Here is a 57,671-nt window from a genome sequence, read left to right as displayed (position 1 = left end):
AAACAAACAGCGACAACAATAGCCGCAACTAACCCTATATCACACCAATGCTTTCTAAAGAAACTAACCATCTCTATCACCCACTGTCTCAATTTTTATAGAAATAGCGTTCAAATAAGAAATCAATCTGTTTTTCTACAGGCAGTACTCTTATATCTGCCCCTGATTCAAGAATTATAAAAATTTAAACTGTCATCATCATTAAAATTTCCTGATCCGTTTCGTTTGTTATTTCGATCAGAATATTCTTCACTTTACTAAAACCTAGCTTCTTCAAAAAATCTCCATATTCGTATTGAGATGTAAATACCGTAGTTCCCATTGCAATAATTTTCCTAACTAACTCAGGGTATTGCTGAATTACTAGTACATAATTAAGTAAAAATATTTTTAATCTTTCTTTCGCTGGCACTTTAATATCATCTAAAATAGAAAAAGTACCTTGAAAGCTAATTAATAAGACTTTAACCGTCTCACTAATCAACTTTTCTTTTGAGCCAAAATGATAATTTATAAGCGCGATATTTGTATCTGACAATTGTACTAAATGTTTTATTTTTATATGGTTTTGCATCATAAACAAAATAAAGGATAGCTAAAACAATAAGTTTTTTTATGTGCTTGGTTTTATGGTTCGTTTCTTTTCTTTTCCTACAATCAGAATTTGTGGTATGAAAATCCCAATTAAAATACAAACAATTCCAAGCCATTGCAGAGGTGATACGATTTCATGCACAAGTGTAACAGAAGCGATGATTGCTGTAGGCAGTTCAGCGGCTCCTAAAATTGTTCCAAGTCCTATGCCTACCTTTGGTACCCCAATAGAGAAACAAATAACGGGTATAACTACACCGAAGAGCCCAAGTAAGAAAGCATATTTCCATAAACCAGCCTGCAATGTACCATCGGTCAAGAAAGTGGGTGGAAATATTAAGCAAACGAAGAGTGTAGCACTCGTTGTCATGAGAAAGCTTTTTGAATAGGTTGGTACAGTTGTAGCTACCCTTCCACTTGTAAATATATATATGGAAAAAGCTATTGCTGCTAGCAACCCAAAGATAATACCTTTTGTAGATAATTGTTCTCCTATGCCTTCAAAAATACCCCCAGCAAGCAAAGTTCCTACAAATAAGATCAGGATGGATAATATCTTTCCCCTATTTGGGAAAGTTTTGTTAGCAACTGCTTCAATTAGCACACCAATCCATGTGAATTGAAATAATAGAACAACAGCAATAGATGCAGGTAATTCCTTCACAGAAAGACCATAAAAAATACTCGTTAAACTCATTGATGTCCCGACAGCTAACAACGCGAATATATTACTTTTGGATACTTTATTACGAGAGAATAAAAGAACGAGTAATAATAGTCCAATCCAACCAAATACATATTGTCCCCCTAAAAGTTCAGAGAAAGAAAATCCATTTAAAAAGCCAATTTTAATAATGGAAGAAAGTGCACCGTAGCTACAGGCACCCAATAATACTAATAAAGAAAATTTTGATTTGTTCAAAAAACCCCTCCCAAAAAATAAAAACGCTCGCTGTCTATACATAGACAACGAGCGAATGAAACAGAGCCAAAAACTCTACAAAATTCCGCCTCTCACAAAAGTGTGAATTTGCGTATTAAATTATATTGGGAATTATATAGGTTAATCAAAAAGGAGTCAACAATTTTTGAAAAATTGTAAAGGCATGAATAAACCTTTGCTGTTGACGGTTTTTCTGCATGGATTACTATTTTGCTCATTGTTACGTCTTCCTTGAATTCAGATTTTTACTATTTCAAAAGAAAAAAGGACCGTGCAAAGTGCGTGTTAATCACTTCACACCTACTTGTTTTGACTTCTAGCATCATCCCTTATACGCTTGTGAACAAGAAGAAGACGAACGGAAGGAAGAAGATTTGAATGTATGATAATGGGAAGAAACGTACATTTTCATTGGCTTTTGGAACTAAAGGCGGCAGGTTAGTGCATGTAGAATTCACATTTTTGGAAAACATTGTTATAATGAAGTGGGTAATTTCGTTAGGAAAGTTGCTGTTCAAGGTGGTTACAGATATGAAATCTAAAAAAACAGTAGTGATCATTGTTTTTGGTATAATATGTATAGCTATCGTTATGAATCTATTAAAGAAGGAATTATGGGATGTAAACGAAGAGCTGTTAAAAGAAGAAGTGTTATCAATTGGAAATTCCGTTGAAACAATAAATTTATTAGATGTAACACCGTTCGACTGGGATGTAGTATATTCCTTTCGGCCATATACCCCGAAAGATGATATATATGAAACGGTAGGTTATAAATGGGATACCATTAGCGAAACTGTAAATGAAGGAATGAATCAGATAGTATTTTTGAACGATGGAAAAGTGGTCTGCTATTTATATGGGTATCCTGAGAATAATGGATATGGTATATCGTTTGAATCTAAGAATGTGAAAGATGCAGGTTATATGCTTAATAGTAAGGATGATTTAAATTTTCAAGTGGAAAGAAGCGACAGTGTCGTTTTTTTGAAAAACTAAGTAAGAATGAGGCCTTCAATTAAAGGGGCTAGTGTTATAGAATTGTGCACTTATAAATAAGGTACACTAACACCAATACTTATAAAGGCAGGAATTAAATGAATATTGGCGATATGTTATATCAACTAGTTTTCCTTATTTTTATATTTGGAATTTTTTCTGGTGTGTTTTTTCTTGTTCGTTCTTTAGTTACAAAACAACCAAACAAGTCAGAAAATATCGAACAAAAGCTTGATAGAATAATTGATTTACTTGAAAAGGATAAGAAAGATTAAACTTTTCTGTAACCGGTGCGGTAACTGAAGAACGGAGCTGTCTTTCAGGCAGCTTTTTTATGCGACTTATTGGGGCAGGTTAGTTGAAGATGAATGTTACAATAAAAGACAAATGAAGCAAGGTGATAATATGATTGGAACGTTTTTTAGTTATTTTGTTATCTTTTTTATTATTGCGAGACTTGTTAGCCTAATGGGTAAGATTAGCTGGATGCCACTGATAAGAACAACTACAAGACAAGATGCAATATTAGCAATAATATTTTCATTCATTGTTGCTGTTTCAACCATTAATGGATAAAAAACTATTTAGACCTTGTGAAATATCACCTGCGTTAGTTGAGAACCGGGGCGGCCATTTGGTGGCCTTTTTACTTAATGAACTAAAGGGGCAGGATAGTTTTAATAAGAAATCATACGTAATTAGGTTATTGGAACAAATAAAAAGCCCTTAAATAAAAGGGTTCAGTTTGTAGACAAAAGGGGTTCGGAATTAAAAAATTCCGAACCCCTTTTGAAATTCCTTTGAAATTTTGACCAAAGGTTACGAGATTTGGGCTCTTCGAGCCACTATGTTAAGCCGTTTTAGGACCTTGCCATGTCCAAGTGGCCATCTTCTTTACATTCATGGCAGCGAAAGTAAGCATCGCCTGCATCGACAATTTTTTAAGTCCCCTTAAAGTAGTCCAACGCATACCATGCTTTTCTTTTGCATCTGCGAATACACGCTCAATCGTTTCTTTGCGTTTCGCATATATAGGTTTTACCTCTTGATGATGACGCAGATGATCTGCTTCTTCCACATATGCTTGCCAGATATGCCGTGTCACTACTTTTTGATGGTCTTTGCTTTCCGTACACCGTGATAAAAATGAGCATGTTGCACAAATTTGTTTGGGCGATTTGTATTCGCGATAGCCCTCTTTATTTGTTGTTGAGTACTTTAAAGTTTCTCCCGAAGGGCAAAGGTAACAATCAAAGTGTTCATCGTAAACATAGTCATGTTTGCGAAAGAATCCTTCTTTTGTACGAGGACGTGTATAGGGTAAAGCAGGTGTGATTTCTTTGTTAAATAGGTAGCTTGTAATCGCTGGTGTTTTATAAGCTGCATCTGCGGCAACTGCTTCTGGTTTTCCAACTTTCTCAATCACTTGCTCAACAAGTGGCTCCAAAATATGACTGTCATGTGTATTACCAGGTGTTACAATCGTTCCCAATACAAAACCGTTGCCGTCTGCGGCCGCATGGAATGAATAGGCAAACTGTTTTGTTCGTTCATCTTTCACATAGTAGCCACTCTCAGGATCCGTAGTACTTTCTTTAATTGCTTTGGTTTCTTCCTTATCAAATTTATCTGGTGGAAAAGGCTTCTTTCCATGGTTTTCACGATCTTGATTGATTTCTTCTTGAAGACGTCCTTGATACGCTCGTGTTTCTTTACGAACGATTTTCTTTTCAAATTTCCGTTTATTCGCACTGGCTTTCACATGTGTGGAATCCACGAAAACGTGTTCTACACTTATTACCTTTTTATTAGCAGCTGTCATTAAAATGCGACAGAAAATCTGTTCAAACAGGTCTGTATCTTTAAAGCGTCGCTCATAATTTTTTCCGAACGTAGAGAAATGAGGCACTTTATCATGGAAACCATAGCCTAAGAACCAACGATAAGCCATATTGGTTTCAACTTCTTCAATCGTTTTACGCATGGAACGAATACCGAAGGTATATTGAATGAGAGTCAGTTTAACTAAAATAACTGGATCAATACTTGGGCGTCCTACCTCTGAGTACATATCTTTCACCAAGTCATAAATGAAAGTGAAGTCAATGGCAGCCTCCATTTTACGAACCAAATGGTTCGGTGGCACCAGTTGATCTAAAGTAATCATTTCAAGTTGATCTCGCTGAATAGAATCATGTTTAGAAAGCATCCTCATCACCTCAAGTTTTAATACTTCAATTTTAAAACAAAAATGACTCCAGTCAAAAGTGTTCTATCTAAAAGGTAAGACAAAGTTGATTGGAGCGGGTGTTCGAGACTCCTGCGGGAAAAGCGCGTCTAGGGGAGACCCCGCAGGCAAAGCCGAGGAGGCTCCCCGACCGCCCGCGGAAAGCGAGTGCCTGGAGTGGAAATCAACGTCTAAATTGTACAGGCCATAAAAATAGACAAACTCGATTTTCATCGAGTTTGTCTACAGTCTGAGGCACCATATTAAATATGGTGCCTTTTTTATTTTAATGGGATTTCGAAATCTCCAATAATCAGAGTCTTCCCATCTTTTATTTTGTAATTTTTACGATATAATTCCTTCATATCGCCAGCTTGATTTGTGCTGTCTTTATATTCGGATTGAGGTTTATAAGTAAAAGGGAAGACTTTTTTATATACTCGAACTGAATTTCCTCTGTATTCTTCTCCAATGATTTTGTAAGTATGATAGCTTACTGCATAGTCATCCTTTAAATTTCGATCTTCTATTATATGATACTCTTTGGCAATGTAAAGTCTAGGTAAAATAGAAATGACAAGGACAGTAAATAGGACAAGACTTATAATTAGTGGAATTTTTGTATTTCTGAAATATAAGAATGAAGCTATCCAATAAATAGTTAAAAAGAAGAAATCAGGGATCAGTGTTCCCATAATAAACTCTTTTCCATCAGGAGAGATAAGAGCAAATTCTAAAGAAAGTAGAATCAACATTACAAAACGCAGAGTTAAATAAACTACAGATAAAGAAATAAAAAACAAGTAAACGTTATTTTTAATTCCTTTTGTTTTTAATTTCAAAATAGGTCACCTCTACTCAACAATAACACAATATCCAAAGTTTACTATTGATCAATTTACTGAAAAAAGGGATATTACTTTCGTTGAAGCTAATAATCGGATGTTATCTGAAGCTCTTCAGTTTTTGATTGATTATCTTATAAATAAAAAGTTTATTCTTTAAGATTTAAAAAGAAAATATAGTTATTAAGCTAACGGGTGCGTTAGCTGAAGATCGGAGCTGTCTTTAAGGCAGCTTTTTCCTATGCAACTAACGGGGCAGGATAGTTTAGTATAATAAGCAACAAACAACAAGTTAATGAACTATTAAAAGGGTGATAAAATGGATGACTATGAACAAATCCTGAATGAATTGCAACAATCAGCGATGGAACAAATGAAAAATTCAAATATTCAAATCGACAAAGATAAATTAAACTCGTTCAAAGATATTATCTCAGGGTTAATAAGCATTAGAAATGAGTTTGCGAGTAAACTTTCCGAATTACAGAATTCAAATGAAAAGGAAATTGTCACTTTTGAGTATTCAAAAGGTGGAGAAACAATTCACAGAGGATATTATTGTCCAAGTCTGGTATTTGATTTAATCGTAGGAAATATTAAAAGAGGTAAATTACTTAAAAGAAAAACCGATTTTGGGAAATATTCTTATGAATACGGTTTCGATGCAGACAATAGATTGATAAGGGTAAAAGGTGTAAATGAGTTTACCACTCCAGTTAGCCGTTTTGATGAAGAATTTTTGATTTACTCCGATGATATTGTTCTTGGAGTAGAGTTTGATAATATGGGTCACATTGATGTGGTGTCCAGATGTACTTATGATAATGGGAAAATTGTTAAGTATGAACGTAGCGTATGTGGCACACAGGAGTATGCAGACCTTTACTACGAGGAATACTTCTATGAAAACAATATGCTTTCAGAGGTTAGCATATTTGATGCAACTCCACGTGTTGAAATATACGAAGAGCAAAAATATAAGGTAGAATTTGATGAAGACAGTAAAATAGTTAAATTAATAGGTGGATTTATTACAAATGGAGTCGCAGAAAAAGGTGTATTGGATTTTAAGAAGTAATTTATAAATAGGACTTTTTTTTATAGAACTAACGGGGCAGGTTAGTTGAAGATTATATGGTAAAATAAATATATTCAACATATTTATTTGGTGGGTGTTAAACATAGATAAAAACCATATTTATCAAGAGCTCGAGGCAATAAAACAAAGTTTATATAATCCCTTTCCTTACCGTGATACTGATAAGATACAAAATGATTTTATAAATGAATTTTCCAAGGACGATAGCTTAACTGCTGATTTGAATACCTATTGGATGAACATCGCAGGAAGTCTCAGTTATGTTCTAAAAGGAAGGGCAAACAGAATGCCTCAAGAACAAAAAGAGTGGCTTCATTTATCATTCTTTGAGGTCTATCAACAATATAGCTTTTTTGAAAAAAGCATAAGTGATTATCCCGAGTTTTATAGAGAGTATATCAATTATGAAAAAACACGAAAGCTGTTATTAACTTATCAGTTGTGATAATAAACTCCAAGACGTATATAACACAAGTGCTGCCATTTGAGGCAGCATTTTTCTTATGGAACTATCGGGGCAGGTTAGTTCATTAAGATGTATCACGCAGTTGACACAAACTGTAAGGTAATCAGTAAATTAACAAAAAAAATACTCCTAAGCAGGAGTATGAATATGAGTATCTTTAGAAATAAGGTTTGTAATTACTTCTGCAGCTTGAGCTATATCGCTATAAGTATCTACTATATCCCTATCTGGATAAGTTAATTGAAAAATTTGTTGTGAATTAATGGTTAAGCATCTTAATTTTAAAATTCGAATTCCATTAGAGGTAAAAGTATGGGTAATATCTACTTCACGAAAATAACACAATGTTGAAAGTAAATTTGTTACATGTTCTATTGTCATTTCAGTCTCCTTTCCATAAATGGGAAGTGACTAATCACAGTCGGGTAGGACCCAAATATCCTTTACTTTCTTTAACTATAACATTAGAAAGTTTGGATGCATATTCTTATCATGTTACAAATTGTTACAAGAAATAGTGCTGCACAGTACGAATAAACTTCGTTGAAACAAAAGCTTACTCATTTTCATTGGCTTGTAGAACTAAAGGGGCAGGTTAGTTCGAGAGTGCATACGGAGTTATTCAACAATTGGGACAGATTGTTGAATAGATCACTAAAGAATTTGTATTTCTTAATATATAACCAAACATAAAAGAAGTGGAATAGAGCATTAAATTTAAAACTTTTACATTATTTATATATAATAATTATTGTTAAGGTTTTATAGATATGGGGGAAAAAGGTTATGGTTAATTATATTTGTGAGACATGTGGAGTCCAATATGACAGTTCTAAAGAAGTACCTAATCAATGTTTGATTTGCGGGGAAGAAAGACAATATGTTAGTCCTAACGGGCAAACATGGACAACATTAGAAATGATGAAAAAAGATGGAATATATAAAAATTCTATTAATCTTGACGAAGAGGGGTTATATAGCATAAATACTATTCCGAATTTTGGAATCGGACAAACTGCTTATCTAATAAAAGATAAGAATTTTAATTTATTATGGGACTGTATTACATATATTGATCGAGAAACGATTACGCAAATTGAAGATTTAGGTGGAATCGATGCTATTGCGTTATCTCACCCTCACTATTTCTCTAGTCAAGTGGAATGGGCTGAAGCTTTTGACGCTCCAATTTATATTCATGAAGATGAAAAAGACTGGGTAACGAGGCCAAGCGAAAAAATCATTTTCTGGTCTGGAGAATCGCTTGAATTACAGCCAGGTGTCATACTTCAGAGGATTGGTGGACATTTTAAAGGCGGCACCGTTTTAGAATGGAAAAACGGATTCAGCCAGAACGGAATATTACTGACTGGGGATATCATTCGGATTGTAGCTGATCGCCAATGGGTAAGTTTTATGTATAGTTATCCAAACTTCATTCCAATGCCCAGTGTAACAGTAGAAAGAATCGCAAATCGGGTTAATGAATTTAAGTTCGGACGGTTATATGACGCTTTTCACCGAGTAATTAAAGAAGAAGCCCATAACCAAGTTCAAAAATCTGCAACTAGGTACGCTAAAGCAGTAAATGGAACGTTGTTTACTACATAAAGCTTTATCATTTATATAAAAGTATTATCAAAGGTCCTGTGTTGATGTGCAGGATTTTTTTGTTCAGCAATCGGACGCGAGTCTTGAATAAGGTTCGCTTTTATTATGGACCTAAAGGGGCAGTATAGTTCAACAGTAACTTGGAAGGGTTTTCTCTAAAAAAGTTGAATTCACAATAATATACATTATTATTTTTAGGGGGTTCGTTATGTGGAAGAGAATGTTTATAAGTACATCTCGTGGAAAGTTTGAGATCTTTACCCAAGGAAAAGGAGAACCAGTGTGTATTACCCATTTATATAGTGAGTTTAATGACTTAGGTTATTATTTCGCCGACGCCTTTGTAGATCAATTCAAAGTTTATCTAATAAACTTAAAAGAAGCAGGAAACTCTTGCAAAGTTGGTATAGAAGATGAATTAAGTATGAAAGAAACCTCTAAGGATTTAGAGGCTATTAGAGAAGCTTTAAATTATAATAAGTGGTGCTTTGCAGGGCATTCAACTGGAGGAATGCTTGGTCTAGTTTATGCAACAATGTTTCCAAAATCTCTGACAAAACTATTAGTTGGAGGAGCAACTGCTACTAAAAAATATATGGAACACGAGGGCAGTATTTATAGTTCTCGTAGTCCACTAAATAAAAAACTGAAAAAAATCTTTGCTATATTAAAATCTCCGGACTCTACCACTGAAGAGCGAAGGGATGCTAACAGAGAATGGACTAATATGTCTTTATATAACAAAGAAAGATGGGATGAATACTTTAAAAAACCGAGTAGTGGGAAAGTTGTACAAAAAAGGTTAGATTATTATTCCTTTAATGACCTGCCCAATTACGACATACAAACTGAACTGTATCAGGTTACTATCCCGACCATTGTTTATTGTGGAAGACACGATGCACAATGTCCTCTTGTTTTTTCTGAAGAAATAAATGCAGGTTTAAAAAATTCCAAACTTTATATTTTTGAAAAAAGTAATCACGTTCCGTATTTAGAAGAGAAAGAAAAATTCCTTCAGATGGTTTCTGATTACAGAGGACTGACAACGAAAACCCATTCTTAATGAACTAACGGGTGCGTTAGCTGAAGATTGGAGCTGTCTTTAAGGCAGCTTTTTCTTAAGGCACTAACGGGGCAGGTTAGTTGCAGAAGGAATGATTGTAACTGAACAGGATAAACTAACCCTAAATATAATTAAAGGTGATGAAATTGGATAAAAGTAAACCTCTTCTATTGATTTTATTTAGTATACTAATTTGTGGGTTGTATTATGGAACAGTAAATGCAAAAGCGAACGATACTCCTCCTTCCTTTGAGGAAAAAATTACTGAAGGCAAACAACTCACTCCTTTAGAAAGCCAGTTAATGTCTTTTATGACTGGTTTGATGGTAACCGAACCAAAACAAGCTGTTGAATTGTGGATATTAGGCGTAAATGGTCGAAGTGGCGCTGTTCAATATGCGATGTTGTCCCCTTCGCTTCGAAAACAATCGAGGAGTAAATTTGAGGAAACTCACTGGATAACAGGTCAGTCAAGCCCTTCGGTTAGTAACTTTCGTTTTACCAAAGTAGAAAAGCTTAGCGAATCCAAAATGCGGTATACCGTTAAATACGATTTATGGGCATCATATGGAGATTTTGGTGGTGGGCAGAAGATTATAATCGTCGAAAAGAATTTAGAACCATTTAAAGAGTATTGGTTTATTTCATCAATAACAACGAAATATAATCAATGGGAAGCATTTACCCCAGCCGAGACAGTTTTAAAATAGAGCATTGCAGTTAACAATCAAATAAGGGCAAAGTTTGTGAATAAATGTACTTAAACTCCCATGAAAATTAAAAAAGCTCAAAATCCAGAAAAAATCACAACAAAATAGACCCAGTAAAAACGCTTTTTAAAAAAGGCTGAGCCTTATGAGTGATCTGATTGAGTTTGGTAAATCGTTAAACAAAAACCTCCAATCATAGCAAATTAAGTAGAGGCTAGCGCGACGACCAAAAAAGGATTAATCTCCCATAAGTGCTACCCATAAAGGGCGCGACAGTCGGTGGTACACCGTGGTCGTCGGAGTCAGACTAACGGATGGGCTCAAAGGCACCATAGTTCAACGACCTTCTTCGCCAGCCATTAAAACATTATCGACATAGAGACCCATTTTCATTCTCTGTGGTGAAGCGCTGATTTTTGCGCTACATGGATGACTAACGGGTGCGTTAGATGAAGATTGGAGCTGTCTTAAAGGCAGCTCTTTCTTATGGGACTAGAGGGGCAGGATAGTTCCATAAAGATAGTGGATTTTTGTGGTAAAATTACCAAAGTAATGATTGCTTAATGAGGTGTTCAAATGAGTGGAGATAAAATTAGGGGAGGAATATTAGATGTCAAACCATAAAAACGAAGAAATGCTAACAGGAGGGAATGTCTCTAACGTTTATCGGGCGGGAGATACTGTGAGACGAGAATTAAAGCCAGATAGTCCCAAGATTCATAAGCTATTACTGCATTTGGAGAACAAAAGTTTCAGTTATGCACCAAAGTTTTTAGGTATAGATGAAAAAGGAAGAGAGATATTATCATTTATTGAAGGAGAAGCTGGAAATTATCCTTTACAAGAATACATGTGGTCTGATGATGTCTTAATAGAAATAGGGAAAATGCTCCGTCTTTATCATGATTCTGTGAGTGATTTTTCACTTGATGATAGCTGGGAATCAATAGATAACACCCCCCAACCATTTGAGGTACTATGCCATAATGATTTTGCAATATACAACATTATTTTTAAGAATGAAAGACCGATAGGCATTATTGATTATGATGTTGCTGGACCTGGTCCAAGACTTTGGGACATAGCTTATACTCTTTATACTTGCGTCCCCTTAAGTAGATTTTATCTTTCTGAAACAGGTGAGAAAGTTAATTATAATTCATTACAGCATGCTAACCATATAAAACAAAGAGTTAGATTGTTTTTTGAATCTTACGGTAAGGGATTAGAAGAAGATTATTTGGAGATGGTATTGCTACGAATAGAAGGTATATGTAAAACAATTACAAGAAAAGCCAGTGAAGGTGACATAGCTTTTAAAAATATGGTAGATGAAGGGCATCTTGAACATTATCAAAACGATATTAAATTCATTCGTGAACATGGAAATGAGTGGATTTAAGAGTAGATTTTTGTTGAACTAACGGGTGCGTTAGCTGAAGATCGGAGCTGTCTATAAGGCACCTCTTTTTTCTTATGGAACTAAAGGGGCAGGATAGTTCAACAAGGATAATTAACAATTTGTATAGAATATGTAGAAAACAAAAAAAATCAAATAAAGGGTGTGCATCACAGATGGAAATTACCATCAAAAGAACAAGTTTAACTGAAGTAGATATGTTGTTGACTATTCAGAAACAGGCTTTTGCAGAAGACTATAAGTTATACCAAGACCACGATACAACTCCTGTAAATGAGACACCTGAGAAATTAATCGAAAATATAGAACACTCTATTCATTACACAATATGGTCAAATAACAACATTATCGGTGGAATAGATCTCCGCAAAAAAGAAAATATACTGTTATTAGACAAACTATTCATAGCAAACGAATATCAAAATAAAGGTCTCGGAACAAAGATAATGAAATTAATTGAGGCTGAATTTCCATTGATAAAAATATGGCGTTTATATACTCCATATTTAAACAAAAGAAATCAATATTTTTATGAGAAATTTGGCTATGAAAAAATAGGAGAAGTTCAGCTAACTGAAAAGCTTTTGTTATTTAAGTATGAAAAATGTATTTAATTTAAGGCGAAATTAAAGTACATAAAAGGAAAACAAGATAAGTTTCTTGTAGAACTAACGGGTGCGTTAGCTGAAGATCGGAGCTGTCTTTAAGGCAGCTTTTTCTTTATGGAACTAAAGGGGCAGGTTTGTTGCATAAGGCTGTTCAGCAATTCAAATAACGGTATAGTATAGTTTAATTAAAGTTTGAACAAACTACCACCATAAAAAAAGGTGGGTTCCTATGATTAGATGGTTGTGTTTATCCATTTGTTTCATTTTTGGCTTTAATACTTTTGGGAATGTAGTTGCTGCAAATACAGGCAGAATTCCACTTGAAGAAGCTCTATTCGATATAGGTTACAGGCCTGTTGAGGAAGCTTTGAAGACCTGCGAATCATACTTTAATAAAAAGATAAAAATTCCATATAAATTGCCACCTATAGCTTTCACACATCAATTAGGCAGATGCAATCATACAATTGGAATAAACAATGAGCTTGAAGTTGAGCTAATTAATGAAAATATACCGAAAAACCATTATGTAATCAGAGTTCGACCGAGCGAACACAGGATTAATTTTACACAAGAACGGATTGACAAAAAGTATAAAATAAGCAATGACACTTATGCACTATATGTGACAAACCGAGCCCAAGTATGTAATTATTTGATTTTTGAAAAAGATGGTTGGCAGTATATGTTAGGAATTGATAAGAGGATATCTGATAAAGTTCCACCAAAGGTTTTAATAGAAATAGCAGATTCATTCCTATAATGATGAGTCATTAGGGGCTAGGGGTTATTCTTATTGAGCTAACGGGTGCTTTAGCTGAAGATCAGAGCTGTCTTTAAGGCAGCTCTTTTCTTATGGAACTAAAGGGGCAGGATGGTTGAAGAATGCTTACTCTATAGTTTATAAAATGTTATAATTGTATTTATTGGAAATTTTTATTAAAATCAGGAGGGAAAAATGGTTGATAATAGTTATGAGAAACAACATTTGAAAAAAGTCAGGACTTTTATTTATATTACGATAGCATTAATTTTTTTAATGATATTTATATTTATTAGCAGTTTTCTTTTGTTTTTTTCCATGTCAGGCATTTTAGACATTGCGTATTTCCCACCAAAACTAGCAATTTTTTCATTCTTAATTTCTATTGTATTTTCTGTTTTAGCAATAAAAAATCTCTTTGGTAAGATATTGTTAGTATTAAACATATTTCTAATGCTATTTATGATTTTTTTTGGACCGTAAATATATACAAGAAGACTAACTTAGGGTGTAATAGTCAGGCTGTTGTTTAGACAGCCTTTTTTAACGGGACAGGTTAGCAAGATTGTGAAGGTTTGTACTTAAACTAACGGGTGCGTTAGCTGAAGATCGGAGCTGTCTTTAAGGCAGCTTTTTCTTATGGAACTAAAGGGGCAGGTTAGTTCACTAAGGACTCGTGCAAAGTTTATCCGAAATAAGACATAAGTGTCTTATGAAACTTTTTCCATTCCCATTCTTAATATATAATGAATGAGGTGAACTATATAGTTAATAGTAAATAATCGTAACAGGAGGTAAAAAATGAGAATAGTTGTATTAGCTGGCGGGTTAAGTGATGAAAGGGATGTTTCTCTTGCTTCTGGTGCTCAAATTTCTAATGCTTTAGTTTCAAAAAATCATGATGTATTATTACTAGATATTTATAAAGGTTTACAAGATGTTTCTGATTTTGAATCAGCTTATAAAAAATATAGAAAAGAAACATATACTTATAATGTGCCTAAAGAAAAACCTAATTTGGAAGTATTACGAAAACAGCAAAATAATCAAAAGTCTTTAATTGGTCCTAATGTGTTAGAAATTTGTCAAGATGCCGATATTTGCTTCCTTGCTCTTCATGGTGGAATTGGTGAAAATGGACAATTACAGGCCTTATTCAATATATACGGTATTCAATATACTGGTAGTTCCTATGAGGGCAGTCTATTAGCGATGAATAAAATAATTTCAAAAGAATTAATGGCTTTTAATGGAATAAAAACGCCGAAATGGGATATTTATAATTTCGATAAAGAATTACCAGAAATTAATTATCCAGTAGTTTTCAAGCCAAATGACAACGGTTCTAGTATAGGAGTGATAATTCTTAATAATTCTGATGAACTTCATAAAGCATTAGAAGAAATAAAGGGTATTTCAAATACTATTCTAATTGAAGAAAAAATAGATGGTAGAGAGTTTTCTGTTGGCATAATTGGAAATGCTGCTTTACCTGTTATAGAAATTATTCCTAAGAAAGGTTTCTTCGATTACCAAAGTAAGTATCAAGAAGGTGCAAGTGAAGAAATATCTCCTGCAAATATTCCAAATAGTCTAGCTGAAGAATTACAAAACACGGCGTTAAAAGTACATAATTTATTAGGATTAAAAGTCTATTCTAGAATTGACTTTATTGTTGATCAGGATAATGAAATTTATTGTATTGAAGCGAATTCTCTACCTGGTATGACGCAAACTAGTTTATTACCTAAAGAAGCCCATGCTAATCAAATAAGTTATGAAGATTTATGCGAATTACTAATAATAGAATCTTTCAAGAAATACTCATAAGAACAACGTAAACAAAAGCAGTGTGTAGTCAGTGCTTTTGTTTTTAGAGTCTTACAGTTTAATATCGTATTTTTAGTAGGTACGAATCTGAAGAATTAAGTGGTTTTATAAGTGAGGTCAGATTTTAGTTATTCAATTAAAGGTCGCGATTCTTGAAGAAGTTTCGCTTTTCTTATAGAACTAACGGGTGCGTTCGTATTATAAGGTCGACCAGTAAAAATTACTGGTTGACCTTTTTTTAATAGAATCTATTATATCAGTAGCCAGGGTAGGACGTACGGGTGCGTGGGACTTGATCCCGTGAACTAAACTGTCCGCCCCCTACTTGTAGAAACATGTTTGAGGCTGGTTGGGACGCAGATCTCGTATAACAAGCGAAGCTATGACACTACATGGAGAGGACTAGGGGTACTGGTTAGTAAGTAGAGGAGGAAAAAACAATGAATCCAGTTGTTGGTCTGGATGTGGCAAAAGGAGAGAGCCAAGTTCAGGCATTTTTAGATCAATCTAAACCGTATGGGAAGAGCTTTTCAATGAAGCATATCAAAGAGGAGTTAGATCATTTTTTAGAATTTCTAAAAGAAATTGAAGAGGTGACAGGGCAGATGCCTATGGTCATTTTAGAATCTACAGGGCATTACCATTCTCCTGTTATTCAATACCTGGAGGAACAAGGGATTCCATATATCTTACTAAATCCGATTATTTCTTATCAGGCAAAGAAGTCCAGCTTACGGAAGGTAAAAACGGACGCTATCGATGCGTACCAGTTGTGTGTGCTGTATTACAAAGAGGATTTAGAACCTCATAAAGTTAGAGGAATTCAGCTATTAGACCTTCGGAATTTGTCCAGACAACAGGAAATCGTAACGAATATGTATGTGGAAGCTAAACTTCAGTTTCACACCATTTTAGATCAAGTGTTTCCTGAATACCGGAAGGTTTTTGGGGATCTATATTCAAGGGTTTCCTTATTGATATTAAAGGAATATCCCACTTCAGAGGCGGTATTAGCAGCCGGAGAAAGTAAACTAGCAGAGAGTGTTATAGAGTTCTGTCCTAGCCGATCGGGTCAATGGGCATGGGAAAAAGCAAAAAAAATAATGGACTCCGCGTCTCGAAATCCATTTCAAATAAACGTGTATCAAAGTCACGTAATCAATCTTCGTATGTATATTGAGTTGCTTTTTCATTACCAGGGACACCTCTCTGAGTTGGAAGATCGTATAGTGGCCCTGGCAAATGAACTGGAAGAATATAAGATCATCCAATCGATTCCCGGTATCGGAGAAAAAATCGCAGCCACGATTATCTCTGAGATTGGTGAAATCGATCGGTTTAATCACCCGAAAAAACTAGTTGCCTTCGCTGGAGTAGATCCAAGTGTTCACTCATCGGGTAAGTTTACGGCAACCATTAATCGTATTACTAAAAGAGGTTCGAGCAGACTACGTCATTCTCTGTATCTTGCCGTACTATGTGGCATAAGAAGTTCAAGGAACAAAAAGCTTAAAGCCTTCTATGATAAGAAAAAATCAGAAGGAAAACCAGCCAAAGTGTCAATCGTTGCCTGTATGAATAAGTTGCTTCATTGGATTTACGCTTTATTAAAGAGAAAAGAAGCATTCCTAGATTTAGCCTGATTAACGATTTTGTGAAACAGAGAAAAATCCTTCCAAAAGGGTTTTGGAGGGTTATTTGTCATGAACAAAAATAGTATATCATAAGGGAAATGAAAATTTTAGAGAAAAATATTGACTTCCTATTAGCTGGTTTAGTTCATTAACAGGGGTTGCTGCGGCAGCCTTTTTCTTATGGCACTAACGGGGCAAGATAGTTGAAGAGTACTGTTTGATCTTTATTCAACAATTGGCCATATTCTGGAGTAAGAAAGGAAATCAGATGCTTCATCTGGAATTTGTAAGTTATGCCTGAAAAGAGCATTATTTTAGTAAAAGGAGGATAGGGATGGATAAGTTATTACAAGAAATCATAAATTGGGTCAGAATGACTGATGAACAGATTGTTATTGGCATTTCAGGACATGGTGCTGCTGGAAAAACGACTTTTGCCAATAGGCTCGCAATCGTACTAAATCAAAATGAAGTGAATTATATTAATACAGATCCATATATTGTTAGTTCAAACATACGAAAGCATGCAGTTATCGACTATACATATCAAAACGAAAATCATCGTTATAAAATGACGGCTTGCCATCCAGCAGCCCATCATTTGGATTCATTAGAAAGTGATGTTCGGATGGTTAGAGATGGTTTAGATTTATATACAATAGCTACGCATTATATGAAAAGTGAGTTAATTTCTTCGAAAAACAAAGTAACGATTGTAGAAGGAATGAGTGTCGCATTTATTAATCCAGATTTATTTGATTTAAAAATCTACTTCTATACAGATGGTGAAACGGAATTAATGAGAAGGTCGAGCCGTGATATTGTTGAGAGAGGAACCAATATCAATTATTTAAGGCAGTCTCATGAAGAACGTCGGATTCAGTACGAAGTATTTATGCATCCATACAGTCAGCGTTTTGATATTATTATCAAAACTTTTGATGAAGCAATATGTCTAGAAAAAAATACATTTGAATTTAAATCCTAATAATCAACTATTTGTTGTGTTTAGAACGGGTGCGTTAGCTGAAGATCGGAGCTGTCTTTAAGGCAGCTTTTTTTTATGGAACTATCGGGGCAGGATAGTTCTATAAAAAAATGAGGACTAATGTGTAAATTGTTTAAAAATTACATGATGGAAGTTAATACCACCTATTTTATTTCTTGTATAATAAAAAGAAGTAATATTTCGATATTTTATTCAAAAAAGGCATTATGTTAGTTTAAAAGGAGGTATAAGACAGTGGTGAAATTACGTTTATACTCTTCAAAATAAAATTTTGAGGAGGAAAATATAATGTCCATTATTATTATAGAACAAAAACATATAGAGCAAGATGATTTAAAAAGCCTTTATGATGATGTTTAATGGTATGCATATACAAAAGATTTAAATCAATTACAACAAGCTTTAATTCAATCTTTATATGTTGTATCAGCATGGGAACACAGGAAATTAATCGGTTTAACTCGGGTAGTTGGAGATGGACTGACAATTGTCTATGTTCAAGATATTTTAGTTTTAAATGCATATCAAAATCAAGGCATTGCAACAATCATGATGCAGCATGTTCTTGAAAAATATAAGGATGTACGTCAAAAAGTCCTTTTAACAGAAGAAGCACCTGATGTACGTCACTTCTACGAAAAGAACGGTTTTCAATCTTGTGATAAAGGTGCCCTAGTGGCTTTCGCTAAACTTGATTAGGGGGCGATTAATAGCTATTGCCACCCAAATTAAACAACCTTATTAGGTGCGTTAGCCGAAGATCAGAGCTGTCTTTCAGGCAGCTTTTTCTTATGGAACTATCGGGGCAGGTTAGTTGAACAAGAAAAGTGACAACCTAACACGTATATGAAGAAAATTATTTTATATCCGAGGGGCGTTTATGAAAATTTTATCTATTATTATCTCTTCAATTACCGTGTGCTTTAGCGTTAGTATTCAAATTTAAAAAACCGGTAGATTAATGGAAAAAATTCTTTATTATATTCAAAATGAACAAAGGAGAAACAAATTGCCCATTTATTCATACACTGTTCCTGAATTTGTCTCGTATCAAATGAATATGCCTATTCATAACGAGCAAAGAGAATTAGTCTACTTACTAAAAAAGACCCGACACCGTTTTCTGACTCAAATAGCCCATATGTTACTCCGGTATGGTATGCCCTATTGTTACCAAGTTCAAACACAAGATAAAATCCCCATTTATAAAATAGAGTGCTTGTTCACTGGTTTTCGTTATACTTTACTCAATTGCAGTTCTTACGGAACAAACGGGGCAGCTTAATTCAATAGAGGTTATATTAATTATTATGTTGCATTTTAATACTTTAGCCGCCATTATGTTTGGCGGTTTTCTGTTGCCAAAAAAATTTAAATATTCTCTGTAACGAAATTGACTGGAAACGGATATATAGACGAGAGGAGGAAAAGGCTTGGGGGAACTAGATGAAATTTATAGCAGTTATGCTGAAGAAGTTTTTAAATATCTAATGTGTCTTTGTCACAACGCAGATTTATCAGAAGAACTAACACAAGAAACCTTCTATCAAGCTGTAAAATCCATTGATAGATATAATGGTGAATGTAAAATGTCAGTTTGGCTTTGTCAAATAGCGAAGCACTCCTATTATAAGCATCTTGAACGTAATAAGAAGCAACAAAGACATATACTTCAAGAGGACACAATTCATACTTCTCCTGAAGCTGAACTTATTTATTCCGAAGACAAAATTGCCCTATACCGAATAATACACTTACTTGATGAACCATATAAAGAGGTTTTACTATTGAGAATCTTAGGTGGTCTTAGTTTCAAAGAAATAGGGGAAATTCAGTTAAAAAATGAAAACTGGGCGAGAGTTACTTTTTATAGGGCTAAGATGAAATTAAGGGAAAGGGGTAAGGATAAAAATGGACATTAAATGCAATATAGTGAGAGATTTACTTCCATCTTATATCGATCATTTGTGCAGCCAGGATAGTATTCATTATATTGAGGAACATATGGAATCGTGTGAAAAATGTAGAGAAGTATTAGAAAGTATGAAAAATGATGTGGATTTTACCGTTGAGATAGATGAAGTTTATAAAGTGGAAGTAAAAAAACCATTCCAAAAATTAGCCAGATTCTTCAACGGTCAAAAGAAACTGACGAATTATTTACTTCTAACAACATTATTCTCCTTGCTGTTTGGATTCATATTTCTAATCCATTCAATTATTAAGTTTAATGAACATAGAGAAGAAGTAACTAAGTTGGAAGTAGTAGAACAAGAAAAAGAAACCATTATGGATGAAGTAATTCATATTCTCGGAGCCTCAACAGAAGTGACGGAAAAAGAAGAAAAACAACTTCTTACCGTATTTAATAAGTATAATAAAAAACTTAATTTGTTAGCTGTTTTTCCAGCAGCAGATTTAAAAGATTGGTTACAGGAAAATGCTTCTGTAAAACAGAAACCTACAACGATCTATCCTATTGAGTACAAGGAAGCTGCCATTGTCATTGGAAATCAGGGAATACTTAGGGAGAATGATTCCATTACCCCTAGTGGTTACGATTTAGGAACTGTTGTGCTGGCGAAAAATCGGTGGGTCATTCAATATGAATATAAAAGTTCGTATGAGAAGACTATTGAGAGACATCACCAAGTAACCCATTACGGACCAAGTACGTGGAGTATTTTTCAGGCACCGATATTATTATTTATTGTATTTAGTGTTCTATTGATGTTTTGGATATTCTTAATGAGACAAAATAAACGTCTTAAAGATGTAATGGGATAATATGTACAGTTCGTATTCTACTAAGAGCTAGTTCTCCAACTAACGCATGCTTTACTTCTTTATAGGGCTGGAACCGCTCCATTTTCGGGCAGTTTAGTTGAAGATGATATCATTAAGGAGTCAAGCGTAATTGGAGTGAAAAGAATACAAAATGGATAAAATAAAACGCTATATAAAATATCGAAAAAAATCATATCTTTTAAATACTGCACTTTTTATTGCAGTTTTCATTGTTGCTATCTTAATATTTGGACCTCCGAGATATTATGCTGTACCGATTTTATCAATGATAATAGGTTTCGGTCTTGTGGAGTTCGTCGGATATAAGGGTTGGAAAAAAGATGAATTTTGAATTAATTATTTTGAGTTAACGGGTGCGTTAGATGAAGATCGGAGCTGTCTCAAAGGCAGTTCTTAATAAAAAAACAAGTAAATAGAACATAAATACAGAACGAAGATTGGAATTGTAAAGAGATACACTTAAAAAAACGGAGATGTTTTTTATGCATAATGTTACAGAAATCTTATTAGGATTAAAAAATAGGTTAGATAGCAGTAAGAGACTTTTGATTCAAGCAACACACGGAAATGTTCATTGGACTCGTTTCACATTTAATCCTCCCATCCCAGTTAAAGAATTAGACAGATTGGTCAATAAAGAGAATTTAATCTTACCGGAAGGATATAAAGAATTTCTGCTACTGCATAACGGAGTTTATTTATTCGAAGATGAATATTCAGCTGGAATTGCCCTTTATAAAGCACAAGATATACCTAATCGACTGAAACAATTTCAGTATAATTTTGGTCCGTATTTAACAGAAGATAACAGAGGCTCATATCCAATTGGGAGTTATCCAAACATAGGGGAAATCATGATTAATTATAATTATTTCAAAGAAGGAAGAAAGGATTATATGTGGATAGCAGACGACCAAATGAGCAAAATGGGACAGAATACTTTCGAGTCATGGCTTGATAAACTTATCGTTTCACAAGGATCATTTTTTTGGGAGTGGAATTAATATATATATGAGATCATAGCGGGTACGTTAACTGAAGATCGAAGCTGTCTTTTAGGTTAAAAAGATTCATTGAGGCTTCGTTGCTCGATCTTTTGGAAAGTGAGTAAAGAAACCATCCCCTAGCAGGTATTTCTTCCACGTAAAAAAAGGTAATTCGGCTGAATTACCTTTTTTGGTGTTCTGCAAGCTCAATCGGTTGTCGTCAAGGACGCCTGGACATTAGGACTAATTTGTGTCTGAGGATAGTTGATTCGTTCGTCGAATTCGACCCAGTCGAGATTTGCCATCAGCAGCAGGAATCGTTTATCGGTGGACGGGTCGCTGATGATGATGTGGTCACGACCAGCCGTTTCTACGCGCCCGCGGTAAATCATTGAATTCCATTTGCTGCTGCCTTGGTAAGTGAAGTAGAAGGTACCGATCTTACCTTTGTTGAAGCGCAGGATGTTTTCCATAAAAGATTCTTCGATCGTGCCAGCCGGAAGTTGCTGCCCCGTCCCCATCGGGACGACTGGGGCGGCATACGAAGGTCCAGAAGGCATGGTTTCCCGGAAGCCGCCGTATGGTGGTTGCCCGGCAATGCCATTCATCGTGGAAGCTGGATAAAAACCAGGATGATCATTCATTGGATAATAATTAGAGTCTCCGCAAGTCATGAGAAGATTGCTCCTTTTTAATTCAACTATAAAACACTGGACAATAGCCCGGTACGCCGATATAAAAGCAATGATTCTTGTGTGAAAAATCGAACTGCGTCATGGGCGACCTTGGCATGGTGGCGGTACAGGGTGCTCGGTATTTTTTCCCCGGACTGGGATTGAAAAACCACAAACTATTTCGGGCCCGCGGGTCCCGATACCCATGCAATACATTCCTGGCCCTCTGAAGGTCAGCTTCATTGGGGCGTTGTGTATACAAGGTTCCATTCAAGACGGGCTCGAAGTGAGGAGTTTCAGTTCCGGGTATCGTTTGATAAATCGCATGTCTGATATTGCGCAATCCTCTGAAGTCAGGGGCACAGTCAGCCTCGACCCGATTGGCCACAACCGTTCCCACCATGTTCATGCCCTGGACTCCCTCACCGCTCGCTTCCGCCTTCATGAGTCTCGCCAACTCCTCCACGTCTCGTGAATTATGTTTTATTCGTCGACCCATTTTCTCGCCCCCCTTCAGCCTATACAGGTAGCTTATTGCCCAAAGCTGGTTTTGGTAACTTGGCTATCAGCCCATTGTTACATGATCCTTGGGCAATTTTTATCGTTTGTAAGCTACTAGATAACTTTAATTAATGAAGGGGTTTTTCATTTGAATGAAAAGATAGCTGGGTGTACGGCAATGTTAGATTCCAACTTCTTATGTACAGTTATTGGCTTTTGGTAAAATGAGAATTTTAAAATGGATTCCCTTGAAAATTCACGTTATTTCCCCACGAAGATATACGGTGAACGTCATGGAAAGCGCCCATCCGAAAAAACGACTGAACGTTGATTTAGATTCTACTTCTCCTGCTCCTTTATCACTTGCTCAATCCCTGCCAGAATCAGCTTCAAACCGAATTCAAACGAACGATCGGACCCCATCAGGTTGAAAAGCCCATCTGTGAACATTCTCCGGAACAGTCCTGCGTCCGACTCGCTCATGGAGTTCAGAAGGCGGGTCACCTCCTCGCCAGGATCCGTTTCCTGGTCCTTCATGATGGCAGAAACATTCCGTTCATGCTGATAATCGTCTAGAACGAAGTAATAGATATAATTCACAAGCGTGGTGACCACTTGCATTTTCTGCTCTTGCTCAAGCGTCGTCGATTCCACGCAAAGCAGCATGCGGTTGGTGAATCGGATGATGTCCGGTTCGTGGGGCAGCGTCATCATCATGAGCTGTGTTGAGCAAGGGTATTGGCTGAGCACACTCCGTACCGTAACCGCAAGGACCGTCAGCTGCTCCTTCCAGTCACCGTCGGAGTGAAACTCCTTCAGGATCATTTTGGATACATGGTTGGCCAGCCGCTGGTAGAGGTCCTGCTTGCTCTTGAAGTACCAGTACAGAGAGGGAGCCTGAATTCCAAGCCGGGTGGCCAAGCGTCTCATGCTGAATTTCTCGATGCCCTCCTCCCCCAGAAGCTCCCATGAAGCTTCTATGATCTTATCCTCCGAAATCTGGGGCTGTTGCTTTTTCATTGATAAGCCTCCTTATAACTAACAGTGTAAGTTTATGATTTACATGGTCATAGGTTTATGATATCATCTAATACTGTAAGGGGCAATCTAACACCGTTAGATTTAAACCTATAATAATGATGAAAGTGGTGACTCCATATGGATTCAGAAAACCTCTATTATTTTGAAAAAGCACCGATAGCAAAAGCCGTAGCCCACTTCGCTGTACCAATGATGCTAGGTACGTCGATGAGTGTCATATATTCGATCTTGAATGCCTATTTCCTTGGTACGCTTCACGATACGGCGATGTTAACGGCACTCGCACTAACCTTGCCGTTATTCGCAATCATCATGGCGCTGGGAAACTTGATTGGCGTAGGCAGCGGTACATTCATCTCGCGTTTGCTTGGAGAGAAAAAATATGATGATGTAAAGCATGTGTCTTCATTCGCCTTTTACAGTAGCTTAGTTCTCGGTCTTATCATGATGGCCGTCGGGCTCCCGCTGATCGATCCAATCGTCCATGGCCTGGGGGCTACGCTTGAATCCTTTAATTTCACGAAGGACTATGTCACGATCATGCTTATCGGTTCGCCATTCGTCGTATTATTCTTTACGCTGGAGAACATCGTGCGCTCGGAGGGGGCAGCAATCACGTCGATGATCGGGATGATTCTCAGTGTTGTCGTAAATATCATTCTCGATGCGTTCGTCATCTTCGTATTTCATTGGGACGTGATCGGCGTTGCGTCTGCTACGGTCATTTCCAACTTGGTTGGGAGTGCATTCTACGCCTTCCATATGGGATATAAAAGCCAATTCTTAACGGTCTCGGTAAAATGGTTCAAGGCTACCAAGGAAATTCTGGGCAATGTATTGAAAATCGGAATTCCTGTCTTTATTATGAGTGTGTTTATGGGAGCCATGTCGCTCATTTTCAACCATTTTCTTGTCGAATACGGGGATCAGGCCGTAGCCGCCTTCGGAATTTCATCCCGTTTATTGCAATTTCCTGAGTTCATTCTGATGGGCTTATGCGAGGGAGTCGTGCCGTTGATTGCCTTCTCTTTCACAGCGAATAAATTACGCATGAAGAATACGATTGGATTTACGATCAAAGCGATCGTGGCGTTGGCAGTCGTGTTCGGCATCATCGTCTACTTGATTTCCGACCACTTAATCGGCTTATTTACCAATGACCCGCAATTAATTGAAATGGGCAGCTACATTCTGCATGTGACGTTTTTATCCTTGTTCATTACCGGAATGACCGCATTGTTTACCGGGATTTTCCAAGCAACTGCGCAAGGAACTGCCGCTTTCATTATGTCAATCATTCAAGGAATCACCCTGATTCCCGTATTGTTTATCGCCAATCAAATGAACGGCTTCCACGGGGTGGTCTGGTCGCTTGTCATAGCGGATGCCGTGGCATTTCTCGTCGGTGCCAGCATGCTGTATGTTCTGCGAACCAAATTGCAGCCCGATTTGTCTGAATTAGTCCAATAAAACATCCATTAAGGAAGGATAAGGGATTCCCCGATATTCTTCCTTTTTTATATATAAGATTGCCGCTCCGTTAACGGAAAGGATGATTAGGGAAGTCCCCCAAGCAGAAGCAAACCCAATGAACATATGCTAAAAACGAACAGCGCTTCCCAATAAGGGGAGCGTTTTGTCTTTAATAGGAATCTTGCTTGCTAGGGTAACCAGAATAAACGGGTATCCATTTTAGGATTTTCGATGATTGCTGTAAGAAAGGAATGAATTAGGTGTATTCATATTCAAGTTCATGAGGAACTGGCGGAAAATGAAAAAGCATGAATGGAACAAAATATAAAGATCTTGTTGAACCAACGGGTGTGATAGCGAAGGAGCGGAGCAGTCATATGCCGTTTTTTTACTTTCCATCAATATCCATTATTTGTTAACATAGAGGTAGCTAATGATTTACACTTGAACTAACAATGAGGAGGAGTACCATGAACCGAATGCCATTCGAACAACCAACCGAACATTATGATGAAAGGATTTCTTCGATAGATGAACAGCTTTGCGCATTAGTAAGACAACGGAAGGACATTTCTGCCGACAATCCGGGCGTTCCGCCTGAGGATGCTATTTCCAAATGGGCTTTGAAATATGATCTGTATGAGGATTTATTAAGGTCGTTGTTCTGGTCAATGAGAATGGACGACGTATATAAACCTCGTGTAGAACCGACTGGATTCAGAAAGCACCTATCGGTTTTGAAAATGGTTGAACAAGACGATCAGGTATATTCGGTAACGGTTATTCGACAGTATGAGAATGCTAGTGTTATTCAGCTTCACGTCGATTGGGAGGAAGCGAAGGATGTACCGATGGACGAGCATCATCACAAAAGTTTTGAATTATTTTTAGGGGAACCATATGATTGTTGGCAGGATAGGGCAGGAGGCTCAACAGGACATTATACATACAACTTCATCGTTTCCCCTCCGTTGCCTGACGATATATCAAGCATGGACTTGGTTTTTAAAGAATATCACGAACCCTTTAAGGAAAATCCGACGGGTTCTGAAATTGTTATCCAGATAGAATGATAAACAACGGGTGCGTTACTTCAATAAGGGAGTTGCTTTGGCCGTTCATTTTTTGATGGATTAGGTAGTTTAGCTTGAAGTGAAAAAGGGGGAGCGGAAAATGGGAAGTGAATCTGCGTTATATGAACATTTACTGCAACTGGAAAAAAAGTTGTTAAAACCAGAAATTCGTACATCTCAAAACGAGCTTAACCATATACTTGCAGACCAGTTTTTTGAATTTGGTAGTTCTGGTGAAGTCTTGTACAAAGATGAGGGGATTGCTGAAGAAGGAATAGGTGAGGTAAAGATGACTTTGAGTGATTTTGACATACATCCATTGTCTGAAGAAATTGTGTTAGCCACCTATCGAATATTTAACGAAGTAAAAAAACAACATTCATTGCGAAGTTCCATCTGGAAATTTACAGATGGAAGATGGCAAATGCTTTTTCACCAAGGAACAACGATCGGGGCAGGACAGAAAGTATAATATGATCCAAATGAAAGAATGAATAAACAACAAGTTTGAATTAACATTCCTTATTAAAAGGGTTGCGCGGCAACCTTTTTTTGCGAATCTAAAGGGGCAGAGAGTTCAACAAGGAATTACACTTCATCCTGTGGAAATGACTACTTAACAGGCAATTGCGGATGAAGAAAGAGGGGATTAAATGAACGATCAAGTCATCATAAACATGCCGATATCCAATCATGAAGTCCCTGAATGAAGGGAGCTTGTTGGGTGGGCAAGACGCGATGAAGATTATCCTAGATTGTTCGAGCGATCCAATTTCTGGGCTGGAGTAAGAAACGAAGATAATAAGCTGATAGCATTTGGTTATGTTGCAGGCATGGGATTGGAACATGGCTATATGGAAGACATAATGGTTCACCCTGATTATCAAAAATGGGGGATTGGTGTGAAGCTGGTAAGAGAATTATTGAATGAGTCGGAACGGTATGGATTAGAAATCGTTACCTTAACGTATGCCTCCAAACACAAAAACTTTTATGAAACCTCTGGCTTCACTCCCTGCTCAGGCGGGCTGTGGAAAAAGGCGTAACAAGCCGAAAGATGGAATAGCTGAAGAACGGAGCTGTCTTAAAGACAGCTTATTTTTATGCAACTAACGAGGCAGGGTAGTAAGGGATGCTTGGCTACCCACAAGTCAAACAGATATTAAATGGATACCTACACACCCTTCGTTCGATTTCATTTTGGGTTTATGCCCAAAATCTTGAAAAATAAGTATTGATTTGAGCGTCACGGTCTTTCTTCCTATTACTTAATTAGTGGGCATGAAGAGCGATGCCTCTCCCCAATTGGATATATGGAAGGCGGCTATATTAAGGATTTAGGATGAATCGGGTAATTCTTTAATTCAGGTAAGGTTAGTGTTAACATATAGGAAGCATATCGTCTAAGTGAAGGAGCCAGTTATGAATCCTAATATTATCGTGCGTAACAATGTAAAGGTAAAGGGAAGCGGTACACGACCCATGATATTCGCCCCAGGCTTTGGTTGTGATCAAAATGTCTGGCAATCAGTTGCAAAAGACTTCGAGGATGAATACCAAATTATCCTATTTGACTATGTTGGGTCAGGTCATTCCGACTTAGAGGCATACAACGTGGAAAGATACAGCTCTCTTGAAGGGTATGCACAAGATGTACTTGATGTTTGTTCCGCATTAGAGCTAAAGGATGCTATTTTTGTTGGACACTCTGTTGGTTGTGTCATTGGCATGCTGGCCTCCATTAAGCACCCTGAATACTTTTCTAAACTTGTTCTGGTAGGGCCTTCGCCTTGCTACCTGAACCTCCCTGATGATTATTACGGAGGATTCGAGAAAGAACAACTTTTCGGATTGATTGATATGATGGAAAAAAATTATATAGGCTGGGCAACCGCCTTTGCGGGAACGGTTATGTCCAATCCCGATCGACCAGAGTTAAAACAGGAGCTGGAGAAGCGGTTTTGTTCCACTGATCCCATTATCGCTCGCCAATTTGCAGAGGCCACCTTTTTCGCAGACAACCGTAAAGACTTAGAAAAAGTAACAGTGCCATCACTTATTTTGCAATGTTCTGATGATGTTATTGCTCCGTCAGCAGTAGGTGAATATATTCACAGACATCTTCCTGATAGTACATTGAACATGATGAAAGCAACAGGACATTGTCCGCATATGAGTCATCCCGAGGAGACGATTCTCCTGATCCGTCAATATTTGGATGAGTCTTCGACAATCGATTGATAGAAAAGGATAGGTGTGGATTTTTGTGAATGAACAATTAAATGAGGCACCTTGCGGATTTTTTACCTTGTCAGAAGAAGATACTATTTTATCCGTTAACCAAACTTTACTTAAAATATTGGGGCATGGTCACGAAGAAATGGAAGGGCAGCATATTAACTTTATCCTTTCAGCTTCGGCTATACTCTTTCATCAGCTATATCTGGTTCCTCTGATTAAGCTGGAAAATCACATTGAGGAAATTTATATATCTTTAAAGTCTGCAGATGGTGAAGAGATACCCGTGTTACTCAACGCTGTCCGAAGAGAGCGCGATGGAAGAACCATTATTGAGTGTGTGGTGATTCCCATGCGAAAAAGAAACGAACTGGAAAATGAGCTTCTATTAGCGAAAAAAGAGGCAATGACAGCTCTACATGCTAAGAATATGGCTTATGCTGATTTAGAGAATGCTCATGAAACGGTGAAAATGCAAAAAGAAAAGCTTATTGAATTGAACGGGAAAAACGAAAAATACAAAATGGAAACAGAAAGAGAAATGGAACTCGCAAAAAAAATCCAAGAGGCGTTATTGCCTGTTCCCATTAGTAATGAACATCTTGAAATTCAAGCCTATTATAAAGGCGCCAATCAACTATCAGGTGATCTTTATGGATTTTACCAAATTGACGCCCACCGATTTGGCCTTATCCTGCTCGATGTGATGGGGCACGGGCTTTCTTCGGCTCTCATAACCATGTCGCTTCATTCCATATTTCAAAGATTGATTCTAAAAGGTTCCGAAGTCGGCGCCGTCATGAAGGAATTAGATGATCTTCTTCATTCTCTATTCAATAACACCAGTGAAACTTCTTATTATTGCACAGCTGTTTACCTTTTAATCGATACGGATAAGAAAGAAATCCGTTATATTAATGCCGGCCATCCTCCCGTAGTTTTACAGGATGTGAACGGAACCCAATATCACCTGCATTCCAATCGTCCCCCACTCGGGATGTTCGAAGGGATAAGTTTTACTACGACTACCATCACATACAATAAGGACAGCAGCCTGTTCCTTTATACAGATGGAGTGGAAGAACCTCTAGGTTCAGACCAATTATGTTCATTAATAAAGAACCATTCGAAAGCCCCGCTATCGACACTTAAACAGGAAATCATGGAATCCCTTAGAAATGGAAAGAACCCGGATTCATGTAAAGATGACCAATGCTTTATACTGGTTAAACTAAATTAAGTCATTGAGGTGTACGTTAGTTGAAGGTTGTAACTGTCTTGAAGACAGCTTTTTCTTTATGCAAACAGGTCTGGATGGTTCCATCAGAAAAATAAAAAGCATTCCCTGTTGAATGCTTTCAGAGTATAGACAAACTTGATGAACTTCGGGTTTGTCTATTTTTTATGCAGCTAGCTGTTCAGTTCCTATTAATAAGCTTAAATCGTGAATCTCATTTTATACTATTTTTCGCTTGAAAAATTATACTTTTAGTGTAAAATTACACTAAAAAGGGGTTTTTACTACTAATGGAAAGAGAAGAATTCATCCATTTAATTTCAGAAAAAATGAAACTTGTTCGAACTGAGCAAAGTTTTTCTCAAGATAAGATGTGTGAAATACTAGGGATTTCAAAAAAAACATTAGTTCAAATTGAAAAAAGAAGAACAGAAGCCAATTGGACCACCGTTGTGGCATTTTGCGCTTTGTTTAAACATAGCCAATTGCTGATGTCATCGATTGGTGATGATCCAGTTGATTTTGTCCGGCTAATTGCAAGCAAAAATGGCGGGACGCCTAAAGAAAAAACAATGGGCGGGAAGATATGGTGGAAGGAAATGGATTATAGAGGGGATTTTCGATTGCAACAAAACTTGATTAGTAACCATTACCGTATATTGGATCAATACGATTATCGCTGGCATAGTTCTTTTAATAAAGAAGAGAGTGTAAGTCGTTTAATCGAATTACAGGAGTTAGAGACGTTCGAAGGAGAGGGAGGGGGATATGAAGAATAAAATTTTAGTTACATTATTGATGATCAGTATCGGGTTTAATTTGTTTTTATTTGGAAGATGGCTTATTTTTGAACATGCGTATGAACCTTCCAAAAGTGAACAGGTTATTTTAAGTGAAATGGTTCAAAAAACGGTTGAGAGTCAAGATTATAAAAAGATAGCAGAAAAAGAGAACATTATTGCGATGGATGCTAGCCTTGATAAAAATAAAGGGGGAGCATTCCCCTACTATTTTGGTGTAAGTGTCCGTACTGACCAGCAGACCTATCTCTTTTTTTGCAATGATGATCAATGCTCAGAAATGGAAAATGGAGGCTGGACTTACTCTATCTATCAAGATGAAAGTCCACGGCTTCCATTTAAACAATAGGAGAAACCGTTAGTATGAAACGATCGATTTTCCTGCGTTGAATATTTTAAATATTCATCTTTTTATCATGGAGGTATTATAAGCACTACATGTTCATTGTTGCGGATCGTTGATAAAATGACTGTGTTAGTGTTTCCTGCGGAGGAGAACAGATAATAAAAAATTTCTAGAAAGAGGTGTAATTTCAATGAAATCATTGAACCATATTTTTTGTACTTCCACATTCAAAAAAATAGTGCCAGTACTGGTTCTTTCATGCGCAGCGCTTGCGGGTTGTTCAAACAATAACGGGAAGGCTGAATTAACTGAACCTAAAAAACAAGAAACGGCCAAGATTCAAAATTTTGCCCAGCTTGAAGAAAAATTTGATGCCAAGCTTGGTATCTTTGCCTTGGATACCGGTACAAACCAAACGGTAACCTATCATCCAGATGAGCGTTTTGCTTATACATCCACTCATAAGGCCCTAGCTGTAGGAGCTCTATTACAACAGAAATCATTGGTAGACCTTAAGCAAAGAATTACCTATACACAGGAGGATCTGGTTAATTATAATCCGATCACAGAGAAGCATGTTGATGCCGGGATGACGCTTAAGGAGCTTTCGGATGCGTCTCTTCGATACAGTGACAATACTGCTGGAAACCTTATCCTTAAGCAACTGGGGGGACCGGCTGGATTCAAAAAAGCACTGGAGGAAATGGGTGATGATGTTACCAGCCCTGAGCGGATTGAGCCAGCTTTAAACGAAGTGAATCCTGGTGAAACTCATGATACGAGTACGCCAAGAGCACTTGCTGAAAGTCTTCAGGCTTTTACATTGGGAGATGCACTTCCAAAAGAGAAACGTGAGCTTTTAATAGATTGGATGAAGCGAAATACGACGGGAGATGCGCTAATTCGAGCTGGAGTGCCGAAAGGCTGGGAAGTTGCTGACAAGACTGGCGCGGGATCATATGGTACGCGAAATGACATCGCCATCATTTGGCCATCAAAAGGAGACCCTATCGTTCTTGCCGTCCTTTCAAGTCGAGATGAAAAAGATGCCGAGTATAATGACAAGCTTATCGCTGAGGCAACAAAAGAAGTAATACAGGCTCTTAAAGTCAAAAATAAATAGAAAAAGGATTGTACTAAAAAGGGTTACGTGAAGTAGCCCTTTTTTTGTTATACCTATGACGATTGATAAAAAAAGCCAAAACAAAAAAATGACTTCTACATTAAAGTCATTTATTTTGAAGGGTTTCATGGATTTGCATACCTAATATTTCGGCCAATTACTTGGTTTTATTACGCAGTTCGAATGACTCGTCATTGTCATCCCATTTTACATGTATCTTAATCATTTCATCTTTGTTCTTCATTGCTCCATTTACTGAACTTCCACTAGTTGTAAATACTTTTTCACTAGGCGGGGCAGGATAGTCCTCTCTTTTACTTCCTTTACTTGAGCTTGTTTCATAAGAATATTCAAGGTGTTTCATTGAAGATAATTCTTCCAAAGATCCCTTGTATTTTAATGTAAGTACATAGTTATCTTTGCTGGAGTGAGTTGCTTGTCTGCCCTTTTTGCCCCTTATTTCGGTTGCTTTATAAGAATATACAGCCTCCCAGTGCTCGCTCTCTCCTGTAAATGGATAATCAAGTTTGGTCTTCGTCTCTGATTCGGTACCTTTATCAGTGAAGATGCTACAAGCTGTTAGTGCCAACATGATAACTAATGCACCGGTCATTTTCTTCTTCATCGTGACTCCCCTTTAAACTTGAGTTTTACCTTAAATTTACCATTAAAAGGAATGTGGTGACAAATGGTGGAAGAGGCCGTATTGCAAAAAAATAGCTGCCCCTTAAGTAAATGCATTTTGCTACAATAGGTAGAAATAAGCAGGGAAAGGGAGAAGTGAATGTGTGGAATCCAATTCATTTTAGCTACCACCTATAAAGAAGCGTATAAGGAAGAAACGTTTGTAGAGTTTGAAGAGGGGATACACTCCTATCTTTTAAAAAAGGAAAAGGATCCTGCTAATAAGTTTGGCTTACTTCTAAATCTTGATATGTATGGTGAAACCATTTTGTATAGAGATGAGATTAAACAATTGATAGGCATATGTGAAGGTTTAATTCATACCTACACAAAGGAAGACAAAGATCAGCAAGTCCGGCGTTTTGCTAAAGATTTAAAATGGCTCTGCATGGAAGCTATACAGCGAAAAAAACATGTATTTGCCATAGGTGATTAGCTTTATGTAGTCTAAATTAGTTGACCCTGTTGAGCAATCGATTCCAGAGGGATTTAAAACAGATAAAGGGTAGGAAAGACTTCAATGAATTGCAGTTTCACTAGCCTGTTGAAAGATGAATGAGGTTTATTGTGAAACCAATGGTTACGATTAACTTCGTTGCAAAGTTATTTATTTTTTTAATGTTTATCTCTTTTAATACATATATATGTTTTTATGCCAAAGACAAAACAGCAGGGATCGTAACTGCGTGTATAGGCCTCTTTCTAATGCTGGTCGTGGCAGATACTGGATTCTTTCTAGAAAAAAAGAAAAGGGATCCGGATATACCATCAGGATCCCAAAAGGGTGAGGGAACAAAAAATGAACATAGATATAGGGTTTCTCTTTCTTATTCTCCTATCGATGACAGGATTGATATTTTCCATTAGATATACTAAAGAACAAGATAAAGAGAAGACGGAAGTGATAAGTGGAGCAGGAATCCTCGGTAATTTTATGTATCTTTTGATGAATTTACTGCCCTTTAAGGTAAGAAAGGCGATATATATTATGGTGTGCCTTCTTTTGGTCCTTCTGTTTTCCATTGGTTTAGGGGAACTAGCAAAGGAATAGTAATGCACTAACTAATGCATTGCTGTGGGTTCGGGCTGTCTTTAAGGCAGCTTTTTTTTTACGGAAGCAACAGGTGAAGGTTGTTTGTTCGGGTTGGGCTATTTGTTAAATATTTCAATAATGTATAAAATAAGAGCAGGATATTGATGTTAACGTAAACACCTGTAATAAAGGGGCTGACAATAATGATAAAAGGTATTTTTGAAACTCATATTAACGTTAGGGACTATCAAAGGTCGGCGACATTTTATGAAAAGCTCTTGAACATTATTCCGTTACATGAAGATACTGCTAGAAAGTCAAAATTTTATTGGGTTGGGCAACCAGGAGAGTCGATGCTTGGTATCCGAGAAAACTATCCCAGTTCATTAGTGCAGCGACAACATTTTGCTTTTAAAGTTAATGTGGAGGATATATCCTCGGCAAAAGAATATTTATCCATTCATGCCCGCTGTATCTATCTATTTCGAAGATCCAGATGGTCATTCCATTGAATTTATATCGATACTAGATGATCCACCAAGACCTGAATTAGATATGATGACTTGGCCAGAGTGGGAAGAGTTACAGGGTAAAGGCAAAAGAATTTGTCCCGCAGCGCCCGCAGGAGTCTCGCACCTCCGCTTCAATCAGCCTTGAATCGTTTCGTGTTAAAAACAATAATCTTTACGAAAAGAGTCTTAAAGAAAGAAGGAGTAAAATGGCATATTGTAAAGTTCGCCAGGCTGAAATATATTATGAAGATTTAGGGGAAGGTACGCCCATTTTAATGATACATGGTTATACTCCTGACCATCGATTGATGAGCGGGTGTATGGAGCCTATATTGGCTGGGAGGCACGGGTGGCGCCGGATTTATTTGGACCTTCCTGGGATGGGATTAACAAAAGGATACGACGAAATAAGCAGTTCCGATGAAATGCTGAATGCTGTTTCGGATTTCATTCAAGCCGTAATTCCTGACCAAGAGTACGTCATTGCCGGGGAGTCATACGGTGGCTATATAGCTAGGGGCCTTATTGAAAAGCAGCAGAAACGAATACTCGGCGCTGCCTTCATATGTCCGGTCATTTTACCACTTCCAGAAAATCGAACAGTTGAGAAACACGAAATAGTAAAGATGAATCAAAAGTTTATTGAAAGTTTATCAAAGGATCAATTAGAAGATTTCAAGAATCATAACATTGTACTTAATGAATACACATGGTTAAGGTACAACGAAGAAATTCTTAGTGGTTGTAAAATGGGAGATGAAAAGTTTCTAAATAAGGTAAAAAATGAATATGGGTTTTCTTTTAAGATTGATCAGTCTGATTTCAGTAAACCCAGCGTTTTCCTGTTAGGAAGGCAAGACTCTTCGGTTGGATATAAGGATGCTCTTGACCTAGCCGATAAGTATCCGAAAGGAACATTTGCCGTATTGGATAGTGCAGGCCACAATCTGCAAATTGAACAACCACAACTCTTCCCTACGCTAATAAATGAATGGCTGGATAGAGTTGAAGACTTCCATAACTGATACTGAACGAAGCAATGATAAGTTATGGAGATTGTACGTAAACAATAAGGGGGTTGCCTTGGCAGCTCTTTTTTTGTATGGAAAAAAAAACTAAAAATGTGTAAGTAAAATTGTAAACTTTTCTATACGATATACGTCTAGTAGGCAGGAGGACGATGATGGATGACATAACTAAAAATAACGTACTTAATTCGGAGCTTAATATTGTATATAGATACTTGCGGAAGTTGGGCATTTCGCAGGCAGATTCAGAGGATGCTGTTCAGGAAACGGCTTATAAGTATCTGCTTTATTACGATACGATTCAGACTTCCAAGATTCGGAGTTGGCTGATACGCGTATCATTGAATTTTCATTATGATCAGTGCCGAAAGCACCGTCGGTATGACCTCAATTTAAATGAAGAACGTTTAGTGACGGACATAGAAGAGCTTCCAGAGGTGATCTTTCTTGTGAAAGAAAGGAATAAAGAGGTTGGAGATGCCCTTTCAAAGTTAAGGCCACACTTTCAAGAACTTTTGTTATTAAAGTATCAATCAGGCTTATCGTACGAAGAGATAGCGATGTTAATAGAGAAGCCGATCAGTTCCATTAAGACGAATTTATTCAGAGCGAGGAAACGATTAGCGAAGATTTATAAGGAGGAGAATCATGAGTGATAACCATGAATCAAAAAAAGAGGAAGAAATCGACTTTATCAGCACACCTTCCTTGCAAAAGGCCATCAAAAAAACAAGAAGAAGACAGACATTCAAGTATGTGATCATTGCTGTATTTACAACTGTGATTCTGTTGACCATCCTTTTCACAGGCAGTCAATACATCCTCACTAATCGGCTAGAGCATCAGGATAATTATTATGACATGATTCATGGGGCCAATATATCATTTGCGAGTAGCAGCAATAATTATAATTTATTTAGTGTAACAAAAGAAACGACATATCGTAAAAGCATTGGTGACCGTTCAATCGTATGGGATAAAAAGACCGAGAAAATCCCATTGTTCGGAAGGATCGATACGATTGAACGAGGAAGCGGGATGATTGAAGTCAATGTTTTTAACGAAAAAGCGCAACGAATGGTCCGTTACAATGAATTCAATAATGAAAGGAAAATCGATTTTTATTACCCAGGTTTATCCTATGACTATTTACCGATAGAACTTGATACTGCAGTCGGTTTGGACAAAAATAAATTAATTGAAGTGGCCCTTTCCTTTAAGGAGCCAATGACTTTGGCAGAGCTAAGTAAGAAGCTTGGCTATGAAAATGTCAATTGGTTATGGGCCGATACAACAACTGTTGCCCAAATGGACAGAATGACAAAGGAACTGGATTCTGATAGCCTAAAAACTAAGGGAGGTGGCGGAGCCTTCGGATTCGAAGTCCGCCAAGAATACCCTTATTCTAAGGAAAATGGGCAAGGGTTCATACAGACGATGAAGCAACTGAACAAAACAGATAGTCATAAAAGCTCCATTAAAGAAGCGCTGAAGGGAATCAAGGAAAACACACAATCTACAAAAGGGGAAATTCGGTTAAACGGGGCTGTCGTGACCGGTTCGCCAGCGGAGCTTAGACGTTTCCAAAAGCTTGATTTCATCCGTGCCTCCGTCATAGGGGCTACGGTAGATAAGTATTGAAGCCAGAACCATTGATACAAAAACTCACCATACACAGATAAAATATGAATGAAAGGCAGGCAACCTAGAAACCTGAGGAAAGTAAATTCAACTGACAAGGGCGTTGTTCATACACGGGGCTGCTAATGTGGCAGCCTTTTTTCTTCTTGGAATGATAAGGCAGATTAAGGTAAGGGGGAAAAGATGAAGAACTACCGTGCGTTAAACGTATGATCGTTTATCGTATTTTTGGCAGGGACGATCGTTACGATATATCGATACCTCGTTTGGCTGAAAATTAATGGCTTTACTACTGAAAAATATCCTTTTTCAACTTGTTACCCTGTTCAATCACTATTGGATGGTATAATTATACATATCATATTATGGGCAGCTGCAGCAGTGATTAAATGAAAGTGCTGAGATTGATGAGGCTGAATAAATAAGCAGGGCTGTCTTTAAGGCAGCTTATTTAAGTGGGATACGGAGTAGGGTAATTCAACAGGGAGCCGTGAATCTTATGGTGCAATGAAAAAAAATGTTTGTTTGGAGGGTATTCAGTGCAAATCATCATTCCGATAGGTCTTACTGTTGTTGGGTTATTCATCCTATATGTGGTTATTGAAACGGCAGTAAGAAAGGGAATCAACCATTCAATCATTGGTCAAATCCTTGAAGAAAAGCATGAAATGAAAAAAGATAAAAAGTCATTTCTGGATAATGATTTAGATAATGATCGTTAAAAGAGGCTGCTGAAGCGGCCTTTTTCTTATTTGGCTGGTTAGCCACATGGAAATATCTTTATATATGATGTAGAATTTTTTTAGCTTATGCTGAACAAAAATAGAAGCTTAGAAGGTTAGGGTGTATGAATATCACTGATATATTGGTTTTGTCTGTGGTTTTAGGCTTAATGAATGGTTTTAAGGACAAGAGAAATAAAGTTCAAGGTTTTTTCACAATAGCTTTCACCTTCTTCACAACAGGTCTAATCTTCATCATAACAGGCAAACTATTTCTTGATGATTTTTTAGATGAATATTTTTCTAGTGAAGAATATGGGGTATGGTTATTTGGCGGTTTGTTCTTGCTATTCTCGATTTATTTAACGATTAAAGGATTAAGAAAAAAGACTAGAAACTCTCTTCATTAATTATCTTTACTAGGCATGGCGGCAGGAACTTATTTTTAAGGAGGAAAATATGGACTTGAATCATGAGTTTTAGCTTATTTCCAAAACAACCGTTATTAGAGATTTTTGGATACATAGAGAAAGCAGTAACGATGTCATTGAAAGTGTCGTGATACATGATGATGTAATTCAATACATAATGGACTCATTGAAATGGATCCCGAGTCAAAACCCAGCAATGCGAGGGAATCCAAGCGGCCGGGGTATTAACTATCATGGAGTCACCCTTTTTGATAAGCCGTCATCTAAAACTTTAATAGGGATTTTTTCGTCATGGAAAAATCTATTCAAGAACGCACCTGCTAGCTTTGTACTCACTGGTGCATACGTTTATGGCTGTACTTTGAAAAGCTAACCTTAAGCCGAGATGAAGTGATGGCACAATTTGAAAAGATCATTTCAATGTCAGAAACTTTGGCTAAAGGTGAATTCTTCCTTTATCATTGCGGAATATGATAACTGAGCAATAACGGAAACGAAAAATGAACAGAAAATAAAAAACCACTTGCAGTGGTTTTTTAATCGCGCATGGCCCCGGCTTCACGGGAGGTCATAGCACCTTGTCCTTCGCTTACATCTTTTTGGATTTGTTGTTTTACTTTTTGTGCATCAGTTCCGGAAAATTCCGGTTTCATGATGGAATCGGAATTCCCTTTAGCTTGTTGATCTTGTTTCATATAAGTCCTCCTCATTGCGTAACACGCTTATTATTCACAAGAATACACCGGTTGTATTCCTTGGAGACATTGACAAATTTTATAATCAAATCTAGAATTTGGTTAATGAAGTGAATGGGGCGGTGTGTATGTTGAGTAATATAGGTATTCCAGGCTTCATTCTAACTATACTTTTCGTATTATTGGTTTTGCTTTTAGTAAGAAAACTAATGAAACCAAAGAAAGCACTTCAACAAAAAATGGATAAGCTAGAAGAAGAGGTTCGTATATTAAAAAATCAGAAATGATGAGTACCAGGGGCTGATTGGCAGCTCCTTTTCTTTTGCGCAAACGGGCGGAATACCCTTATTAGGGGGGGATTCAGTCTTGAAAATGATGAAAATTATCTTAGTGATAATGATATTCGCCTTATCAGCCTATCAGGTACTGAGTTGAAGAAGGGAAACCTCTTTTTGTCTAGAATATTTCTAAGTAAGAACGGTTGTAATAGTTGGGGAGGGTTCAGATGGATAAAAGAGTTCAATTTGACTTTGAAATCGTGTTTACGAATGGCGGTGGGATTCAAGGGCAGGAATTCCGCTTGGATATTGAGGGAGATGACATCACAGACCAAGAGTTGGCCCAGTATATTGTAGAGGATATGAGGTTACTGATGGTTGGAGACGTTAAGATATTCAATAAAAAAATAATAAATGAAAAACATAAACGAAAGCCTGTTGATGAGTGAAAGTGTCAAAGGAAGATTGGAGCTATTTTTTTAGGCAGCTTTTTATTATTCTGCCATTCGGGTGCCTCTAAAGCATTGGAGTAACGAGATTTCGTACTTATCTGTTACTTGGGCACCCCTATTTTTTTATAAGTAGAAACAAACAAAAAGACACCCTCCTGAAAGAGAGGGTGTCTGTACATTATGCAGCTTACTTGATTTTGTAGCTTGGGCTGACGATTTCTCCGCCTTCTACAATCAAATCTTCTTGTTTTTGTGCTTTTCCTTCAAAGAAGTTGTCCAGAATGGCTTTTGTACCGATTTCGATACGGTGCTGAGCTTCCAGGGTCATGCCAGAGTAGTGGACAGTCATGGCTTGTTTTGGCATTTGTCTCCAAGGATGATCAGCAGGAGCAGGTTGTGGGTACCAAGTGTCACCAGCGTAACCAGCTAAATGTCCGGATTTCAAGGAATCTACAAGAGCATCCGTTTCAATGATTTTTCCGCGTGCTGTATTAACGATATAGGCATCTTGTTTTGTACGGCTTAAAACATCGCGGTTGAACAGTGTATCCGTTTGCTCGGTCAACGGAGCGTGGATTGTGATGGCGTCACTTGTTTCAACCAATTTGTCGAAAGTTACATATTCCACTCCCAGTTCATCTTCCAAGTCTTCACGACGGTATGGGTCGTTGTAGACCAATTTCACATCGAATGGGCGCAGACGGGCAGCGACACGTTGTCCAATACGTCCGAATCCAAAAATACCAACTGTTTTTCCTTCTAAGTCATGGGCATAAGCACCAACTTTTGGCAGGTTCCACTCTCCATTTACTGCTTGTTCGTGACCGCCTACAAAGTTACGGAGTAAGATCAGGATTTGCATGACAGCATGTTCAGCAACACTAACAACGTTACTTCCCGTTACTTCAGCAACCGTGATATTCCGTGCTGCACAAGCTTCCAAGTCAAAGTGGTCGGAACCTACGCCAGCCGTAAGTGCCATTTTAAGATTTGGAGCACGATCAATTTTCTCTTTTGTCAGGTAAGCAGGGTAGAAAGGGCTGCAAATGAAGATGGACATATCTGCCAAATGCGGCTCCAAAGATTCATTTGCATCGCTCAGTGTAACGAATTCATGACCTTTGCTTGCAAAATATTCATGAAGATTATAAGCTTTCTCAACGTTAAACAAATAGCCTGGAGATGGTTCTGGCAATTCTACTACTGGTGGTAATACTGCTACGATTTTCATATTGTGTTCCTCCTAGGAATAATGTTAGTTTGATTTTGTTGAAAAAATACATATAAAAAACCACCACATTTTGGTTAAGAGGATAGCCTGGGCCAATCCTTTTATCCAAAATGATGGTGGTTAGTTACTAAGCACATACGTACCGTATTCCATCCGCCTGTCATATTGAAAACATATCTTCTGTTCCATCTATGGGTTGTTCAAAAACAAATATAGATACGACTTCATCTTTCTCTAAATCTACATCTGTAATAAGTTTTATAAATTTTGCTCCTACCAGTTGTTCCATATCAGTGGGAGTTAACTCACTGTACAGTTCTTTTATCATGTGTGTACGAGCATGTAAAATCATATTCCGTCCTTCTTCAGACCGTGTGATAAAACTTTCTACCGGACTTAGGCATCCACTCATATGAGCGACAACCCAATTTCTGGTGAATGTTACCTTGATCTTCTCAGGACCTTTTCCAATCTGTTTCTTTCGATAAGCTCGAATGAGATTGGCAAAATTCTGTTCAAGTTTTTGTAAAGATTCACTCATACAGCTCATCCTCGAGGCATGTAATTTTATCTGTATTCGTAAGCATATGTCTTACAAGAAAAATTATATATCATTACTAACCAAATGTAAATAGATATAACTAGATATAACTAGTTATAATAAGTTAATGGATTTTTAGGGTCTGCATATTTTCAGTGGGTAGAAAAGGGTAAAATCAACATATAAATACCCTTCTCCTCTGACATATCTACTTATATCGAATTCCATTGGACATTTCTTCTAAAACGGTCCAATTTACTATTCGAATCGAATTCTTATCCCTTTCAATCATTTTCTTTTGGGAAAGAGAAAGGATCACTCGATTTAAATGGCGATATGTAGTGCCGAGTAAATCGGCAATTTCTTTAATATTGGATGTCTTAAGCTCGATTCCAAAGTTAGTATCTGGTTCTGGTGCGATTGTGGACAAAAGGTAGCTCGCAAATTTGTTTTCCACAGATGCTAATACATTTACACGAGATGCCGTTGTACAAGTTTGAAGCTTATAGCTTAAGTGTTCTAAAAGGATATGCAAAAATTTTGGGTTATCCATTTCATGTTTTTTTATATAATCAAACTGCAGTCCAATGAACAAGCATTGATCCACTGCCTTAACTTGTGATTGGACGGGAACGTCACGAATTAATTCAATATCGCCAATAATGGAGAATGGGTGGATAAATCTGAGCAAGAGTGACTTTCCAGTTTCGATGCTTGAGGTTATTTTCACTTTTCCTTCCACTAAAAACAACAGCGATTTCATCTCCACTCCTTCTAGCAGAATGATTTCCCCCGGTTCGTATTGCTGCAATGTAAAGGGGAGTTGTTGGGGCTGCCTAAACATTTCTTCAATTGGATATTCCTTTAATTTTGTACCAAGCAGTCTTGGATCATTCATATATTTCATGGAAAACTCCTTTTGGGACATATGTCCTTTTCATTATAAAATAAACTGATATGCTAAGAAAAATAAAAAATTGAGGAGTGGGCATAATGAAATTCGTATTTGATTTAGATGGGACAATTTGTTTTAAAGGTCAGCCTGTTTCTGAAAAAGTCTTAGTTGCATTAGAGAAATTGGTAGCTGGGGGGCATGAAGTTATTTTTGCTTCAGCTAGACCTGTACGCGATTTACTTCCCGTCTTACATGAGCGGTTTCATCAGTTTTCGATGATAGGTGGCAATGGCTCAATGGTTGCATTAAACGGGAAAATCATCTCGACGGTCAGTTTTGATGAAGAAACAATCTCGAATATTGTTCAATTACTACGAGCGCATAGTGTTTCTTATTTGGTAGACGGTGATTGGGATTACGCCTATACAGGGCCAGCTAGCCATCCAATTAAGAATAACCTTGATCCACTAAGGCGTGCTAAAAACATAACATTGGATAAATTACAGTCAATCGTCAAAGTATTGATACTTACTTCGGATAATATGGAAGAAGTCGAAGCACAGCTTAGCAGGATGGATGTTGTTGTTCATTCTCATGGAAATGAGGGAGTGTTAGACATAAGTCCAAAAGGTGTTGATAAGTGGAGCGGGCTGCAACAATTGGGTGTAGAAGAAGGGGAGTATATAGCATTCGGCAATGATGCGAATGATATTGCAATGTTTCAGCATGCCATGTATTCAGTCATGATTGGTGAGAATTTGCAACTTGCCCCACTTTCCTCTGAAAAACTGTCATTATGTGGAGATACAGAAGACCACATAGTGCAAAGGCTTATGGAATTGGGAGAACTGACCTCAATAAATAAGTCTGTAAAAGTTTAAAAACAATCTAAGCCCAAGATGAGGGGTGAAAATTTCTGTAGCTAAATTCGATTTTTTCATATACATATAAGTGTAAATACCAGAATAATGAAACTACATCCGCTTACTATCATGTGTAACGCTGCTATATTCATATTTAATGTACTATAATATAAAAACCATTTTAATAAAAAGTACATAGGGGGTTGAGGGATGCTTGTATTGCTGTTTTCTAGTATCTTACTAGGTCTTTCGATTGCATTGCCGATTGGAACTATTTCAATTGAAATGATTAAACAAGGTTTGAAAAATGGTTTTATGCACGGCTGGAGTGTAGGTCTTGGAGGTATGACCATTGATGTAATCTTGATTATTTTATTGTTCGTTGGATTAGCACCAATTTTAACTATTCCATTCATTCAAGTGCCTTTGTGGATAATAGGTGCCATTGTCTTATTTCACATCGGATATGACAGCATCAAAAACGCCGATCACGAAATCACACTGGTAGGTGAAAAATCGGCAAAATCATTAAAATCTTCGTACAAAAATGGACTGCTTGTGGCCATATCTCCTGGGAACTTAGTTTTTTGGGTAAGTATTTTTGGAACAATCCTGTCAAACTCATTTGATTCGTCAAATATTTTTAATTTTTTCATTGTAAGTGTAGGTATTATCATAGGTATTCTCATACACGACATAGGGTTAATGGCGGTTGTTACAGGTGCTAGAAAATTCTTGAAACCAACATACATTAAACGTGCGTCCATCGTTGCTGGACTGGTTTTAATCGGATTCGGTTGTTATTTTTTATATAAATTTATTGATAGTATCCCAATGATAATGCAGAGAAGTTAGGAATGAAATCAATTTATCATTGACCAAACAACCAAAGCAGATAATTGGTGCTGATGTTGATATATTTAACGCTAATCTTTTAAAAGCATAAGTGTTTTTGTAGAACAAGGGAAGAAAACACCTCAAGTCAAGGTGATTCTCTTTCCCTTTTTCATTTAAAGTCCCTGTTGATTGTATCCTCCAAGATCATATAAAGAATGAAATGAGTAATATCAGCAGGATGGAGACAAGTAAGAATATATAACCGATTGGATTCCCGAAGTTTATGGCCCAGCCGACTCCGAACCGTTTTTCGACGAAAATGGAAGGATCATTTTTGTTCACATAAAAGATGCCTGCCTTCCAGTATTGGTCGTCGTCGACAAAGGTGGTATCCATCGTTTCCTCTTCTTCAGCCGTTACCTGAATGCGAGAGCCGCCTTGACCGACCTTGAAGGCATAGACGGCGGTCACGATTAGCATGATTGAAAGGAAGCCGAGTGGCACCGCTGCCATAAAAGCGGCATTCCCCATTCCGCCTTGAATGATCACCAGCTGTATGAAGCCAAACAGAATGGTGATCAGGACAGTCGTGAAAAACAAAAACCAGCTTGAATATTTACGGAATGCCAGTTGCTGGACTTGTGAAGATTTCTTTTTGGCAGAAGTCAGCTTGATGCCCGAACGTTTTGTCATCACATTTATTCCGAACATCATACCCTGGATGACCAATAGAATAAGCAAAAGGGAGATGGCGGAAAAGGACGTTTTTTGACTGAACGCGTCCGGTTGGCCGTCTATATCCCAATGAGTGGGAATCATGGCGGGCAACTGACTGTATTGGCTTGCTGTATAAACGAGCAGTCCCGCTGTAATGAGCGCGGGAAGGGCAAACATATAGGACGGAAGCATTTCATCTTTGGCATGGCTTGCGAGATCAGCTATCCGAACCGGTTTTAATCCTGCACCCCACTTATGGGTGCGTTTCAATTTCGTTGTTTTTGCATGGAAATATAGATACATGATCATACATAAAAAAAGAATGCCGAACTGGATGGCCAAACCGGCAAAAACGACTTGATCCTCGGAAAGTGTCCGGTTTTTTGCCCAGAGGAAATAGACAATCAAGGCAAGGAAACCGGTAATAAGTATCGTTGCTGAATAAAAGCGTTTATACGAAGAAATCGCTCGTTCCTTCATATGTTGTTCGGGAATGGTAACGCCAAATACAATCGACCCCTTCAATAAGAACGGAATGGCGGATTGCAGCAAAATGATGAAAGCCAGTGTAATAAGAAAAATCGATAATGACATAGGTCTTATTCCTCCTTCATATCTGAAAGTATGGATGAAGCGAGTTGCTGAATGTCCTCGGCATTCATACCCAGCACGATTGCCTCGGCAATAATCGGCTTCAGTTCCTCGACGATCCTCAGACGATGTTCTTGGGAAATGCCATCTCGAATGGATGGATTAATTACGGCTCCGGACTTCGGTACGATGCGGATGATTCCTTTTCTTTCTAGCTCATGGTAAGACTTATTGACTGTGTGCATATTAACCCCAAGGTCAGACGCCAACGATCTGACGGAAGGCAATACATCGCCCCCTTTTAATTGATCGCGTGCGATTAGTTCAATCAGTTGATTGGAAAGCTGCGTATAAATGGGAATATCCGATGAGGTTTCGATTTGGATAAGCATAAGTACCTCCTGACTGTTCTAATTGAAGTATAACACGTTGTTCTATATATTGTATAACAAATCTTTGGCTGGTTTCTGCGGGCTTATTTTCACTTGGGTGGATGATATAAGTGTGTTAGCTACCTTTTATTTATGCACCGGTCTAGTCAAGTTTATTGCGAAATAATGGGTTAATTATCCAAAATATTTGTTGTATTATGGTAGAATTTAAGAAACTAACTTTTTTAAGGGGCTTATCGTGCAAAAGACATTTCTTTTTGTTTCTTATTTGTTATTCCTCGTTCCTCTACTATTCATTGTGAATTTTCTGTTTGATATTGTTACACTCGAAAAAGTGCAAGGGTTGCCTATATTTTTTCCATTGGTAATTGGTCCTATTGGTCTCTTCTTCGCTTTAAAAGCACATTATATTCATAAAGATGTTATGACGTTTGTTTCTATTTTTGTAAATGCATGCTTATTCCTATTTCCCTTTATATATATGATTTTAGGGACAATGATATTTGGTGTTTGAATGATAGATTAGATTCTTTTCTAAAGTTTAAAGCCAGAATACATATCATAAGTCAGAGAGAGGAATCAATTATGAGAAATAAGATGTATAAAGCAGAATATATTCCAATATTGGTAGGGTGCTTGGTAGGGATATTGCTTATGATAGGTATATCCAGTAGACTTTTTCCGATGAAAGAAGTAGTCTTTTTTTTTCTAATGTTATCTTTTCTTTTTGGTTTAAGTTTCGATATCAAAACAGGTGCGTTCAAGAAGAAAGAAACTAAATTCCCGTTTAAATATTTTGTTTGGATTTGTCTATTTTCTTTAGTAAACATTAGCTAAAGCCTATGCTGTAATGAAATCATTTACTTGCAAAAATCTCTTCACATGCAGTCACGACATGTGTTACGAGAGTAAAAGAAATAAAGGCTGGGTATACGTATGTATATAGTACAAGATCATTTCTGGAGAGTGCAGTAAGTTTAATGAAATCCCTTTAGGGCTAAACTTATTATAAGGAAATTACATTTGGATGCAGGCTAATAGTAAAGGAGATGGAATCATTGTCAAACGTTAAAGTAGCAGTGATATTTTACAGTATGGGCGGAACCAATTTCCAATTAGCAAAATGGGCTCAAGAAGGAGCAAAAGAAGCAGGAGCTGAAGTGAAAGTATTAAAAGTACAAGAATTGGCTCCTCAATCGGCTATCGAAGGAAATGAAGCATGGAAAGCAACCGTCGAAGCAACAAAAGACGTACCGGTCGCGTCATCGGCTGACATTGAATGGGCAGATGCCATTATCTTCAGTGTCCCAACGCGCTTTGGGAATGTGGCATCACAAATGAAACAGTTCCTCGATACCCAAGGGGGACTGTGGGCAAGCGGCAAGACAGTGAATAAAGTCGTAAGTGCCATGACTTCGGCGCAAAACCCACATGGCGGTCAAGAAGCTACCTTGTTATCGTTATACACCTCCATGATGCACTGGGGTGCTATCATTGCTCCTCCCGGTTATACGGACCCAGTCCTATTTGGTGCAGGAGGAAACCCATATGGAACAAGCGTAACGGTCGGACAAGATGGCAAAATGATCGAAGATGTTTCAGGTGCCGTAAAACATCAAGCTAAACGTACAGTGACAGTAGCGGAATGGGTCAAAAAAGGAAATCAATGAATGCAATATAAAAAAGTCAATCGCTGATGAACTAAACCCCGGATGACGGACACGCTTAAAAGTGTCCCTTATCCGGGGTTTTTTTGTAAGAAATACATGGGATAATAAAGAAAAGTGAATCGGCGGTTAAAATGAAAAATACTATCAGGGGTTGAATGGTAATCCGCTACGAAGGGAGGTTGCTTAGGCAGATTTTTCTTTTGGAACTATTCGGGAGGTTAGAAGAATATAGGCATGATTCAATCTAAATCTTACCAAAAACAAGAATATAAGTCTATTTCTTTTTTGATAAATATGGAAAAATTATGATAGTGTCAATGAAAAAAATCTGTTTATCATAAAAGAAAAGAGGCGATTTTTGTTCATGAAACAAAACATTTATGATCACCCGAAATTCTTCGAGAGCTACCGGAACCTGCGTGAGTCGGAATTGAATTACAATGATTTACTAGAGCAGCCTACCTTAAGAGATATGCTGCCTGAATTAAAGAATAAAAAGGTGTTGGATGTAGGATGTGGTATGGGGGACTTCGCAAAATATTGTGTGAATGAACAGGCTCGAGAGGTTTTAGCAATAGACATTTCAAAGAATATGATAAACGTTGCTCAACAAAGAAACGCTCATGAACGTATTAGCTATGTACATATATCATTAGAAGATCTTCAGATAAGACAGCAGGATTTTGATGTTGCAGTTAGTTCGCTAGCTTTACATTATATAAGGGATTATGATGCTGTCATAAAAAAAATGAACGGTTGTTTGAAAAAAATGGGGGTCTTTCTTTTCTCCATTGAGCATCCGATTGCAACAGCTAGACGAAATATGGATAATTGGATCATTGACAAAGAAAACAATAGATCACATTATGCAGTTGATCATTACCAGGAAGAAGGTGAAAGGCAACAACATTGGTATATAGACGGTGTTGTTAAATATCACCGTACTTTTTCAACACTAATAAATGAACTAATCCTTAATGGCTTTCAGATTGAACAAGTAATCGAGCCTATTCCCGCTGATGAAGCAGCGGATAGTTTACCAAAAATCACGAATGAGTTGAGAAGACCATCTTTTATGATCATAAGGGCAAAGAAAGCTTGGTAATATCGGAGGTTGCTGCGGCAGCCTTTTTCTTATGGAACAAAAGGGCATTTTTTGGGTAAAGAAGGAAATCGCGAATGGTCGGGCGAAGTAGTTAGGATAAAAAAATTTAGGATGATTAAATTGAATGAGATTGTAAAAATTAAAGCCCTAAAATTCCCTGATATTCTCCACTATGAATGGGAAGTTATAGATGATAATGAGTTTGAATCAAACAGTATTACCTACCAATATCCCACAGAGTTAAAGATTGCGGCAGTAAAGGCATTGGCAAGGTTAAAAGAAGAAGTTGCCAAGAATAGATTCCCTTTTAATGCAAGCATCATTTCTCATATAAAAAGATAATTCAGGATAGCTAAAAATAATGAAATATCTCACAAAACTTCTAAGCAAAATCAATGGTTAGTCTGGAGGATTTATATGTCATTCGAACAATGTCATAGGATTGCTTCTTTGATGTCAGGATTCAATAAAATGTGGTTCTTTGCAGGTGGTTGGGCAATTGATTTAAGTATCGGCAGAGAAACAAGACAACATCAAGATATAGAGATTGCACTATTTCGGAAGGATCAGTTATATCTGAAGGAGTATCTGAAAGAATGGGATTTTAAGAAGGTTGTTAAAGGTACATTCCATAGTTGGAATAATGAGTTTTTAGAGTTACCTATTCACGAAATACACGCTTTACATAAATCAAATGGAGATAGATTAGAAGTGCTTTTAAATGAAGCAACGGATTCTGAGTGGAAATTCAGAAGGGAGTTAACGATTTCCCATCCGCTTATGTCGGTTTGGAGTTATTCTGATACAGGCATTCCTTATCTAAATCCAGAAATTGTCCTTTTATATAAGGTGAAAAACACCAGAGAAAAAGACCATCAAGACTTTATCGCGATAGTAGATAAACTAGATGATCAGCGGAGAAAATGGCTTCGGGGTGCCATACAATTGCACGAACCGGAACATAAATGGCTTCAATACTTAACATGATATTTCAATGAATGAACAGTGCTAACCTTGATTACCTGGAGCTGATCGGCAGCTCCTTTTTTTGCGGCTAACGGGACAGGTTAGTTGCATTACGATGAATGTTAAAGGGGGGATCATGTGAGTGACAAATTATTAAAGAACCGTCAGTTCCTTATCTTATGGATAGGTAATGCCATCTCTGAATTAGGCGGTGCTTTCGGTGCTTTTTGTAACTCCATTCTTCTATATCAACTGACGAATTCGCCGATGGCATTGGGGAGTATGTGGCTTTTGTATTTCTTGCCATCCCTTATCCTGCAATTGTTCATTGGTCCGTTTATTGATAAATGGAGCCGTAAGTGGTTAATGATCGTTTCTCAATGGACCAGGGGGGTGATTTTCTTGATTCCACTTGTTTCCTTGGCAGTTGGAAATCTCGAATCTTGGCATATTTTCGTCGTCCAAATAATAGCAGGCTTAATAACCCCCATTTATACACCTGCTAATCAAGCCATTACACCTACTATCATTCCTAAAGACCAATTAAGTGCGGCCAATGCTTATAAAGATGGCACCGTTAGGCTGATGACATTCTCTGCACCATTTTTGGGCGGAGTCGTTATAGAGCATACAGGCATAATACCGGCCCTGATTTTTGTTTGTGGACTGCTTATCATGAGTGGAACTCTTTTGTTTTTCATCCAGGAGGTAAGGACGGTTCAACATGTACGAAAGTCTTGGCTGGAACAATTTATGGAAGGAATATCTTATTTCTTTAAACAACCAGTTATTGTTTGGTTAGGAATCTTTTTGGCCTTCGTTCAATTTGGAGTGGGGGTCACAATGGTTGTAAACCTTCCTTATATCACAAATGAATTATCGGGCAGTTATGCAGAGTACGGATATTTTATGGCAAGCTTCCCATTAGGCTATGTAATGGGTACGATCTTCGCCGGGAAAATCAATAATAAAAGGCGCAGAGTTTTAATGCTGGGAGCATTAGTTATAGGGGGCTTAACATTCATTTCATTAGGTTTTACCCATAGTATCGCCTTTGCGTTAATCACCGAGGTAATTGCCGGAATAGCCATGGCTTTTTTTGGTGTTCATAACATAACCATTTTTCAGCAAGCTGTGCCAAATGAATTAATGGGTAAAGTATCCGCTGTCCGGCTTTTCATTATCAGAGGTGTTATGCCATTAGGCGTGCTCACCGGTAGTTTTTTGAGTGAAGTTTGGGGAATACGGCCACTATACTTTTTAATCGGGTCCATGATTTGTACCGTATCTTTACTAGGGGTGATACTTCCTTACTTTAAGATCATCGATCATTCTTTCATAGGTGAAAACATTCCGTGTTCTCGAAAAGATCATAAGGATATGCACTAATGCGATTTGCTGAAAATTCCCTGGAGAACAAACTAACATCGTATGTATCGGAAAGACCTTTCAACTAACGCGGCGATGTTGGCAGCGTCCTTTGTGTCCATCTTTCAATCGGATTATGAGCCATAAATTAATTTCCTGAATAACCATCTATACTAAAAGCCAAGATAATAACATTAGAAATTGGTAAGACAAATGAGGGTCCTATATGAACCAAGCTACTGTTAATGTTAAGTATAAGGTATCGCCATTTTATGTGTTTTTTTTAATGCATGGCATGCAAACTGGATTAGGGGCGTTGAGCTTTCAAAGGGAATTGGCGAAGTTCACAGGAACGGATGGATGGATCTCCATATTGCTGGCGGGATTGATCATTCACCTAATAATTTGGCTCATATATAAGATTTTCAAAATGGTTCCAGGTGATATCATTAACGCCAACCATCATGTATTCGGCAAATGGGTTGGCAGTTTCTTCAGCCTGTTGTTCATTTTGTACTTTTTTATATTGGGGATGACGATCATCGTCGGATATATACGTGTCATACATGTTTGGATGTTCGATGATGTCCCTGCCTGGGCAATGGCTGCGGTGTTCCTCATCCTGATTTATTATGTAATTTCCGGGGGATTCCGAACCGTTACAGGAATTACTTTTATAACAGTAATCGTTTCATATTGGCTTTTGTTTTTCCCTTTTTATGGTATTAGGTATTCGGATTTCACGGGAGTGCTTCCTATATTCAATCATACCTTTCTGGACATTCTGAAAGGAACCAAAAGTATCTCCTTAACGATGCTTGGTTTTGAAATGCTGCTGATGTATTATCCGTTCATAAAAAAAGCAGAAACATCACAAAAGTTTGCCCATGGAGGAGCATTAACCACTACTTTGCTGGCTTTAACCGTCTATTTCGTTTCAATCGCCTTTTATCCACTCAAGCTGCTTACCCTTACCCTATGGCCAACCTTAACCCTGACCAGCATTATTGAATTGCCCTTCATTCAGCGGTTCGAGTACATAACCATTTCTTGGTGGGCCATCATTATCATCCCCAATATGGTCATTCCCTTGTGGGCTGCCAGCAGGGGGATCAAGCGCTTATTCAATGTCCAGCAAAAATATCCCTTATGGATCATGTCCATCATCATCGTCCTGGTCAACATCCTTTATTATGATATCGATTTATTGTATATACTAAACAAAATAATTAATCCTTACAGCGTCGGCTTCATTGTTTTATATATACCGCTCCTATTTGTTTTATTAAAAACAAAGAAATTATTAAAGCGCTCTTAAACGTAATGGAACAAATTCTTTTAGCTGCCTTGTTGGCAGCTTTTCTTTATGGCCGTTTTCGCAACCTTTTGCAGTGGTGGTTGGTTCGGAAGATGAAGTCCGAACGGTGGTTCAACAAGTAGGAAACAATGGGTAATATATGATGTGGTTTATTCATACCCTGTTTAAAATGCTTTTTTTATTAAGGAGGACGGATGAATAAATTCCAGCCATTGATGTGGATTATGTTTACGACGATGATTGTCATATTAGTAGTGCCTTCCATTTTGGTAGTTTCCTTTTCAAATCATGCAAAAAAGAACCTGGATGCATCAACAAAGCAGGATGTGAGTGAATCGACGTACACGAAAGAAAATTCGTCTGAGCCATCCACCGACGTTTCGGTTTATAGGACAAAAACGAAAGTGATTGAGCATATTCCTTTGGAAGAATACGTGGTAGGTGTCGTTGCTTCAGAAATGCCAGTTACTTTTGAAATGGAAGCATTAAAGGCTCAATCATTAGCTGCTAGAACTTTTTTAGTTCAACAGATGATTTCCGATTCGAAAATTAATTTACCGGACGGTACGGATATCACCGATAATATTCAATACCACCAAGTCTTTAAAAACAAGAAAGAGCTAGCTAATGAATGGGGAAAGGATTATCAATCAAATATCTCTAAAGTTCAAAAAGCGGTCGATGCCACAAAAGGTCAAATTATAACCTTTGATGAGAAACCAATCGATGCATCTTTCTTTTCGACCAGCAATGGATATACGGAGAATTCCGAGGATTACTGGGGGAATGAAACCCCATATCTAAAAAGCGTTGAAAGTCCCTGGGACATCAAATCTCCAAAGTTCCAATACCAAACGGCAATTCAAGTATCCAAATTTGAAGAGCTGCTGGGAATTAAATTGAATAATGATGTCAATATCGGTAAGGTTATTTCAAAATCAACTGGGAATCGCATAAAGCTTATCGAAATTAATGACAAGAGATATAGTGGGAAAACCATCAGGGATAAGCTGAAACTCCAATCATCCGATTTCACGATTAAAAGAGAGGGCAGTGAGGTTATTATTTACACAAAAGGTAATGGCCACGGTGTAGGCATGAGCCAATATGGGGCAAACGGATTGGCTCAAGAGGGGAAGAGTTATAAAGATATCGTTCATTATTATTATCAGGATATAACCATTTCTTCAGTTGAACCCTTTATGAATAAAATGTATGTGAAAAAGTGAAATATCCCTCCATTATTCCCTGTAAAAACTTAAAGGTTAGGGCTGTGACGAGCAGCTCTTTTTGTTATAGAATAAAAGGCAGAATGATTGAGGCAGTACGTTAGTAAATCATGAAAGATAAAGAGGATATAAAAGTGGCAAGAGGGAAAAGAAAAGCAAAGAAAGGTTTTTTCAAGGGCATAATGGATGAAATTCTCGATTCAATCTTAGCTGAATTGGTTTTTACTATCTTGACTTTCATTCCAAAAATGATCATCCGTTTAGTAAAGCGTGTAATTGATTGAATCGGAGGCATTTCCAATAAGAATGGCTAATGGTAAAATAAGTTAGAGGTGATGATGTTGACTAGTATTGAACGTTATATATCTGACTTTATGATTTCCTTGCTTTTTCTGGTTTTTGGTATGGTTTTTTTGAATATCTACACCAATGCCCTGCCTTCCATTATACTTTTTGGTTACTTTTTTCTGCATTATCTCATCAGGGGCCTTTATCGCTTATTTAAAGATAAGAAACAGGGCAGTTTAAACTCATGAAATATACAAAACAGGGTCTGATTTTTTCACGGTTGTGTCCACTCCATAATAAGCAGGAGCTGCGGGTGCGGCCCTTTTTCTTATGTCCTGAAAATCATTAGGTTAAATGGCGGGATCAAAAAAATGGGGCATTGCCCAACATGTATCTCCTTCCAATACAAGAGCATCCACATAAGCGGATGCCCGACTTGGTCATCATTTTTGATTTTCATGGTATATTCTAGCCGAGAGCATAATTTCCTCATGTATATCCTTGAACCATTCAAAAGGCGAGTAGTTTGCGATTGCGCATTTTGGTAAAGAACCTACTTCAGTTTTGCTGATGCTCAATTGGGTGATAGTATCAGCGGTAATGACAGGTCCTTTATCAATAATCCTGTTATCCTTGTATGTCTTTACAAGGAACTCGAATGCATGATAGGCTTCATCTTCGGTTTCATAATCAAAAGAACGATGTTCCCCATTTTCCATGATTTCTAAAACATATAACGTTCTATTCTTAACCTCCACTTACTCACCTCCTTTTTTAAGAATATATATTCAATAAAAGGGGAAAATTTCCTTTAAAATAAAAAGCACCCATTGAATGGATGCTTTTCATTACATGATTCTTGAATCATTAGAGGTCCGAGAGGTTGATGGAGAGTATCGATTCCATATAATATCCTTTTTGGATGACGGCTTTAATGGCAAAGTGGCCATTTATCCGCTTCCGCACCCTGTAGAGGAGGGAGGCGATTTCTTCAGCTGATACAATTTGCTCAGGATCACCATTTCTTTCGGGCCAAACATGCTGGACGATCATTTCCTTTGAAATGAGATTGTCCAAGTTCTCATGAAGCAGCTTAAAGCAAATGAATTCCTTCGTGGGCATTTTAATGGGTGCTTCTTCATTGATGGTTACGGTCTGAAGATGTTCATTGATGGTCACGGTTCGGTGCATATCTGGATTCACCGGAGTGAAATCACGTGTTAAATCGTTGTCGATCGATATCATGAATTCAATCAATCCATTAATCAAAGCAATGGCATCACCCGGTTCAATGGCGCAGGGCTGACCAGGGACCAATCGCATCTGGTTCACGGATGTCCCGTGCTTGCTCGCCAAATCCTCGATGAAAAGCTTTCCTTCCAACAGATAAATACGGCAATGTTCCCTGGAAACGAAGTCATTATAAAGCTTGAAATCAGCTTTCGAGTGCTGGGTTGCACGTCCAATCAACAAGCTTTTCCCTTCATATACATAGGCGAATTCCTCGGTTTGACCTTTATGCAAGGTTCTCAGGACTACCTTGAAAGTTTTATTGAACATTTCCTTCATATCCCCTTAAAAGTCTGAATATTCACTATATTTTCATGGACTTATCATTTTAGCTACATGGCTATTTAGTGGTTGCAATCCTATAATTATAAATTATCAGACGCATACATCCTAACGAAAAATGAAAAAAATCAGAATTAGGCACGAAGACACACCCAGTAAATAAACGTTGTTGAAGCGGGAAAGCATCATTCGCTGCAAGCCAAACGGAAAAATGAAACAGCGAAGTGTTTAATTCAGGTACCCCATCGCAAATGCGGCCGGGAGGATGGTACTGCGTTCAAAACGCATTCAAAAGGAGTTGACCAAAGATGAGTATGTGGAGAGATAGAATCAATGCCTACAGTATCCTGCTGATGATCATTAGCATGATGGTTTACATCATTTATCCCCAGCCCCTTACCCTCGGTCTGTACTGCACATTTGGCATTGCCTTCATCACCCTGGCTATCCTGAATTGAGTCTAGCAGGGGATGTGAGAAGGACGTTGAAATTAATACCGGAAGTGACGCCGGTTAAAAATAATAAGTTTAGGCCTACCGGATTAGCGGTGGGTTTTTTTATGATAAAATGTACCTAAAATAAACCTTAAATGGTAGATTATTAAAGGGTAGGGGGTATTCGTTATGAAAAAAATACTGGTAGTGATCGGTACTTTCTTACTGCTTGGATTAATCATGAATCTTTATACAGGAACAAAGAAAATGGCTACCGACGGAATAGAAGTGAATACAACCTATTTACAAGACTCAAAGGTTTTGGTAGCTGCTATGAGTATCACTGGCAATATTCGTGAAGAGAAAACGCTTGATATACAAACTTTTTTAAAAGAAAACAATACCCTTTCAATAAAGGATGAGCAAACTGATGGTGAAATGGAATGTATAGTAAGAGATTCAAAGGGGGAAAAGGTATTCTCTGAAGTGATGAAGGGAGATGCCATTCGTTCATTTAAATCATTGTCCGGAGAAGGAAGCATCAAACTGGTCTTAAATAGTGGGAAACAACATGCAATGGTCATTATAAATGGGGATGGGCCTGATTTTGAATAGCTGATATCATTGCGTACCAGCATTAAAGCATATGTTCCATTTGCAGAAATAAGGGGATTCATGAACGAGCATAGGGTCGTCACCCATACTTAAAATGAGCCATTTCCATATGGAAACGGTATAATAAATTGGCAGAAGCAGACATTAAAAATGACTGCATTCTTTGGTTTTAAGTATGGTATATAGCTGAAATGATGAGCGAACGAGCATTCATACAAAACGACAAAACGAGAAAAGGAGAAGCCATGACTAAGAGTAATGAAACAGGATGGAATTTAGACAATAGTTATGCCCGTCTTCCGGAAAAGTTTTTCACGAGCACGAAGCCGACTCCTGTAAGCTCACCTGAGTTGGTCATCCTCAATGAACCGTTGGCAGCATCGCTTAATCTGGACGTTGAGGCATTGAAGGGTGAAGCTGGTGTGGCGGTGTTTGCCGGAAACGAGACACCTGAAGGCGGATCGCCTCTTGCTCAAGCGTATGCGGGGCATCAATTCGGTCATTTCAACATGTTAGGGGACGGCCGGGCCATCCTGCTAGGCGAGCAGATCCTTCCTCAAGGCGGAAGGGTCGATATCCAGCTCAAGGGTCCGGGAAGAACGCCGTATTCGCGCGGGGGCGATGGGCGTGCGGCACTGGGGCCGATGCTGCGGGAGTATATCATCAGCGAGGCGATGCATGCACTTGGCATTCCGACGACCCGAAGTCTGGCAGTGGTTACGACCGGCGAGTCGATCATCCGGGAAACAAGGCTGCCTGGAGCGATCATGACCCGTGTCGCTGCGAGTCATCTGCGCGTCGGCACCTTTCAGTTCGCGGCGAAATGGGGCACGATTGACGAGCTCAGGACGCTTGCCGATTATGCGATAAAGCGGCATTATCCCGATGTAGAAGCAGGGGAGAACCGGTATCTTTCACTGTTCGAGGAAGTGATCGAACGTCAGGCAAGGCTTATTGCCCAATGGCAGCTGGTTGGCTTCATTCATGGGGTGATGAACACCGACAACATGACGATTAGCGGAGAAACGATCGATTATGGTCCATGTGCCTTCATGGACGCTTATGATCCGGCAACGGTTTTCAGCTCCATTGACACCCAAGGCCGTTATGCCTATGGCAATCAACCGGTAATTGGCGGCTGGAATCTTGCGCGGTTCGCAGAATCCCTGTTGCCGTTGCTGCATGAAGACCTGGACTCGGCAGTCGAGCTGGCACAGGAGAAGATTTCGGCTTTTAAAGAGCTGCATCACGCCCACTGGCTGGCGGGGATGCGAGCGAAATTGGGGCTGTATAATGAAGAAACACAGGATGAAGCGTTAATCAACGGCCTCCTCAGCATGATGAAGAAACATGGCGCCGATTATACGAACACATTCCGCGCCCTAACGTTTGATAAATTGGAGGATACGGTCCTTTTTGGGGCACCGGAATACGTTCAA

Annotated in this window: 63 protein-coding genes and 4 pseudogenes (2 of these 67 only partly in view); 49 read left to right on the top strand and 18 right to left on the bottom strand. The window is 37.8% G+C overall.

All coding sequences use genetic code 11. The features are described 5' to 3' along the window. The 3 genes and pseudogenes from MHI53_RS20335 to MHI53_RS20325 form a co-directional block, all read right to left on the bottom strand. Positions 1 to 80, bottom strand: a pseudogene (locus MHI53_RS20335) (HXXEE domain-containing protein); its annotated part reaches 241 nt to the left of the window's first position; the annotation flags it as partial. An 8-nt stretch (positions 81 to 88) separates the two neighbouring features. Next, positions 89 to 577 (bottom strand): annotated as a pseudogene (locus tag MHI53_RS20330) (TetR/AcrR family transcriptional regulator). Between the two features lie 36 nt (positions 578 to 613). Then, entirely contained in the window at positions 614 to 1,516 is a 903-nt protein-coding gene (locus MHI53_RS20325) for a DMT family transporter (protein ID WP_340372106.1), read from the bottom strand. 399 nt (positions 1,517 to 1,915) lie between these two features. On the opposite strand from MHI53_RS20325, the gene MHI53_RS20320 reads away from it, so the two are divergent. Together MHI53_RS20320 and MHI53_RS20315 are read left to right on the top strand one after the other, a co-directional pair. Next, positions 1,916 to 2,536: a hypothetical protein gene (locus MHI53_RS20320; protein ID WP_340372105.1), complete on the top strand. Its 621-nt coding sequence runs from the start codon at positions 1,916 to 1,918 to the stop codon at positions 2,534 to 2,536. A 98-nt stretch (positions 2,537 to 2,634) separates the two neighbouring features. Then, on the top strand, positions 2,635 to 2,811 hold the full coding sequence (locus MHI53_RS20315; RefSeq protein WP_340372104.1) for a DUF4083 domain-containing protein: 177 nt from the start codon (positions 2,635 to 2,637) through the stop codon (positions 2,809 to 2,811). 575 nt (positions 2,812 to 3,386) lie between these two features. Here the strand turns inward: MHI53_RS20315 and MHI53_RS20310 are convergent. Next, entirely contained in the window at positions 3,387 to 4,745 is a 1,359-nt protein-coding gene (locus MHI53_RS20310) for an IS1182 family transposase (RefSeq protein WP_340372103.1), read from the bottom strand. A gap of 299 nt (positions 4,746 to 5,044) precedes the next feature. Beyond that, positions 5,045 to 5,605 carry a hypothetical protein gene (locus MHI53_RS20305; protein WP_340372102.1) on the bottom strand — a complete coding sequence of 187 codons (561 nt, stop codon included), beginning with the start codon at positions 5,603 to 5,605 and terminating at the stop codon, positions 5,045 to 5,047. Between the two features lie 322 nt (positions 5,606 to 5,927). Between MHI53_RS20305 and MHI53_RS20300 the strand changes: the two genes are divergently transcribed. Beyond that, positions 5,928 to 6,686, top strand: a complete 759-nt coding sequence (locus MHI53_RS20300) for a hypothetical protein (protein WP_340372101.1) — start codon at positions 5,928 to 5,930, stop codon at positions 6,684 to 6,686. Positions 6,687 to 6,780: 94 nt separating this feature from the next. Further along, positions 6,781 to 7,152, top strand: coding sequence for a YxiJ family protein (locus MHI53_RS20295; protein WP_340372100.1), 372 nt, complete (start codon positions 6,781 to 6,783; stop codon positions 7,150 to 7,152). Between the two features lie 150 nt (positions 7,153 to 7,302). On the opposite strand, the gene MHI53_RS20290 is transcribed toward MHI53_RS20295, so the two are convergent. Then, positions 7,303 to 7,554 carry a hypothetical protein gene (locus tag MHI53_RS20290; protein ID WP_340372099.1) on the bottom strand — a complete coding sequence of 84 codons (252 nt, stop codon included), beginning with the start codon at positions 7,552 to 7,554 and terminating at the stop codon, positions 7,303 to 7,305. 405 nt (positions 7,555 to 7,959) lie between these two features. Between MHI53_RS20290 and MHI53_RS20285 the strand changes: the two genes are divergently transcribed. The 14 genes and pseudogenes from MHI53_RS20285 (at position 7,960) to MHI53_RS20220 (ending at position 21,636) form a co-directional block, all read left to right on the top strand. Continuing rightward, positions 7,960 to 8,784: an MBL fold metallo-hydrolase gene (locus MHI53_RS20285; protein WP_340372098.1), complete on the top strand. Its 825-nt coding sequence runs from the start codon at positions 7,960 to 7,962 to the stop codon at positions 8,782 to 8,784. Between the two features lie 208 nt (positions 8,785 to 8,992). Next, a complete protein-coding gene (locus tag MHI53_RS20280) occupies positions 8,993 to 9,850 on the top strand; it encodes an alpha/beta fold hydrolase (RefSeq protein ID WP_340372097.1) in 858 nt (285 codons plus the stop codon). Between the two features lie 140 nt (positions 9,851 to 9,990). Continuing rightward, positions 9,991 to 10,560 carry a hypothetical protein gene (locus tag MHI53_RS20275; protein WP_340372096.1) on the top strand — a complete coding sequence of 190 codons (570 nt, stop codon included), beginning with the start codon at positions 9,991 to 9,993 and terminating at the stop codon, positions 10,558 to 10,560. A 610-nt stretch (positions 10,561 to 11,170) separates the two neighbouring features. Next, positions 11,171 to 11,962 carry a phosphotransferase gene (locus tag MHI53_RS20270; RefSeq protein ID WP_340372095.1) on the top strand — a complete coding sequence of 264 codons (792 nt, stop codon included), beginning with the start codon at positions 11,171 to 11,173 and terminating at the stop codon, positions 11,960 to 11,962. Positions 11,963 to 12,135: 173 nt separating this feature from the next. Beyond that, a complete protein-coding gene (locus MHI53_RS20265; protein ID WP_340372094.1) occupies positions 12,136 to 12,594 on the top strand; it encodes a GNAT family N-acetyltransferase in 459 nt (152 codons plus the stop codon). A gap of 223 nt (positions 12,595 to 12,817) precedes the next feature. Continuing rightward, positions 12,818 to 13,351 (top strand): hypothetical protein, encoded by a 534-nt coding sequence (locus MHI53_RS20260; protein WP_340372093.1) that lies wholly within the window; start codon positions 12,818 to 12,820, stop codon positions 13,349 to 13,351. Positions 13,352 to 14,152: 801 nt separating this feature from the next. Next, complete coding sequence (locus MHI53_RS20255; RefSeq protein ID WP_340372092.1) at positions 14,153 to 15,181, top strand: D-alanine--D-alanine ligase; 1,029 nt, start codon at positions 14,153 to 14,155, stop codon at positions 15,179 to 15,181. Positions 15,182 to 15,621: 440 nt separating this feature from the next. Continuing rightward, the gene (locus MHI53_RS20250) at positions 15,622 to 16,824 is read left to right on the top strand and encodes an IS110 family transposase (protein WP_340372091.1); all 1,203 of its coding nucleotides are present in this window, start codon (positions 15,622 to 15,624) and stop codon (positions 16,822 to 16,824) included. Positions 16,825 to 17,149: 325 nt separating this feature from the next. Next, a complete protein-coding gene (locus MHI53_RS20245) occupies positions 17,150 to 17,803 on the top strand; it encodes a phosphoribulokinase (RefSeq protein ID WP_340372090.1) in 654 nt (217 codons plus the stop codon). 417 nt (positions 17,804 to 18,220) lie between these two features. Beyond that, positions 18,221 to 18,523: pseudogene (locus MHI53_RS20240) on the top strand (GNAT family N-acetyltransferase); the annotation flags it as partial. Positions 18,524 to 19,257: 734 nt separating this feature from the next. Then, positions 19,258 to 19,746, top strand: coding sequence for a sigma-70 family RNA polymerase sigma factor (locus MHI53_RS20235; RefSeq protein ID WP_340372089.1), 489 nt, complete (start codon positions 19,258 to 19,260; stop codon positions 19,744 to 19,746). Continuing rightward, the gene (locus MHI53_RS20230) at positions 19,736 to 20,611 is read left to right on the top strand and encodes a zf-HC2 domain-containing protein (protein WP_340372088.1); all 876 of its coding nucleotides are present in this window, start codon (positions 19,736 to 19,738) and stop codon (positions 20,609 to 20,611) included. The genes MHI53_RS20235 and MHI53_RS20230 overlap by 11 nt, the downstream gene beginning before the upstream one ends. Positions 20,612 to 20,762: 151 nt before the next feature. Beyond that, positions 20,763 to 20,963, top strand: coding sequence for a hypothetical protein (locus tag MHI53_RS20225; protein ID WP_061140927.1), 201 nt, complete (start codon positions 20,763 to 20,765; stop codon positions 20,961 to 20,963). 151 nt (positions 20,964 to 21,114) lie between these two features. Next, entirely contained in the window at positions 21,115 to 21,636 is a 522-nt protein-coding gene (locus tag MHI53_RS20220; protein WP_340372087.1) for an SMI1/KNR4 family protein, read from the top strand. A 188-nt stretch (positions 21,637 to 21,824) separates the two neighbouring features. Here the strand turns inward: MHI53_RS20220 and gerQ are convergent, their stop codons facing one another. The 3 genes from gerQ to MHI53_RS20205 form a co-directional block, all read right to left on the bottom strand. Beyond that, entirely contained in the window at positions 21,825 to 22,292 is a 468-nt protein-coding gene (gene gerQ / locus MHI53_RS20215; protein WP_340372086.1) for a spore coat protein GerQ, read from the bottom strand. A 22-nt stretch (positions 22,293 to 22,314) separates the two neighbouring features. Continuing rightward, positions 22,315 to 22,791, bottom strand: coding sequence for a cell wall hydrolase (locus tag MHI53_RS20210; protein ID WP_340372085.1), 477 nt, complete (start codon positions 22,789 to 22,791; stop codon positions 22,315 to 22,317). A 341-nt stretch (positions 22,792 to 23,132) separates the two neighbouring features. Continuing rightward, entirely contained in the window at positions 23,133 to 23,813 is a 681-nt protein-coding gene (locus MHI53_RS20205; RefSeq protein WP_340372084.1) for a TetR/AcrR family transcriptional regulator C-terminal domain-containing protein, read from the bottom strand. Positions 23,814 to 23,951: 138 nt separating this feature from the next. Here MHI53_RS20205 and MHI53_RS20200 point away from each other — a divergent pair, with 138 nt between their 5' ends. The 9 genes and pseudogenes from MHI53_RS20200 to bla all read left to right on the top strand — a co-directional run bounded on the left by MHI53_RS20200 (position 23,952) and on the right by bla (position 32,124). Next, a complete protein-coding gene (locus MHI53_RS20200) occupies positions 23,952 to 25,304 on the top strand; it encodes an MATE family efflux transporter (RefSeq protein WP_340372083.1) in 1,353 nt (450 codons plus the stop codon). A gap of 473 nt (positions 25,305 to 25,777) precedes the next feature. After that, complete coding sequence (locus MHI53_RS20195) at positions 25,778 to 26,380, top strand: hypothetical protein (protein ID WP_061140918.1); 603 nt, start codon at positions 25,778 to 25,780, stop codon at positions 26,378 to 26,380. A gap of 100 nt (positions 26,381 to 26,480) precedes the next feature. After that, positions 26,481 to 26,852, top strand: a complete 372-nt coding sequence (locus MHI53_RS20190; protein WP_061140917.1) for a DUF4440 domain-containing protein — start codon at positions 26,481 to 26,483, stop codon at positions 26,850 to 26,852. A 271-nt stretch (positions 26,853 to 27,123) separates the two neighbouring features. After that, positions 27,124 to 27,426: pseudogene (locus MHI53_RS20185) on the top strand (GNAT family N-acetyltransferase); the annotation flags it as partial. A 376-nt stretch (positions 27,427 to 27,802) separates the two neighbouring features. Next, on the top strand, positions 27,803 to 28,621 hold the full coding sequence (locus MHI53_RS20180; protein WP_340372082.1) for an alpha/beta hydrolase: 819 nt from the start codon (positions 27,803 to 27,805) through the stop codon (positions 28,619 to 28,621). Positions 28,622 to 28,646: 25 nt separating this feature from the next. Next, complete coding sequence (locus MHI53_RS20175; RefSeq protein ID WP_340372081.1) at positions 28,647 to 29,858, top strand: SpoIIE family protein phosphatase; 1,212 nt, start codon at positions 28,647 to 28,649, stop codon at positions 29,856 to 29,858. Positions 29,859 to 30,145: 287 nt separating this feature from the next. Then, a complete protein-coding gene (locus tag MHI53_RS20170; RefSeq protein WP_340372080.1) occupies positions 30,146 to 30,634 on the top strand; it encodes a transcriptional regulator in 489 nt (162 codons plus the stop codon). Then, complete coding sequence (locus MHI53_RS20165; protein WP_061140914.1) at positions 30,624 to 31,004, top strand: hypothetical protein; 381 nt, start codon at positions 30,624 to 30,626, stop codon at positions 31,002 to 31,004. The genes MHI53_RS20170 and MHI53_RS20165 overlap by 11 nt, the downstream gene beginning before the upstream one ends. A gap of 187 nt (positions 31,005 to 31,191) precedes the next feature. Beyond that, the gene (bla, locus tag MHI53_RS20160) at positions 31,192 to 32,124 is read left to right on the top strand and encodes a class A beta-lactamase (protein ID WP_340372079.1); all 933 of its coding nucleotides are present in this window, start codon (positions 31,192 to 31,194) and stop codon (positions 32,122 to 32,124) included. Positions 32,125 to 32,281: 157 nt separating this feature from the next. On the opposite strand, the gene MHI53_RS20155 is transcribed toward bla, so the two are convergent. Next, the gene (locus tag MHI53_RS20155; protein WP_340372078.1) at positions 32,282 to 32,749 is read right to left on the bottom strand and encodes a hypothetical protein; all 468 of its coding nucleotides are present in this window, start codon (positions 32,747 to 32,749) and stop codon (positions 32,282 to 32,284) included. A 159-nt stretch (positions 32,750 to 32,908) separates the two neighbouring features. Between MHI53_RS20155 and MHI53_RS20150 the strand changes: the two genes are divergently transcribed. From MHI53_RS20150 to MHI53_RS20115, 8 genes are all read left to right on the top strand, one after another. Continuing rightward, positions 32,909 to 33,244: a hypothetical protein gene (locus MHI53_RS20150; protein ID WP_340372077.1), complete on the top strand. Its 336-nt coding sequence runs from the start codon at positions 32,909 to 32,911 to the stop codon at positions 33,242 to 33,244. Positions 33,245 to 33,375: 131 nt separating this feature from the next. Then, entirely contained in the window at positions 33,376 to 33,675 is a 300-nt protein-coding gene (locus tag MHI53_RS20145; protein ID WP_340372076.1) for a hypothetical protein, read from the top strand. Positions 33,676 to 34,044: 369 nt separating this feature from the next. After that, positions 34,045 to 34,353: a VOC family protein gene (locus tag MHI53_RS20140; protein WP_340372075.1), complete on the top strand. Its 309-nt coding sequence runs from the start codon at positions 34,045 to 34,047 to the stop codon at positions 34,351 to 34,353. A 206-nt stretch (positions 34,354 to 34,559) separates the two neighbouring features. After that, entirely contained in the window at positions 34,560 to 35,378 is an 819-nt protein-coding gene (locus MHI53_RS20135; protein WP_061140909.1) for an alpha/beta hydrolase, read from the top strand. A 158-nt stretch (positions 35,379 to 35,536) separates the two neighbouring features. Further along, positions 35,537 to 36,037, top strand: a complete 501-nt coding sequence (locus tag MHI53_RS20130; protein WP_061140908.1) for an RNA polymerase sigma factor — start codon at positions 35,537 to 35,539, stop codon at positions 36,035 to 36,037. Beyond that, positions 36,030 to 37,022, top strand: a complete 993-nt coding sequence (locus MHI53_RS20125; RefSeq protein ID WP_061140907.1) for an anti sigma factor C-terminal domain-containing protein — start codon at positions 36,030 to 36,032, stop codon at positions 37,020 to 37,022. Before MHI53_RS20130 ends, MHI53_RS20125 begins: the two co-directional genes overlap by 8 nt. A 539-nt stretch (positions 37,023 to 37,561) precedes the next feature. Continuing rightward, on the top strand, positions 37,562 to 37,744 hold the full coding sequence (locus MHI53_RS20120) for a hypothetical protein (RefSeq protein ID WP_061140906.1): 183 nt from the start codon (positions 37,562 to 37,564) through the stop codon (positions 37,742 to 37,744). Positions 37,745 to 37,869: 125 nt separating this feature from the next. After that, positions 37,870 to 38,154, top strand: coding sequence for a hypothetical protein (locus MHI53_RS20115; protein WP_340372074.1), 285 nt, complete (start codon positions 37,870 to 37,872; stop codon positions 38,152 to 38,154). A gap of 557 nt (positions 38,155 to 38,711) precedes the next feature. Here MHI53_RS20115 and MHI53_RS20110 read toward each other — a convergent pair. Further along, positions 38,712 to 38,870, bottom strand: a complete 159-nt coding sequence (locus tag MHI53_RS20110) for a hypothetical protein (protein WP_185113023.1) — start codon at positions 38,868 to 38,870, stop codon at positions 38,712 to 38,714. 505 nt (positions 38,871 to 39,375) lie between these two features. Between MHI53_RS20110 and MHI53_RS20105 the strand changes: the two genes are divergently transcribed. Beyond that, a complete protein-coding gene (locus MHI53_RS20105; protein WP_340372073.1) occupies positions 39,376 to 39,597 on the top strand; it encodes a cyclase in 222 nt (73 codons plus the stop codon). A 190-nt stretch (positions 39,598 to 39,787) separates the two neighbouring features. On the opposite strand, the gene MHI53_RS20100 is transcribed toward MHI53_RS20105, so the two are convergent. The 3 genes from MHI53_RS20100 to MHI53_RS20090 all read right to left on the bottom strand — a co-directional run bounded on the left by MHI53_RS20100 (position 39,788) and on the right by MHI53_RS20090 (position 42,279). Beyond that, positions 39,788 to 40,831, bottom strand: a complete 1,044-nt coding sequence (locus MHI53_RS20100; RefSeq protein ID WP_061140900.1) for an NAD-dependent formate dehydrogenase — start codon at positions 40,829 to 40,831, stop codon at positions 39,788 to 39,790. Between the two features lie 160 nt (positions 40,832 to 40,991). After that, the gene (locus MHI53_RS20095) at positions 40,992 to 41,372 is read right to left on the bottom strand and encodes a DUF2294 domain-containing protein (RefSeq protein ID WP_061140899.1); all 381 of its coding nucleotides are present in this window, start codon (positions 41,370 to 41,372) and stop codon (positions 40,992 to 40,994) included. 208 nt (positions 41,373 to 41,580) lie between these two features. Next, positions 41,581 to 42,279, bottom strand: coding sequence for a Crp/Fnr family transcriptional regulator (locus MHI53_RS20090; protein ID WP_061140898.1), 699 nt, complete (start codon positions 42,277 to 42,279; stop codon positions 41,581 to 41,583). Between the two features lie 86 nt (positions 42,280 to 42,365). Here MHI53_RS20090 and MHI53_RS20085 point away from each other — a divergent pair, with 86 nt between their 5' ends. Next, positions 42,366 to 43,148, top strand: coding sequence for an HAD family hydrolase (locus tag MHI53_RS20085; RefSeq protein WP_061140897.1), 783 nt, complete (start codon positions 42,366 to 42,368; stop codon positions 43,146 to 43,148). A gap of 192 nt (positions 43,149 to 43,340) precedes the next feature. After that, positions 43,341 to 43,985 carry a LysE family transporter gene (locus MHI53_RS20080; RefSeq protein WP_061140896.1) on the top strand — a complete coding sequence of 215 codons (645 nt, stop codon included), beginning with the start codon at positions 43,341 to 43,343 and terminating at the stop codon, positions 43,983 to 43,985. A 186-nt stretch (positions 43,986 to 44,171) separates the two neighbouring features. Here MHI53_RS20080 and MHI53_RS20075 read toward each other — a convergent pair whose 3' ends face one another. Beyond that, entirely contained in the window at positions 44,172 to 45,278 is a 1,107-nt protein-coding gene (locus tag MHI53_RS20075; protein WP_340372072.1) for a DUF5808 domain-containing protein, read from the bottom strand. 5 nt (positions 45,279 to 45,283) lie between these two features. Further along, the gene (locus MHI53_RS20070; protein ID WP_061140894.1) at positions 45,284 to 45,667 is read right to left on the bottom strand and encodes a GntR family transcriptional regulator; all 384 of its coding nucleotides are present in this window, start codon (positions 45,665 to 45,667) and stop codon (positions 45,284 to 45,286) included. A gap of 1,058 nt (positions 45,668 to 46,725) precedes the next feature. On the opposite strand from MHI53_RS20070, the gene wrbA reads away from it, so the two are divergent. From wrbA to MHI53_RS20030, 8 genes are all read left to right on the top strand, one after another. After that, entirely contained in the window at positions 46,726 to 47,337 is a 612-nt protein-coding gene (gene wrbA, locus MHI53_RS20065) for an NAD(P)H:quinone oxidoreductase (RefSeq protein ID WP_061140891.1), read from the top strand. A 364-nt stretch (positions 47,338 to 47,701) separates the two neighbouring features. Beyond that, on the top strand, positions 47,702 to 48,442 hold the full coding sequence (locus tag MHI53_RS20060) for a class I SAM-dependent methyltransferase (protein ID WP_061141063.1): 741 nt from the start codon (positions 47,702 to 47,704) through the stop codon (positions 48,440 to 48,442). A 51-nt stretch (positions 48,443 to 48,493) separates the two neighbouring features. Next, complete coding sequence (locus MHI53_RS20055) at positions 48,494 to 48,784, top strand: hypothetical protein (RefSeq protein WP_340372071.1); 291 nt, start codon at positions 48,494 to 48,496, stop codon at positions 48,782 to 48,784. A 75-nt stretch (positions 48,785 to 48,859) separates the two neighbouring features. After that, positions 48,860 to 49,429, top strand: a complete 570-nt coding sequence (locus tag MHI53_RS20050) for a hypothetical protein (protein WP_340372070.1) — start codon at positions 48,860 to 48,862, stop codon at positions 49,427 to 49,429. 117 nt (positions 49,430 to 49,546) lie between these two features. Continuing rightward, positions 49,547 to 50,797, top strand: a complete 1,251-nt coding sequence (locus tag MHI53_RS20045; RefSeq protein WP_340372069.1) for an MFS transporter — start codon at positions 49,547 to 49,549, stop codon at positions 50,795 to 50,797. A 205-nt stretch (positions 50,798 to 51,002) separates the two neighbouring features. Then, the gene (locus MHI53_RS20040; protein ID WP_061140887.1) at positions 51,003 to 52,094 is read left to right on the top strand and encodes a GerAB/ArcD/ProY family transporter; all 1,092 of its coding nucleotides are present in this window, start codon (positions 51,003 to 51,005) and stop codon (positions 52,092 to 52,094) included. A 194-nt stretch (positions 52,095 to 52,288) separates the two neighbouring features. Then, the gene (spoIID, locus tag MHI53_RS20035) at positions 52,289 to 53,323 is read left to right on the top strand and encodes a stage II sporulation protein D (protein ID WP_061140886.1); all 1,035 of its coding nucleotides are present in this window, start codon (positions 52,289 to 52,291) and stop codon (positions 53,321 to 53,323) included. Between the two features lie 134 nt (positions 53,324 to 53,457). After that, entirely contained in the window at positions 53,458 to 53,607 is a 150-nt protein-coding gene (locus MHI53_RS20030) for a hypothetical protein (protein ID WP_185113022.1), read from the top strand. Positions 53,608 to 54,054: 447 nt separating this feature from the next. Here the strand turns inward: MHI53_RS20030 and MHI53_RS20025 are convergent, their stop codons facing one another. Continuing rightward, positions 54,055 to 54,369, bottom strand: coding sequence for a hypothetical protein (locus MHI53_RS20025; RefSeq protein ID WP_061140885.1), 315 nt, complete (start codon positions 54,367 to 54,369; stop codon positions 54,055 to 54,057). Between the two features lie 109 nt (positions 54,370 to 54,478). Next, positions 54,479 to 55,171, bottom strand: coding sequence for an FHA domain-containing protein (locus MHI53_RS20020; RefSeq protein ID WP_061140884.1), 693 nt, complete (start codon positions 55,169 to 55,171; stop codon positions 54,479 to 54,481). A 320-nt stretch (positions 55,172 to 55,491) separates the two neighbouring features. Between MHI53_RS20020 and MHI53_RS20015 the strand changes: the two genes are divergently transcribed. The 3 genes from MHI53_RS20015 to MHI53_RS20005 form a co-directional block, all read left to right on the top strand. Beyond that, positions 55,492 to 55,641 (top strand): hypothetical protein, encoded by a 150-nt coding sequence (locus MHI53_RS20015; protein ID WP_155645373.1) that lies wholly within the window; start codon positions 55,492 to 55,494, stop codon positions 55,639 to 55,641. 165 nt (positions 55,642 to 55,806) lie between these two features. After that, positions 55,807 to 56,232, top strand: a complete 426-nt coding sequence (locus MHI53_RS20010) for a hypothetical protein (RefSeq protein WP_340372068.1) — start codon at positions 55,807 to 55,809, stop codon at positions 56,230 to 56,232. A gap of 245 nt (positions 56,233 to 56,477) precedes the next feature. Next, positions 56,478 to 57,671, top strand: partial view of a YdiU family protein gene (locus MHI53_RS20005; protein WP_061140882.1) — the 5' portion only. 270 nt of this gene lie beyond the right edge of the window; the window shows 1,194 of its 1,464 coding nt (coding positions 1-1,194); its start codon is at positions 56,478 to 56,480; the stop codon falls past the right edge of the window.

This window comes from Peribacillus sp. FSL E2-0218 (genome assembly GCF_037992945.1).
GTDB lineage: Bacteria > Bacillota > Bacilli > Bacillales > DSM-1321 > Peribacillus > Peribacillus simplex_B.
The sequence above is the reverse complement of the archived record's forward strand: the minus strand, read 5'-3'. Positions and strand labels throughout refer to the sequence as shown.

Coding starts and splice junctions, on each gene's coding strand:
- MHI53_RS20040 (WP_061140887.1), top strand. CDS start 51,003: ATGAACCAAGCTACTGTTAATGTTAAGTATAAGGTATCGCCATTTTAT.
- MHI53_RS20210 (WP_340372085.1), bottom strand. CDS start 22,791: ATGGGTCGACGAATAAAACATAATTCACGAGACGTGGAGGAGTTGGCG.
- MHI53_RS20105 (WP_340372073.1), top strand. CDS start 39,376: ATGGATAAAAGAGTTCAATTTGACTTTGAAATCGTGTTTACGAATGGC.
- MHI53_RS20180 (WP_340372082.1), top strand. CDS start 27,803: ATGAATCCTAATATTATCGTGCGTAACAATGTAAAGGTAAAGGGAAGC.
- MHI53_RS20085 (WP_061140897.1), top strand. CDS start 42,366: ATGAAATTCGTATTTGATTTAGATGGGACAATTTGTTTTAAAGGTCAG.
- MHI53_RS20070 (WP_061140894.1), bottom strand. CDS start 45,667: ATGCTTATCCAAATCGAAACCTCATCGGATATTCCCATTTATACGCAG.
- MHI53_RS20200 (WP_340372083.1), top strand. CDS start 23,952: ATGGATTCAGAAAACCTCTATTATTTTGAAAAAGCACCGATAGCAAAA.
- MHI53_RS20225 (WP_061140927.1), top strand. CDS start 20,763: ATGGATAAAATAAAACGCTATATAAAATATCGAAAAAAATCATATCTT.
- MHI53_RS20100 (WP_061140900.1), bottom strand. CDS start 40,831: ATGAAAATCGTAGCAGTATTACCACCAGTAGTAGAATTGCCAGAACCA.
- MHI53_RS20250 (WP_340372091.1), top strand. CDS start 15,622: ATGAATCCAGTTGTTGGTCTGGATGTGGCAAAAGGAGAGAGCCAAGTT.
- MHI53_RS20265 (WP_340372094.1), top strand. CDS start 12,136: ATGGAAATTACCATCAAAAGAACAAGTTTAACTGAAGTAGATATGTTG.
- MHI53_RS20095 (WP_061140899.1), bottom strand. CDS start 41,372: ATGAGTGAATCTTTACAAAAACTTGAACAGAATTTTGCCAATCTCATT.
- spoIID (WP_061140886.1), top strand. CDS start 52,289: ATGAATAAATTCCAGCCATTGATGTGGATTATGTTTACGACGATGATT.
- MHI53_RS20050 (WP_340372070.1), top strand. CDS start 48,860: ATGTCATTCGAACAATGTCATAGGATTGCTTCTTTGATGTCAGGATTC.
- MHI53_RS20245 (WP_340372090.1), top strand. CDS start 17,150: ATGGATAAGTTATTACAAGAAATCATAAATTGGGTCAGAATGACTGAT.
- MHI53_RS20155 (WP_340372078.1), bottom strand. CDS start 32,749: ATGAAGAAGAAAATGACCGGTGCATTAGTTATCATGTTGGCACTAACA.
- MHI53_RS20080 (WP_061140896.1), top strand. CDS start 43,341: ATGCTTGTATTGCTGTTTTCTAGTATCTTACTAGGTCTTTCGATTGCA.
- MHI53_RS20280 (WP_340372097.1), top strand. CDS start 8,993: ATGTGGAAGAGAATGTTTATAAGTACATCTCGTGGAAAGTTTGAGATC.
- MHI53_RS20195 (WP_061140918.1), top strand. CDS start 25,778: ATGAACCGAATGCCATTCGAACAACCAACCGAACATTATGATGAAAGG.
- MHI53_RS20285 (WP_340372098.1), top strand. CDS start 7,960: ATGGTTAATTATATTTGTGAGACATGTGGAGTCCAATATGACAGTTCT.
- MHI53_RS20230 (WP_340372088.1), top strand. CDS start 19,736: ATGGACATTAAATGCAATATAGTGAGAGATTTACTTCCATCTTATATC.
- MHI53_RS20115 (WP_340372074.1), top strand. CDS start 37,870: ATGAATATCACTGATATATTGGTTTTGTCTGTGGTTTTAGGCTTAATG.
- MHI53_RS20165 (WP_061140914.1), top strand. CDS start 30,624: ATGAAGAATAAAATTTTAGTTACATTATTGATGATCAGTATCGGGTTT.
- gerQ (WP_340372086.1), bottom strand. CDS start 22,292: ATGACTTGCGGAGACTCTAATTATTATCCAATGAATGATCATCCTGGT.
- MHI53_RS20310 (WP_340372103.1), bottom strand. CDS start 4,745: ATGCTTTCTAAACATGATTCTATTCAGCGAGATCAACTTGAAATGATT.
- MHI53_RS20190 (WP_061140917.1), top strand. CDS start 26,481: ATGGGAAGTGAATCTGCGTTATATGAACATTTACTGCAACTGGAAAAA.
- MHI53_RS20315 (WP_340372104.1), top strand. CDS start 2,635: ATGAATATTGGCGATATGTTATATCAACTAGTTTTCCTTATTTTTATA.
- MHI53_RS20135 (WP_061140909.1), top strand. CDS start 34,560: ATGGCATATTGTAAAGTTCGCCAGGCTGAAATATATTATGAAGATTTA.
- MHI53_RS20320 (WP_340372105.1), top strand. CDS start 1,916: ATGTATGATAATGGGAAGAAACGTACATTTTCATTGGCTTTTGGAACT.
- MHI53_RS20110 (WP_185113023.1), bottom strand. CDS start 38,870: ATGAAACAAGATCAACAAGCTAAAGGGAATTCCGATTCCATCATGAAA.
- MHI53_RS20130 (WP_061140908.1), top strand. CDS start 35,537: ATGGATGACATAACTAAAAATAACGTACTTAATTCGGAGCTTAATATT.
- MHI53_RS20290 (WP_340372099.1), bottom strand. CDS start 7,554: ATGACAATAGAACATGTAACAAATTTACTTTCAACATTGTGTTATTTT.
- MHI53_RS20020 (WP_061140884.1), bottom strand. CDS start 55,171: ATGTTCAATAAAACTTTCAAGGTAGTCCTGAGAACCTTGCATAAAGGT.
- MHI53_RS20010 (WP_340372068.1), top strand. CDS start 55,807: ATGAAAAAAATACTGGTAGTGATCGGTACTTTCTTACTGCTTGGATTA.
- MHI53_RS20300 (WP_340372101.1), top strand. CDS start 5,928: ATGGATGACTATGAACAAATCCTGAATGAATTGCAACAATCAGCGATG.
- MHI53_RS20220 (WP_340372087.1), top strand. CDS start 21,115: ATGCATAATGTTACAGAAATCTTATTAGGATTAAAAAATAGGTTAGAT.
- MHI53_RS20060 (WP_061141063.1), top strand. CDS start 47,702: ATGAAACAAAACATTTATGATCACCCGAAATTCTTCGAGAGCTACCGG.
- MHI53_RS20075 (WP_340372072.1), bottom strand. CDS start 45,278: ATGTCATTATCGATTTTTCTTATTACACTGGCTTTCATCATTTTGCTG.
- bla (WP_340372079.1), top strand. CDS start 31,192: ATGAAATCATTGAACCATATTTTTTGTACTTCCACATTCAAAAAAATA.
- MHI53_RS20275 (WP_340372096.1), top strand. CDS start 9,991: ATGAAATTGGATAAAAGTAAACCTCTTCTATTGATTTTATTTAGTATA.
- MHI53_RS20270 (WP_340372095.1), top strand. CDS start 11,171: ATGTCAAACCATAAAAACGAAGAAATGCTAACAGGAGGGAATGTCTCT.
- MHI53_RS20170 (WP_340372080.1), top strand. CDS start 30,146: ATGGAAAGAGAAGAATTCATCCATTTAATTTCAGAAAAAATGAAACTT.
- MHI53_RS20125 (WP_061140907.1), top strand. CDS start 36,030: ATGAGTGATAACCATGAATCAAAAAAAGAGGAAGAAATCGACTTTATC.
- MHI53_RS20015 (WP_155645373.1), top strand. CDS start 55,492: ATGAGTATGTGGAGAGATAGAATCAATGCCTACAGTATCCTGCTGATG.
- MHI53_RS20255 (WP_340372092.1), top strand. CDS start 14,153: ATGAGAATAGTTGTATTAGCTGGCGGGTTAAGTGATGAAAGGGATGTT.
- MHI53_RS20150 (WP_340372077.1), top strand. CDS start 32,909: ATGTGTGGAATCCAATTCATTTTAGCTACCACCTATAAAGAAGCGTAT.
- MHI53_RS20205 (WP_340372084.1), bottom strand. CDS start 23,813: ATGAAAAAGCAACAGCCCCAGATTTCGGAGGATAAGATCATAGAAGCT.
- MHI53_RS20140 (WP_340372075.1), top strand. CDS start 34,045: ATGATAAAAGGTATTTTTGAAACTCATATTAACGTTAGGGACTATCAA.
- MHI53_RS20090 (WP_061140898.1), bottom strand. CDS start 42,279: ATGAAATATATGAATGATCCAAGACTGCTTGGTACAAAATTAAAGGAA.
- MHI53_RS20260 (WP_340372093.1), top strand. CDS start 12,818: ATGATTAGATGGTTGTGTTTATCCATTTGTTTCATTTTTGGCTTTAAT.